General features: G+C 67.7%; 57 protein-coding genes (1 of these 57 running past the window's edge). 30 read left to right on the top strand and 27 right to left on the bottom strand.

The genetic code is table 11. From position 1 onward, the window contains the following. The coding region (locus A5650_RS08870; protein WP_067289132.1) for a class I SAM-dependent methyltransferase at nt 1-1,132 on the bottom strand (1,132 nt) is incomplete at its 3' end. After that, nucleotides 1,129-2,517, bottom strand: a complete 1,389-nt coding sequence (locus tag A5650_RS08865) for an FAD-binding oxidoreductase (RefSeq protein WP_067289128.1) — start codon at nt 2,515-2,517, stop codon at nt 1,129-1,131. The genes A5650_RS08870 and A5650_RS08865, both read right to left, overlap by 4 nt. Before the next feature lie 69 nt (nt 2,518-2,586). On the opposite strand from A5650_RS08865, the gene A5650_RS08860 reads away from it, so the two are divergent. Further along, nucleotides 2,587-3,024, top strand: coding sequence for an SRPBCC family protein (locus tag A5650_RS08860; protein WP_067289125.1), 438 nt, complete (start codon nt 2,587-2,589; stop codon nt 3,022-3,024). Nucleotides 3,025-3,036: 12 nt separating this feature from the next. Here A5650_RS08860 and A5650_RS08855 read toward each other — a convergent pair whose 3' ends face one another. Further along, nucleotides 3,037-3,810 carry an Rv3717 family N-acetylmuramoyl-L-alanine amidase gene (locus A5650_RS08855; RefSeq protein ID WP_067289197.1) on the bottom strand — a complete coding sequence of 258 codons (774 nt, stop codon included), beginning with the start codon at nt 3,808-3,810 and terminating at the stop codon, nt 3,037-3,039. 111 nt (nt 3,811-3,921) lie between these two features. Between A5650_RS08855 and A5650_RS08850 the strand changes: the two genes are divergently transcribed. From A5650_RS08850 to A5650_RS08835, 4 genes are read left to right on the top strand one after another with little or no spacing between them, the layout of a single operon-like run. After that, complete coding sequence (locus A5650_RS08850; RefSeq protein WP_067289122.1) at nt 3,922-4,254, top strand: YbaB/EbfC family nucleoid-associated protein; 333 nt, start codon at nt 3,922-3,924, stop codon at nt 4,252-4,254. Continuing rightward, a complete protein-coding gene (gene recR / locus A5650_RS08845) occupies nt 4,255-4,866 on the top strand; it encodes a recombination mediator RecR (RefSeq protein WP_059101787.1) in 612 nt (203 codons plus the stop codon). Between the two features lie 16 nt (nt 4,867-4,882). Continuing rightward, on the top strand, nt 4,883-5,281 hold the full coding sequence (locus A5650_RS08840) for a hypothetical protein (protein WP_067080543.1): 399 nt from the start codon (nt 4,883-4,885) through the stop codon (nt 5,279-5,281). A gap of 39 nt (nt 5,282-5,320) precedes the next feature. Further along, the gene (locus A5650_RS08835; protein WP_067289119.1) at nt 5,321-6,151 is read left to right on the top strand and encodes a hypothetical protein; all 831 of its coding nucleotides are present in this window, start codon (nt 5,321-5,323) and stop codon (nt 6,149-6,151) included. Nucleotides 6,152-6,156: 5 nt separating this feature from the next. On the opposite strand, the gene A5650_RS08830 is transcribed toward A5650_RS08835, so the two are convergent. After that, entirely contained in the window at nt 6,157-6,873 is a 717-nt protein-coding gene (locus A5650_RS08830) for a type 1 glutamine amidotransferase (RefSeq protein WP_067289116.1), read from the bottom strand. Beyond that, nucleotides 6,866-8,107, bottom strand: a complete 1,242-nt coding sequence (locus A5650_RS08825; RefSeq protein WP_067289112.1) for a Mur ligase family protein — start codon at nt 8,105-8,107, stop codon at nt 6,866-6,868. The genes A5650_RS08830 and A5650_RS08825 overlap by 8 nt, the downstream gene beginning before the upstream one ends. Nucleotides 8,108-8,191: 84 nt before the next feature. Between A5650_RS08825 and A5650_RS08820 the strand changes: the two genes are divergently transcribed. Beyond that, on the top strand, nt 8,192-9,232 hold the full coding sequence (locus A5650_RS08820) for a DEDDh family exonuclease (RefSeq protein WP_082950670.1): 1,041 nt from the start codon (nt 8,192-8,194) through the stop codon (nt 9,230-9,232). Further along, nucleotides 9,233-9,556, top strand: coding sequence for a hypothetical protein (locus A5650_RS08815; RefSeq protein WP_067289108.1), 324 nt, complete (start codon nt 9,233-9,235; stop codon nt 9,554-9,556). 175 nt (nt 9,557-9,731) lie between these two features. Here A5650_RS08815 and leuA read toward each other — a convergent pair whose 3' ends face one another. The 8 genes from leuA to A5650_RS08775 form a co-directional block, all read right to left on the bottom strand. After that, nucleotides 9,732-11,549 (bottom strand): 2-isopropylmalate synthase, encoded by a 1,818-nt coding sequence (gene leuA, locus A5650_RS08810; RefSeq protein WP_067289106.1) that lies wholly within the window; start codon nt 11,547-11,549, stop codon nt 9,732-9,734. A gap of 176 nt (nt 11,550-11,725) precedes the next feature. After that, nucleotides 11,726-12,373, bottom strand: coding sequence for a helix-turn-helix domain-containing protein (locus A5650_RS08805; protein ID WP_067289102.1), 648 nt, complete (start codon nt 12,371-12,373; stop codon nt 11,726-11,728). 15 nt (nt 12,374-12,388) lie between these two features. Then, entirely contained in the window at nt 12,389-13,573 is a 1,185-nt protein-coding gene (locus A5650_RS08800) for an NAD(P)/FAD-dependent oxidoreductase (RefSeq protein WP_067289100.1), read from the bottom strand. Then, the gene (locus A5650_RS08795; RefSeq protein ID WP_067289097.1) at nt 13,570-14,877 is read right to left on the bottom strand and encodes an FMN-binding glutamate synthase family protein; all 1,308 of its coding nucleotides are present in this window, start codon (nt 14,875-14,877) and stop codon (nt 13,570-13,572) included. Before A5650_RS08795 ends, A5650_RS08800 begins: the two co-directional genes overlap by 4 nt. Next, nucleotides 14,877-15,590 (bottom strand): protein glxC, encoded by a 714-nt coding sequence (locus A5650_RS08790; RefSeq protein WP_067289095.1) that lies wholly within the window; start codon nt 15,588-15,590, stop codon nt 14,877-14,879. The genes A5650_RS08795 and A5650_RS08790 overlap by 1 nt, the downstream gene beginning before the upstream one ends. Then, a complete protein-coding gene (locus A5650_RS08785) occupies nt 15,578-16,450 on the bottom strand; it encodes a class II glutamine amidotransferase domain-containing protein (protein ID WP_067289092.1) in 873 nt (290 codons plus the stop codon). The genes A5650_RS08790 and A5650_RS08785 overlap by 13 nt, the downstream gene beginning before the upstream one ends. 16 nt (nt 16,451-16,466) lie before the next feature. Beyond that, nucleotides 16,467-17,780 (bottom strand): type III glutamate--ammonia ligase, encoded by a 1,314-nt coding sequence (gene glnT / locus A5650_RS08780; protein ID WP_067289090.1) that lies wholly within the window; start codon nt 17,778-17,780, stop codon nt 16,467-16,469. A gap of 106 nt (nt 17,781-17,886) precedes the next feature. Continuing rightward, the gene (locus A5650_RS08775) at nt 17,887-19,137 is read right to left on the bottom strand and encodes an ammonium transporter (protein ID WP_067289088.1); all 1,251 of its coding nucleotides are present in this window, start codon (nt 19,135-19,137) and stop codon (nt 17,887-17,889) included. A 134-nt stretch (nt 19,138-19,271) separates the two neighbouring features. Between A5650_RS08775 and A5650_RS08770 the strand changes: the two genes are divergently transcribed. The 6 genes from A5650_RS08770 to A5650_RS08745 all read left to right on the top strand — a co-directional run bounded on the left by A5650_RS08770 (nt 19,272) and on the right by A5650_RS08745 (nt 25,997). Then, a complete protein-coding gene (locus A5650_RS08770) occupies nt 19,272-19,721 on the top strand; it encodes a hypothetical protein (protein ID WP_067289192.1) in 450 nt (149 codons plus the stop codon). Nucleotides 19,722-19,744: 23 nt separating this feature from the next. Then, nucleotides 19,745-20,728, top strand: coding sequence for a linear amide C-N hydrolase (locus tag A5650_RS08765; RefSeq protein ID WP_067289086.1), 984 nt, complete (start codon nt 19,745-19,747; stop codon nt 20,726-20,728). A gap of 99 nt (nt 20,729-20,827) precedes the next feature. Continuing rightward, nucleotides 20,828-22,093 (top strand): aspartate kinase, encoded by a 1,266-nt coding sequence (locus A5650_RS08760; RefSeq protein WP_067289084.1) that lies wholly within the window; start codon nt 20,828-20,830, stop codon nt 22,091-22,093. Continuing rightward, complete coding sequence (locus tag A5650_RS08755; RefSeq protein WP_067289082.1) at nt 22,094-23,146, top strand: aspartate-semialdehyde dehydrogenase; 1,053 nt, start codon at nt 22,094-22,096, stop codon at nt 23,144-23,146. 43 nt (nt 23,147-23,189) lie between these two features. Beyond that, nucleotides 23,190-24,284, top strand: coding sequence for a DUF4185 domain-containing protein (locus A5650_RS08750; protein WP_231992572.1), 1,095 nt, complete (start codon nt 23,190-23,192; stop codon nt 24,282-24,284). Between the two features lie 210 nt (nt 24,285-24,494). Next, nucleotides 24,495-25,997: a glycosyltransferase family 39 protein gene (locus tag A5650_RS08745; protein WP_067289185.1), complete on the top strand. Its 1,503-nt coding sequence runs from the start codon at nt 24,495-24,497 to the stop codon at nt 25,995-25,997. A gap of 4 nt (nt 25,998-26,001) precedes the next feature. On the opposite strand, the gene A5650_RS08740 is transcribed toward A5650_RS08745, so the two are convergent. Beyond that, nucleotides 26,002-27,219 carry an oxygenase MpaB family protein gene (locus tag A5650_RS08740; protein ID WP_067289181.1) on the bottom strand — a complete coding sequence of 406 codons (1,218 nt, stop codon included), beginning with the start codon at nt 27,217-27,219 and terminating at the stop codon, nt 26,002-26,004. 135 nt (nt 27,220-27,354) lie between these two features. Here A5650_RS08740 and A5650_RS08735 point away from each other — a divergent pair, with 135 nt between their 5' ends. From A5650_RS08735 to egtE, 8 genes are all read left to right on the top strand, one after another. Further along, entirely contained in the window at nt 27,355-27,756 is a 402-nt protein-coding gene (locus A5650_RS08735; RefSeq protein ID WP_502687057.1) for a hypothetical protein, read from the top strand. Between the two features lie 214 nt (nt 27,757-27,970). Then, a complete protein-coding gene (locus tag A5650_RS08730; RefSeq protein WP_174523802.1) occupies nt 27,971-28,399 on the top strand; it encodes an organic hydroperoxide resistance protein in 429 nt (142 codons plus the stop codon). A gap of 3 nt (nt 28,400-28,402) precedes the next feature. After that, on the top strand, nt 28,403-29,053 hold the full coding sequence (locus tag A5650_RS08725; protein WP_067289075.1) for a sensor domain-containing protein: 651 nt from the start codon (nt 28,403-28,405) through the stop codon (nt 29,051-29,053). A gap of 123 nt (nt 29,054-29,176) precedes the next feature. Next, complete coding sequence (egtA, locus tag A5650_RS08720) at nt 29,177-30,469, top strand: ergothioneine biosynthesis glutamate--cysteine ligase EgtA (protein WP_067289178.1); 1,293 nt, start codon at nt 29,177-29,179, stop codon at nt 30,467-30,469. Beyond that, the gene (egtB, locus tag A5650_RS08715; RefSeq protein ID WP_082950668.1) at nt 30,466-31,851 is read left to right on the top strand and encodes an ergothioneine biosynthesis protein EgtB; all 1,386 of its coding nucleotides are present in this window, start codon (nt 30,466-30,468) and stop codon (nt 31,849-31,851) included. The genes egtA and egtB overlap by 4 nt, the downstream gene beginning before the upstream one ends. Continuing rightward, complete coding sequence (egtC, locus tag A5650_RS08710; RefSeq protein WP_067289073.1) at nt 31,851-32,540, top strand: ergothioneine biosynthesis protein EgtC; 690 nt, start codon at nt 31,851-31,853, stop codon at nt 32,538-32,540. The genes egtB and egtC overlap by 1 nt, the downstream gene beginning before the upstream one ends. Next, nucleotides 32,540-33,535 carry an L-histidine N(alpha)-methyltransferase gene (gene egtD, locus A5650_RS08705; RefSeq protein WP_067289070.1) on the top strand — a complete coding sequence of 332 codons (996 nt, stop codon included), beginning with the start codon at nt 32,540-32,542 and terminating at the stop codon, nt 33,533-33,535. Before egtC ends, egtD begins: the two co-directional genes overlap by 1 nt. After that, nucleotides 33,532-34,647: an ergothioneine biosynthesis PLP-dependent enzyme EgtE gene (gene egtE / locus A5650_RS08700; protein ID WP_067289067.1), complete on the top strand. Its 1,116-nt coding sequence runs from the start codon at nt 33,532-33,534 to the stop codon at nt 34,645-34,647. Before egtD ends, egtE begins: the two co-directional genes overlap by 4 nt. Nucleotides 34,648-34,651: 4 nt before the next feature. On the opposite strand, the gene A5650_RS08695 is transcribed toward egtE, so the two are convergent. Beyond that, a complete protein-coding gene (locus A5650_RS08695) occupies nt 34,652-35,098 on the bottom strand; it encodes a hypothetical protein (RefSeq protein WP_231992570.1) in 447 nt (148 codons plus the stop codon). Next, complete coding sequence (locus A5650_RS08690; RefSeq protein ID WP_067289174.1) at nt 35,095-36,579, bottom strand: glutamate-cysteine ligase family protein; 1,485 nt, start codon at nt 36,577-36,579, stop codon at nt 35,095-35,097. Before A5650_RS08690 ends, A5650_RS08695 begins: the two co-directional genes overlap by 4 nt. A gap of 120 nt (nt 36,580-36,699) precedes the next feature. Here A5650_RS08690 and A5650_RS08685 point away from each other — a divergent pair, with 120 nt between their 5' ends. Further along, nucleotides 36,700-37,533: an MBL fold metallo-hydrolase gene (locus A5650_RS08685; RefSeq protein ID WP_067289171.1), complete on the top strand. Its 834-nt coding sequence runs from the start codon at nt 36,700-36,702 to the stop codon at nt 37,531-37,533. A 10-nt stretch (nt 37,534-37,543) separates the two neighbouring features. Next, nucleotides 37,544-38,686, top strand: coding sequence for an acyltransferase family protein (locus tag A5650_RS08680; RefSeq protein ID WP_067289063.1), 1,143 nt, complete (start codon nt 37,544-37,546; stop codon nt 38,684-38,686). A gap of 127 nt (nt 38,687-38,813) precedes the next feature. Here A5650_RS08680 and A5650_RS08675 read toward each other — a convergent pair whose 3' ends face one another. Next, on the bottom strand, nt 38,814-39,626 hold the full coding sequence (locus A5650_RS08675; RefSeq protein ID WP_502687056.1) for a class I SAM-dependent methyltransferase: 813 nt from the start codon (nt 39,624-39,626) through the stop codon (nt 38,814-38,816). A 36-nt stretch (nt 39,627-39,662) separates the two neighbouring features. Between A5650_RS08675 and glpK the strand changes: the two genes are divergently transcribed. Further along, nucleotides 39,663-41,189, top strand: coding sequence for a glycerol kinase GlpK (glpK, locus tag A5650_RS08670; RefSeq protein ID WP_082950667.1), 1,527 nt, complete (start codon nt 39,663-39,665; stop codon nt 41,187-41,189). Here the strand turns inward: glpK and A5650_RS08665 are convergent. From A5650_RS08665 to A5650_RS08655, 3 genes are all read right to left on the bottom strand, one after another. Further along, nucleotides 41,186-42,058 carry an oxidoreductase gene (locus A5650_RS08665; RefSeq protein WP_067289062.1) on the bottom strand — a complete coding sequence of 291 codons (873 nt, stop codon included), beginning with the start codon at nt 42,056-42,058 and terminating at the stop codon, nt 41,186-41,188. The genes glpK and A5650_RS08665 overlap by 4 nt on opposite strands. A gap of 45 nt (nt 42,059-42,103) precedes the next feature. Beyond that, entirely contained in the window at nt 42,104-42,832 is a 729-nt protein-coding gene (locus tag A5650_RS08660; RefSeq protein ID WP_067289056.1) for a PadR family transcriptional regulator, read from the bottom strand. Between the two features lie 122 nt (nt 42,833-42,954). Beyond that, nucleotides 42,955-43,809, bottom strand: coding sequence for an RDD family protein (locus tag A5650_RS08655; RefSeq protein ID WP_067289053.1), 855 nt, complete (start codon nt 43,807-43,809; stop codon nt 42,955-42,957). A 28-nt stretch (nt 43,810-43,837) separates the two neighbouring features. Between A5650_RS08655 and A5650_RS08650 the strand changes: the two genes are divergently transcribed. Then, nucleotides 43,838-44,830: a stage II sporulation protein M gene (locus A5650_RS08650; protein WP_067289050.1), complete on the top strand. Its 993-nt coding sequence runs from the start codon at nt 43,838-43,840 to the stop codon at nt 44,828-44,830. On the opposite strand, the gene A5650_RS08645 is transcribed toward A5650_RS08650, so the two are convergent. From A5650_RS08645 to A5650_RS08625, 5 genes are read right to left on the bottom strand one after another with little or no spacing between them, the layout of a single operon-like run. After that, on the bottom strand, nt 44,827-46,149 hold the full coding sequence (locus tag A5650_RS08645; protein WP_067289047.1) for a DUF58 domain-containing protein: 1,323 nt from the start codon (nt 46,147-46,149) through the stop codon (nt 44,827-44,829). The two genes, A5650_RS08650 and A5650_RS08645, sit on opposite strands and share 4 nt — an antisense overlap. Then, the gene (locus A5650_RS08640) at nt 46,149-47,111 is read right to left on the bottom strand and encodes an AAA family ATPase (RefSeq protein WP_067289043.1); all 963 of its coding nucleotides are present in this window, start codon (nt 47,109-47,111) and stop codon (nt 46,149-46,151) included. Before A5650_RS08640 ends, A5650_RS08645 begins: the two co-directional genes overlap by 1 nt. Continuing rightward, nucleotides 47,108-48,250 carry a DUF4350 domain-containing protein gene (locus A5650_RS08635; protein ID WP_067289040.1) on the bottom strand — a complete coding sequence of 381 codons (1,143 nt, stop codon included), beginning with the start codon at nt 48,248-48,250 and terminating at the stop codon, nt 47,108-47,110. Before A5650_RS08635 ends, A5650_RS08640 begins: the two co-directional genes overlap by 4 nt. Beyond that, nucleotides 48,247-48,900: a DUF4129 domain-containing protein gene (locus A5650_RS08630; protein WP_067289037.1), complete on the bottom strand. Its 654-nt coding sequence runs from the start codon at nt 48,898-48,900 to the stop codon at nt 48,247-48,249. The genes A5650_RS08635 and A5650_RS08630 overlap by 4 nt, the downstream gene beginning before the upstream one ends. Nucleotide 48,901: 1 nt before the next feature. Beyond that, a complete protein-coding gene (locus tag A5650_RS08625; protein ID WP_197501824.1) occupies nt 48,902-50,095 on the bottom strand; it encodes a hypothetical protein in 1,194 nt (397 codons plus the stop codon). A 61-nt stretch (nt 50,096-50,156) separates the two neighbouring features. On the opposite strand from A5650_RS08625, the gene A5650_RS08620 reads away from it, so the two are divergent. Genes A5650_RS08620 through A5650_RS27105 form a run of 3 tightly spaced genes read left to right on the top strand, consistent with a single transcriptional unit; the run spans nt 50,157 to nt 51,831 of the window. Next, nucleotides 50,157-50,621, top strand: a complete 465-nt coding sequence (locus A5650_RS08620; protein ID WP_067289033.1) for a GatB/YqeY domain-containing protein — start codon at nt 50,157-50,159, stop codon at nt 50,619-50,621. 50 nt (nt 50,622-50,671) lie between these two features. Continuing rightward, nucleotides 50,672-51,658, top strand: coding sequence for an LLM class F420-dependent oxidoreductase (locus tag A5650_RS08615; protein ID WP_067289029.1), 987 nt, complete (start codon nt 50,672-50,674; stop codon nt 51,656-51,658). An 11-nt stretch (nt 51,659-51,669) separates the two neighbouring features. Next, the gene (locus tag A5650_RS27105) at nt 51,670-51,831 is read left to right on the top strand and encodes a hypothetical protein (protein WP_197501822.1); all 162 of its coding nucleotides are present in this window, start codon (nt 51,670-51,672) and stop codon (nt 51,829-51,831) included. Here A5650_RS27105 and A5650_RS08610 read toward each other — a convergent pair whose 3' ends face one another. After that, nucleotides 51,832-52,512 carry a phosphodiesterase gene (locus A5650_RS08610; RefSeq protein WP_156744047.1) on the bottom strand — a complete coding sequence of 227 codons (681 nt, stop codon included), beginning with the start codon at nt 52,510-52,512 and terminating at the stop codon, nt 51,832-51,834. A 115-nt stretch (nt 52,513-52,627) separates the two neighbouring features. On the opposite strand from A5650_RS08610, the gene A5650_RS08605 reads away from it, so the two are divergent. Both A5650_RS08605 and A5650_RS08600 read left to right on the top strand, forming a co-directional pair. Next, on the top strand, nt 52,628-53,323 hold the full coding sequence (locus A5650_RS08605) for a HemK2/MTQ2 family protein methyltransferase (RefSeq protein WP_067289020.1): 696 nt from the start codon (nt 52,628-52,630) through the stop codon (nt 53,321-53,323). Next, on the top strand, nt 53,320-53,574 hold the full coding sequence (locus A5650_RS08600; protein ID WP_067289017.1) for a CDGSH iron-sulfur domain-containing protein: 255 nt from the start codon (nt 53,320-53,322) through the stop codon (nt 53,572-53,574). Before A5650_RS08605 ends, A5650_RS08600 begins: the two co-directional genes overlap by 4 nt. Here A5650_RS08600 and A5650_RS08595 read toward each other — a convergent pair. Next, nucleotides 53,554-54,238 carry the 3' portion of an iron-containing redox enzyme family protein gene (locus A5650_RS08595; protein WP_197501821.1) on the bottom strand. It continues 335 nt past the right edge of the window, so the window shows 685 of its 1,020 coding nt (coding positions 336-1,020); the start codon falls outside the window, past its right edge; the stop codon is at nt 53,554-53,556. The two genes, A5650_RS08600 and A5650_RS08595, sit on opposite strands and share 21 nt — an antisense overlap.

Below are 54,238 nucleotides of genomic sequence, written 5' to 3'. Positions count from 1 at the left end.
GCTCCACCAGGTTGCGGCACCAGTCACGCAATGTCAGCGCGTAGTGATGGCGCAGGTTCTCCTCGTGGACCACCTCTAGACCAACGTCCTGAGCCTCGGTGATGATGCGGCCCGACCCGGTGAGCTCACCGTCGGGGAAGACGTAACGGTCGATGAAACCCCCGGCACCCGCCGCTGTCTTGTTGTCCGGACGGGTGATGCAGTGATTGAGCAGCAGCGCACCGGGGCGCATCTTCGACTGCAGAAAATCGAAATACGCGGGGTAGTTGTGCACGCCGATGTGCTCGGTCAGCCCGATCGACGACACCGCGTCGAAACCGGACTCCCGCACGTCGCGGTAGTCGCCGTGGCGCACCTCGGCGAGGTCTTCGAGCCCGTCACGGGCGATGGCTTCGCTCGCCCAGGACGCCTGCTCTTTCGACAGCGTGACTCCGATCGCCTTGACCCCGTGCCGCGCCGCGTAACGCACCATGCCGCCCCAACCGCAACCGACGTCGAGCAGGCGGTCGCCGGGCCGCAGGCGCAGCTTCTCGAACACCAGGCGGTACTTGTTCTCCTGCGCCTCCTCGAGGGTCGCACCGTCGTGCGGGTAGCACGCGCAGGTGTAGGTCATCGACGGGCCGAGTACCCATTCGTAGAACGCGTTCGAGACGTCGTAGTGGTGGTGGATTGCCTCGGCATCGCGAGTCTTACTGTGCCGCAATCCTTCCGCGATACGACGCCAACGCGGCAGCGCCTCCTGCGGCGGCGGTGCGATCGGCTTGAGGTGCTCGATGCCGATGGACCGCACGATCTGGGCGAGCACCCGCGCGGGCGGACGCTTGAAGTCCATCTTGTCGTCGAGCGACTTGAGTAGTTCGTAAGGATCGCCGGGATGCACACCGTGCGGTACCAAGTCGCCCGACACGTAGGCCCGCGCCAACCCCAGATCCCCAGGGGCAGTGGCCAGATACGTCGTGCCGCGCGGCGTCAACAGCTCCAGGCCGATCGCGGAGTCCTCGGGTCCGGCGGCACTTCCGTCGTACGCGGTGAAGCGCAGCGGCAGGTCACCCCCGGCGAGGATCTCCAGAATCTCGGCCAGCGTGAGTTTGCCTGCCGCCGTGTGTGTCGCGTGTTCCTTGAATGTCGTCATCGCCTCTGCACCGCCTTCGCGTAGAGATCGAGCAGCCGTGAATCTGGATCGTATGCCTTTTTCACGATCTTGTACGTTTCGCCGCCGTACAGATCGTCGAATTCCTCGCGGCTGTAATAGGAATCCGAGTACAACGATTTGTGTCCGTCGAGTTCGCTGACCTTGCGCTCGATGAGCCTGTTGGTGTGTCCCTCGGTGGGGCCGACGGGCACTGACGACCAGAATCCGACGTTGACGTAGGTCTGCTGCGGCCGGATCGGATACAGCGGCCAACCGGCGTCATCGCGGAGCCGCAACGGGCACAACCAGATCGGCTCGATCGGCACGTTGTCTCCGAACCAGTGCAGGAACTCCGCGACCCGTCCGATCGGAACCTCGACATCCTGGACGACGCGTTCGCGCGGGGGCCGGCCGTTGCGCTTCTCGATCCGATCGGCGATGTCGAAGCGCTGGTCGTAGCCGATGAGTTTCCAGTAGAAGCTGCTGCGCCGATACCGGCGCGGCCAGAACCGGCGGATCCGCGGGTTCTGGGCGCCGAACGCCCGTGAGCACCAGAACCAGTCGGTGTCCCACCGCCAGAGGTAATCGTGGATGGTGAGCCGGTCGTGTTTCTCGGCGCCGTTCTCGCCCGCGTGCTGGATCGAGCGGTAGTAGATCTGCTGTCCGGTGTAGTCGCTGACGGGTCCCGGCGTCGCGGTCTGGAAACCCAGCGTCAGGTAGGCCTCGTCGGCGGAGAACACCACGCCGTCGAGATAGTCGACGGGTGAGTCTCCGTAGCGGCGGGTTTCGACGATGCGGTCCATCACGGCGACGAGGTCCCCGATCGTGTTGAACCGCAGATGGCGCAGCGCCACGAATGGCCGCACGGTTTCCAGCTCGATCTTCAGCCGGACCGAATAACCGAGCGTGCCATACGAATTGGGGAAGGCCCGATACAGATCGGCGTTCTGGTTTGGGGACGCGGTGACGACATCGCCGGTGCCGGTGAGGATGTCCATCTCCAATACCGACTCGTGCGGAAGACCGTTGCGAAACGACGCCGACTCGATCCCCAACCCCGTGACCGCCCCGCCGAGCGTGATCGTCTTCAGTTGCGGTACCACCAACGGCGACAAGCCGTATGGCAGCGTCGCGGCGACCAGGTCCTCGTAGGTGCACATGCCGGCGACGTCGGCGGTGCGCGCGTCGGGATCCACCGCGATGACACCGGTCAAACCCGAGACGTCCAGCCCCGTCCCAGCGGTCTTGGCGCGCGCACGGAACAGGTTCGACGTGGGCTTGGCCAGGCGCACCGTGGCGTCGGGCGGAATCGCACGGTAGCTGTTCAGGAGCCGCTGCACGCCCTCGGCCTGAAGAGCATGTGCGTCGGTTCGGGCTACAGACACGCATATACGCTAGTCCGCAGTCGCAGGCGATGCGACCGCATGGAACCTTCTACCGAGGAGCTCGTACCGATGGGACAGGTCAGCGCATCCAGCACCGTCTTGGTCGACGCTGCGCCCGAGGCGGTGCTGTCGGCCGTCGCGGATTACGAGAACGTGCGCCCGAAGATCCTGTCGCCCCACTACAGCGACTACAAGGTGCTGCAGGGCGGACAGGGCGCGGGCACGGTGGCCAGCTGGAAGCTGCAGGCGACCAAGTCACGGGTGCGCGACGTCAAGGCCGAGGTCGATGTGGCCGGTCACACGGTCATCGAGAAGGACGCCAACTCGTCGATGATCACAAACTGGACGGTGGCGCCCGCGGGCCAGGGGTCGTCGGTGACGGTCAAGACGTCCTGGCAGGGCGCGGGCGGCATCGGCGGCTTCTTCGAGAAGACGTTCGCGCCGCTGGGTCTACGCAAGATCCAGGCCGAGGTGCTCGAGAACCTCAAGAAGCACGTCGAGGGGTAACACCTGTCAGGGCTACGTCGAGCCCAGGAACCCCGCGATACCGCGCACGACGGCGTCGGCGTACTTCTGCCTGCCCTCGGGCGTCTTCATCAGCGCCGAATCGACCGGGCTTTTCATGTTGCCCAGCTCGACCAGGATCGACGGGTACTGCGCGAGGTTCAGGCCCGCGATGTCCGAGCGGGGGTTCAGCCCGCCGGAGCCGATGTAGGTCGACGGCACGAACCCGGAGGCCTGCAGCTGGTCGCGCATGATCGCCGCGAACCGTGGAGACGGCCCCGCCTGCGCGTCGTTGAGCGGCGGGGACGAGTACAGGACGTGGAATCCGCGACCGGTCGGCGGGCCGCCGTCGGCGTGGATGCTCACGATCGCGTTGGGCTTGATCGAATTCGCCAGCGCGGCGCGCTCGTCGACGCACGGGCCCAGCCCGGTGTCGTCACCGCGCGACATGGCGGTGCGCACGCCGAGCGCGTGCAGGGCCTGCCGGATCCGCAGCGTCGTCTCCCAGGCGAAGGTGTGCTCGGTATAGCCGTCCTCGGTGGAGGTGCCGCTGGCCTGGCAGTCCTTGGTGCCGCCGCGGCCGGTGGGCACCTGCCTGCTGATCGAGCCGTCGTTGGAGCCGTTGTGACCGGGGTCGAGGAAGACGATCTTGCCCGCGATGTTGGCGGGAGCGGCATCGGCTTCGAACGCAGGGCTGACGAGCGTCGAAGCGGCGACGAGTAGTCCGGCGGCCACCGCGGCACAGCCGCGTAATGCTCCAGTGGCGCCGACACGCAGGCGGGCAGGCACGGCCGTCACCGTAACCGCAACCCCGACTAGGCTGAAAGCCCAAACGGCCGCGAGCCGATGACAGAGACCAAGTCGAGACCTGACCGCAACGAAGACGCAAGGGGACCACTCATGCAACCGCAAGGCCAACCCGATATGTCCGCGCTGCTCGCGCAGGCCCAGCAGGTCCAGCAGCAGCTGATGGAGGCGCAGGAGGCGCTGGCCAACGCCGAGGTGCACGGTCAGGCCGGCGGCGGTCTGGTGCAGGTCACGATGAAGGGCAGCGGTGAGGTGGTGGCCGTGTCGATCGACCCGAAGGTGGTCGACCCTGAGGACGTCGAGACGCTGCAGGATCTCATCGTCGGCGCCATCTCCGACGCTTCCAAGCAGGTCACCATCCTGGCGCACGACCGGCTCGGGCCGCTCGCGGGCGGCATGGGCAACCTCGGTATCCCGGGAATGTAATTGTTCGAGGGACCGGTTCAGGATCTGATCGACGAGCTCGGCAAGCTGCCCGGTATCGGGCCCAAGAGTGCGCAGCGGATCGCCTTCCACCTGTTGTCGGTGGAGCCGCCTGACATCGACCGGCTGACCGCCGTGCTCAACAAGGTGCGCGACGGGGTGAAATTCTGCGCGGTGTGCGGCAACGTCTCCGACGACGACCGGTGTCGCATCTGCAGCGATCCGCGACGGGACGCCTCACTGGTCTGCGTGGTCGAGGAGCCCAAGGACGTTCAGGCCGTCGAACGCACCAGGGAGTTCCGCGGGCGTTACCACGTGCTGGGCGGCGCGCTGGATCCGCTGTCCGGCGTCGGGCCCGAACAACTGCGAATCCGCGAGCTACTCAACCGCATCGGCGAGCGGGTGGACGGGGTGGACGTCACCGAGGTGATCATCGCGACCGACCCGAACACCGAGGGCGAGGCGACGGCGACCTACCTGGTGCGCATGTTGCGCGACATTCCGGGACTGACCGTCACCCGAATCGCGTCCGGCCTGCCGATGGGCGGTGACCTGGAGTTCGCCGACGAGCTCACGCTCGGCCGCGCGCTGGCGGGCCGACGCGCCATGGCATAGCCGAGGAAGGATGTTCATGCCGGACGAGGAGTTCAAGGTCGAGGTGGAACTCGGCAGCGCCGAGCACCATCTCTCATTCTGGGAGAAGCTGCGCACCCTCGATCTCGACGACGGCGCACGTAAGCGGCTCGGATCGCGGGTGACGGTCACCCGCGACGGCGACCGCATCCAGCTGTACACCGCCACGCTGGCCGACGCGCAGGAAGCCGAACGCACGGTGCGCGCGCTGGTGGCCGACGACCGCGTCGACGCGCGGTTCGCGGTGAGCCGCTGGGACGGCGACAGCCAGGAGTGGGTCGACCCGGTCAGCGGGCAGGAGGTGCCCGACGATGCGCCGGAAGTGGCCGCCCCCGATCCGGGCTACGTGATCCTCGAGGCGTACAAGCCGGAGTTCCTGCGCGACCTCGGTCTGTAGCCGGCGCGACTTGTCGGTGCCCGCGGGCAGGATGCGGGCATGGTTGAGGTAATTCTCGGCGGGGAGGCCGTCGCGGCGGGGTGGGTCACCCGCCATGCACTGAGAACGTCGTACCGCAAGGTGTTTCGCGGTGTCTACGCCGCCAACGGTGGTGAGCTCACGCTTCGCGGCCGCGCGATTGCGGCGTGGCTCGCGACCCGCCGCAAGGGGGTGATCGCCGGGCAGACGGCGGCGGCGCTGCACGGCGCGTCGTGGGTCGATGTCACACAGCCCATCGAGGTGGCCGGCGCATCGTGCGGCCCGCAGGAGGGACTGGTTCTGCGCACCGAGAGCATCGCTGATGACGAAATCACCTGTCTCGCAGGACTTCCGGTCACCTCGCGGGTGCGCACCGCGTACGACGTCGGGCGTCACCTCGACCGCGGCGATGCGCTGGCACAGCTGGACGCGCTGATGTGGGACCGGCCGTTCCCGGTCGAGGACGTGGCCGACTTGGCCCGTCGGTATCCCCGTGCGCCGGGGAGCAGGCAGCTACGCCAACTGCTGACGCTGGTCGACGGCGGCGCGGCGACGCCGAACCAGAGCCGCGTGCGGCTGGCGCTCATCGACGCGGGTTGTCCGCGCCCGCAGACTCAGCTCCCGGTCCTGGTCGGATCGCAACCGGTCGCCTATCTCGACATCGGCTGGCCGGAATACCGCGTCGCGGTGGTATGCGGGACGGAAGACGTTGCACAGCAGCAGATGTTGGAGAGCCTCGGGTGGATCGTGGTGTGGGTCGGCGACGGGGAGCGACTCCAGGTGTGGTTGGCGCGGGTAGAGGCGGCGCTGGCATGCCGGGGTTGCTTCGTGGAGACGACGGCCGCGGCCTGATCCATTCAGGCGCGTCGCGGTGCGGCCAGGCGTTCGCGTCGAAGCTGTTCCACCTCTTCGATTTCGAGCGGCGTCAACTCGCCGACGACGCTACTGAGCAGGTGGTCGGCCAGCTCCGGGTTGCGGGCCAGACATGGCCCGTGCAGGTAGGTGGCGACGACGCTGCCCTGTACTGCACCGTCGAAGCCGTCGCCGGCGCGGTTGCCCGCACCGCTGACGACCTTCGCCAGCGGCCGCGCATCGGCGCCCAGAACCGTTCCGCCGCGGTGGTTTTCGAAGCCGGTCAGGCGCTGGGAGAGGCCGTTCAGCAGCGGCTGGGACACCACCTCGCCGATCGTGCGCTTGTCCTGCGGTGACGTCGTGACGTCGAGGAGGCCGACGCCGTCGACGCGCTCCCCCGACGACGTCTCGTACCAGTGGCCGAGCACCTGGATGGCCGCGCAGATCGCCAGCACCGGCGCACCCCGGGCCGCGGCCTGTTGCAATCCCGGGTAGCGCAACAGGTGTTCGGTGGCCAGGCGTTGCGCGTAGTCCTCGGCGCCGCCGAGCGTGTACAGGTCGAGTTCCGCGGGCACCGGGTCGTTCAGCGTGATCTCGACGATCTCGGCGTCAAATCCCCGCAGCCGCAGGCGTTGTCGCAACACGACGGCGTTGCCGCCGTCACCGTAGGTTCCCATCACGTCGGGCAGGACCAACCCGACGCGCACCGTCGACTCAGGCACCGCGACGCTCCAGGACCCGGTTCAACTGCAGGAACGCGGTGTAGTTGGCGATCACCTCGACGTGCCCGGGTGGGCACGACGCGATCGCCGCGAGGGTGTCGTGCACCAGCGTGTGTTCCACACCCGCGTAGCCCAATCGCACCGCGAGGTCGGTGCCGCGTTCCCCGGCCGCCACGACGTGGGTGTCCTCGAAGTGCTCGAACCGCACATCCCACAACCACGACAAATCTTCACCGTCGGGCACCTGACCGTTGACCGAGATCACCACCCCCGCACCGTGTTTGTCGACCATCGACAACGCTTCCTGCCAGCCCGCCGGGTTCTTCGCCAGCAGCACTCGCGCGGTGTGATCGCCGAGGCGCACGGTGCGGTAGCGTCCGGCGACCTCGTCGACACCCGACACCGCGGCCACCGCGGCCGCCGGGTCGGCGCCCATCGCGACCGCCGCCGCCACGGCCTGCGTGGCGTTGCCGCGGTTGACGGCGCCGGGCAGCGACAGCGTCATCGGCAGCGAGAAGCCGTCCGGACCATAGATGTTCGTGTCGTCGAACCACCAGTGCGGGCTCGGCCGCTTGAAGTCGGTTCCGGTGGAACGCCAGTCGTGGCTCTTACCGCCGTCGCGCAGGATGATCTCACCGGACCGTGGGCAGCTGACCGAGTCGTTGGCCCAGCTTCCGCCCGCGGCGACCCACACCACGTTGGGACTGTCGTAGGCCGCCGAGGTCATCAACACGTCGTCACAGTTGGCGATGACGACCGCCGACGGATGGCGGGCCAGGCCCGCGCGCAGCGTGCGCTCGATGTGGTTGATCTCGCCGACGCGGTCCAGCTGATCGCGCGACAGGTTCAGCAGCACGATCACCCGGGGGTCGACCGCGTCGGACACGTGCGGGACGTGCATCTCGTCGACCTCGAGCGCGGCCAGGGGCGCCTCCCGGGCACCGGCCAGCGCGGCGACCAGGCCGGCGTCCATGTTGGCGCCGGTGTCGTTGGTGGCGACGTCGGCGATCGTGCGTAGCGCGGCGGCGATCATCCGGGTGGTCGTCGACTTGCCGTTGGTTCCGGTGACCACGACGGTGCGGCGGCCCGCGCCGAGCTGGCCCAGCAGCGATTTGTCCAGCGCCAGCGCGACCAGCCCGCCGATCATCGCGCCGGCACCGCGCCCGGTGACCCGCGACGCCCAGCGGGCGCTTGCACCGGCCGCGAGGGCGAGCCGTCCACGTGTCGTGACCATCCCCGGCAGTTTAGGTAGCCGACACGCTGACGTGCGATTCGGCGAGGTCCCGTCTTTGTCACATCACCGTGCGATCCTGACGACGTGGGCCAGACGGACGCCGGATTTCGCCGGCCGGGCGGCTCTGAAGCCGAAGATCGGCCGGATTGGGGCCGACCGGCAGAGCACGCCGGACCGGGCTGGGCGGTCGTCGACGTGGAGACTTCGGGCTTCCGGCCGGGCCAGGCGCGCATCGTCAGCATCGCCGCGCTCGCTCTCGGCGACGACGGCAACGTCGAGAAAAGCCTGTACACCCTGCTCAACCCGGGTGTCGACCCCGGCCCGACCCACGTGCACGGCCTGACGGCGGAGATGCTGGAGGGCCAGCCCACGTTCGCCGACATCGTCGACCACCTCGTCGAACTGCTCGCCGGGCGCACCCTCGTCGCGCATAACGTCGGCTTCGACTACGCGTTCATGGCCGCCGAGGCCGAGCTGGTCAACCGCGAGCTGCCGACCGACACCGTGATGTGCACGGTCGAGCTGGCACGCAGGCTCGACCTGGGTACCGAGAACCTGCGGCTGGAGACGCTGGCCGCGCACTGGGGGATCAGCCAGATCCGCCCGCACGACGCCCTCGACGACGCCATGGTGCTTGCGCAGATCCTCAAACCGGTGCTGGTGCGGGCCCGCGAACGCAAGGTGTGGCTGCCGGTGCATCCGGTGTCGCGGCGGCGCTGGCCCAACGGTGTCGTCACCCATGACGAGCTGCGCCCGCTGAAGGCGGTCGCGTCGCGGCTGCCGTGCCCGTACCTGAATCCCGGGCGATACGTGTCCGGGCGGCCGCTGGTGCAGGGCATGCGGATCGCGCTGTCGGCGGAGATGGACCGCACCCATGAAGAGCTGATCGAACGGATCCTGCACGCCGGGCTGGCCTACACCGACGCCGTCGACCTCGAGACCTCGCTGGTCATCTGCAACGACGCCGACCCGGCGCAGGGTAAGGGCTACCAGGGCAAGGAGCTGGGGGTCCCGCTGGTTTCCGACACCGAGTTCGTGGGCGCACTTGCAAACGTCGTCGGCGGCACCGGCATCGAGGAGTTCACCGACAGCACCCTTGCCGGCGACCAATTCGCACTGTTCTGAATGGCAGACCATCGCATCGTTCTGGTGGACGTGGCCACCGCGTCGGCCCTCGCACAGGTGCTGCCGGTGCTGCTGCTCACGCTCACCGTCGAACTGAGAAGGACGCAACTGCACCGGACCCAGCCCAGGCTGCTGCTCGGCGCACTGTTCCTGGTGTTCGGGGTCGTCGAGACGGTTCTCGTGCTGTCGATCGACGGCTCGTTGGTCCCGTTCCAGTGGTTCGACCTGGTGTCCGCGCTGGTGATCCTGGGTCTGCTCGCCATCATCTTCTGGATGTCGCCGGTCGACTCGCCCAGCCGCGAGCGACCCAGGCGGCCGCGGTGAAGCCGGACGCTCGATACGAGGCCGCCGGCTTCACCACGGCGCCGGGAGGAAGGACGAACTTCAGCGGACCGCTGCGCGGGGGTGTGCTCAGCAATCTCACCCTCGGGCCGTGCGGGCCGCACAGGATGGCGCCGGTCTTGTGAACCGGCTGCTGACTGCCTTCCTCAGATCGGGCTCAGCGCGATGCGCGGTTGACCGCCGAGACCACCGCCCGCAGTGACGCGGTGGTGATCGACGGCGCGATGCCGACGCCCCATACGGTGTTGCCACCGACCGAGGCCTCGACATAAGCCGCGGCCTGCGCCTCTTCACCGGCCGAGAGCGCGTGCTCGGAGTAGTCGAGCACCGATACGTCGAACCCGATGGCGCCCAACGCATCAACGAACGCCGCCAGCGGACCGTTGCCCGCCCCGACGATCTCGCGCTCGACGCCGTCGACCTTCACCACCGCCTCGATGGTGTCGGTGCCGCCGTCCACCTCGGAGGCCGTCACCTTCTGACGGATGCGTTCGAGCGGGCGAATCGGCGCCAGGTACTCCTCGGCGAAGACGTCCCACATCTCCTTCGGGGACACCTCGCCGCCTTCGCCATCGGTGATCTTCTGGATCGCCTGGCTGAACTCGATCTGCAGCCGACGCGGAAGTGCCAGACCGTGATCGGCCTTCATGATGTAGGCGACGCCGCCCTTACCGGACTGCGAGTTGACTCGGATGACGGCCTCGTAGGTGCGGCCGACGTCTTTCGGGTCGATCGGCAGATACGGGACCTGCCACAGGATGTCGTCGACGTCCTTGTCCGCGGCGTCCGCGTCGACCTTCATCTGGTCGAGGCCCTTGTTGATGGCGTCCTGGTGGCTGCCCGAGAACGCGGTGTAGACCAGATCGCCGCCGTACGGGTGGCGTTCGTGCACCGGCAGTTGGTTGCAGTACTCCACGGTGCGGCGGGTCTCGTCGATGTTGGAGAAGTCGATCTGCGGATCGACGCCGCGCGAGAACATGTTCAGCCCCAGCGTCACCAGGCAGACGTTTCCGGTGCGCTCACCGTTGCCGAACAGGCAGCCCTCGATCCGGTCGGCGCCGGCCTGATAGCCCAATTCTGCTGCGGCGACAGCAGTTCCGCGGTCGTTGTGCGGATGCAGGCTCAAGATGATGCTGTCACGCGGGGTCAGGTTGCGGTGCATCCACTCGATCGAGTCGGCGTACACGTTGGGGGTGGCCATCTCAACAGTCGCGGGCAGGTTCACGATCAGCGGCGCATCGGGCGTCGGCTCGATGATCTCGGCGACGGCGTTGCACACGTCGACCGCGTACTCCAGTTCGGTGCCCGTGTAGGACTCCGGCGAGTACTCGAAGCGCCACAGGGTGCCCGGGTACTTCTTGGCCTCCTCGACGCACATCCGGGCGCCGTCGGTGGCGATCGCCTTGACTGCGTCACGGTCGGCGCGAAACACCACGCGCCGCTGCAGGATCGACGTCGAGTTGTAGAAGTGCACGATCGCGCGCGGTGCGCCCTCGCACGCCTCGAATGTCCGCTCGATCAGCTCGGGCCTGCACTGCGTCAGCACCTGGATCGTGACGTCGTCGGGGATCGCACCTTCGGTGATGATCTCGCGGACGAAGTCGTAGTCGGTCTGGCTGGCCGACGGGAAGCCGACCTCGATCTCCTTGTAGCCCATGCGCACCAACAGGTCGAACATGCGGCGCTTGCGCTGCGGGCTCATGGGATCGATCAGGGCCTGGTTGCCGTCGCGCAGGTCGACCGCGCACCACATCGGCGCGGAGTCGATGACCTTGTCCGGCCAGGTGCGGTCGGACAACCTGATGTCCTCGACCTCATCGGCGAATGTGCGGTAGCGGTTGACCGGCATCGCCGAGCCGCGCTGGGTGTTCCACGCCGGCTGGCCGGGATGGGGCGGGCCGGACGGTTGGGTGATCTGCCGGACGGACGAGAACGCGTCGGGTGAATCGGGTGAAGGTTTCGAAAACGTGGTCACGGTGTGGCTCCGGGAGTTGGAAGGGGACTCGACCGGCGCATCGCGAACACCCGCGACGGGAAGCCGGTCTGATCAGACCCCGTCGCGGCTGCCGAGAAGGAGCACCCGCTGCACGTTGGCCACTGTACTCCGGGGCATCCCGCGTCACAAAATGCAGGTCCTGCAATGCGCAGCGTCTACACCTGCGAGTCCGGGAACGCGATGACAGACAGGAAGCGGATCGGCAGCTCGATCAGGTCCACCGGCCCGTGTGCTCCCTCCCCGTCGAGCTGCAGCGAATCGCCGGGATAGAGGCGATAGACCGACCGGCTGTGGCTGTAGTCCATGACGCCTTCGAGAACGTAGATGAACTCGGTGCCTGGGTGCTGAAACAACGGATAGGTCTGGCTCTTCTCCGAGAGCGTGACCTGTAGGCATTCCAGCCGCTTGTGTTCGCCGCGCAGCGAGCCGAGAAGCTGGTACTCGTGGCCCTCGCGGGTGCCTTCGCGCACGATGCGCGCACCGGTGCCCGCTTTGACGAATGCGGCGGGTCGTTCGACGTCGGCGCCGCGAAACAGGCTGGTCACCGGCACGTCGAGGCCCTTCGCCAGCAGCGCCAGCGTGCTCAGGCTGCACGACGTCTGCGCGTTCTCGATCTTGCTCATCATCGCCTTGGAGATCCCGACTCGTGCGGCCATCTCGGCGACGGTGAGCCCCTGCTGCAGGCGGATCTGCCGGACGTTGCGCCCGATGGCCGCCTCGATCTCGAGCTCCTCGACAGGCGCCAGCGGATCGCGGTCGCGGGCGGTGCCGGATCTGTTGCGGAGCAGCGGTACGTCAGACATGTTTCCTGTCAGGAATCATCGCATCTGACCCGCGCCGACATACGGATGCGGGCTCTTCAGCAGGTCGCCGTCGGCGAAGCGCGACAACCGGAAGTCCGTCTCGGGGATCCGCGGATCGCTGCTGCATCCCTCGACCACCAGGTCGGCGACGAGCCGGCCGACGGCAGGCGCGATCTTGAAGCCGTGCCCGCTGAACCCGGCCGCCACCACCAGCCCGTCGATCTCGGTGGCGCTGATCACCGGATTCCAGTCGGGGGTGGCGTCGTAGCAGCCTGCGTAACTGCCCGTGATAGCTGCGTCGGGGAAGCCGGGGAACCGGGTGCCGACCCGGTCGACGGTCAGGTCGACGAACGCCTCCGACGCGCGGTTGGAGTAGGCGTCGGGGTCGGCGTCCTCGGGATCGGACAGGTCGCTGTTGCCGAACAGGATCTCGCCGCCGATTTCCGGGCGCACGTACTGCAGCGAGACCAGATCGGAGAACACCGGCACCGGCCCGACGTCCACGCCGGGGGAGATCAGCACGATCTGCTCGCGCACCACCCGGATCGGCACGTCGAGGCCGTAAAGGGCGAGAAACGGTCGCGTCCACGCTCCGGTGGCGACGACGACGGTGCCCGCCGACACCGTCTCGCCGTCGGTGGTGCGCACACCGGTCACACGGTCGCCCTCGAGCACCAACTCGGTCGCCGCGACACCCTGCTGGATCCGCACCCCCGCGGCCCGCGCCGATGCGGCGAACGCCTGCGCGGCCTGGTACGCGTCGCCGTATCCACCGCGGGATTCCCAGCCGAACGCGGCGAACGGCGACAGGTCGGCCCACGGCCACATCCGGGCGACCTCGTCAGCGTCGATCTCCTCGGTCTGCACCCCGACGCAGCGTTGCGCGGCAAGGCTTTTGCGTAGCGCGTCGACGTCCCGCGCACCGACGCCGACGACGTAGCCGGTCTGCCGGAAACCGATGTCGCCGCCGAAGATCTCCTCGGCTTTCTCGAACACCTCCAGCCCGACGGCGGCCATCGCAGCCAGCGAGCTGACCCCGTAATGGCAGCGGACGATGCCGCTCGACTTGCCGGTCATCCCGGCGCCGACGGTATTGCGCTCCAGCACAACGACATCGGTGACACCACGCTGGCTCAGAGCCCACGCCGCGGCTGCGCCCTCGACGCCGCCACCGATGATCACGACATCAGCCGTGGTCACGAGCCGGGAATCCAGTTCGTGCCCGCCAGCGGGACGCGGGCCATCGCGGCCGCCTCGATCGTGACGGCGACGAGGTCCTCCGGCTCGAGGTGGCACACGTGGGCCTTACCGCACGCCCGGGCGATGGTCTGGGCCTCCATCGTCAGCACCCGCAGGTAGTTGGCCAGTCGGCGGCCGCCTTCGACGGGATCGAACCGCGCCGCCAACTCGGGGTCCTGTGTGCTGATGCCCGCCGGATCGGTGCCGTCCTGGAAGTCGTCGAAGAAGCCGGCGGCGCTGCCGAGTTTCTCGTACTCGGCCGCATAGCGAGGGTGATTGTCGCCCAACGCGATCAAAGCCGCAGTGCCGATGGCCACCGCATCAGCGCCCAACGCCAACGCCTTGGCGACATCGGCACCGGTGCGAATGCCGCCCGACACGATCAGCTGGACGCGCCGATGGACCCCGAGCTCCTGCAGCGCCCGCACCGCCTCCGGTACGGCCGCCAGCGTCGGGATGCCGACGTGTTCGATGAACACCTCCTGGGTGGCCGCGGTGCCGCCCTGCATCCCATCGACGACAACCACATCGGCGCCGGCGTGCACCGCGAGCTTGACGTCGTAGTAGGTGCGGGTGGCGCCGACCTTGACGTAGATCGGCTTCTCCCAGTCGGTGAGCTCGCGCAACTCGTTGATCTTGATCGTCAGATCGTCCGGACCGGTCCAGTCCGGATGTCGGCACGCGGAGCGCTGGTCGATGCCCTCGGGCAGCGTGCGCATGGCCGCGACACGTGGTGAGATCTTCTGACCCAACAACATTCCACCGCCGCCGGGCTTGGCGCCCTGGCCGAGCACCACCTCGATCGCGTCGGCCTTGCGGAGGTCATCGGGGTTCATGCCGTACCGCGACGGAAGGTACTGGTAGATCAGGTACTTGCTCTGGCCGCGCTCCTCGGGGGTCATGCCGCCGTCGCCGGTGGTGGTCGACGTACCGACCTCGCTGGCGCCGCGGCCGAGCGCCTCCTTGGCGGGTCCGCTCAGCGCGCCGAACGACATCCCGGCGATCGTGACCGGGATGTCCAGGTGCAAAGGGTGTTTGGCGTGACGATCGCCGAGCACGACATCGGTGCCGCACCGTTCGCGGTAGCCCTCCAGGGGATAACGCGACATCGATGCGCCGAGGAACAAGAGGTCGTCGAAGTGCGGCAGCGGTCGCTTGGCGCCCCAGCCGCGGATGTCGTAGATGCCGGTTTCAGCCGCGCGCTGGATGGCGGCGATCATGGTGCGGTCGAACGTGGCGGATTCGCGAAGGGCCCAGGTGTTCATCAGTAGCTCGACGCGTTGTCGATGTGGAAGTGGTAAAGGCAGCGCGCCGACCCGTAACGGGCGTACGCATCTGTGTCGTCGTCGAATCCGGCCGTGGCCAACAGCTCTCGGAGCTCCCGGTGGTGTTCGGGCCGCATCGGCTTGGGGATGCAGTCGGCGCCGAGCGACGCCACCTCGCCGCGCACGTAGATCCGGGCCTCGTAGATCGAATCTCCGAGCGCTTCGCCGGCGTTCCCGCGCACGACGAGGCGACCCGCCTGCGCCATGAACGCGCTCATATGGCCGATGTCGCCGCCCACCACGATGTCCACCCCTTTCATCGAGATGCCGCACCGCGCGGCGGCGTTGCCGTCGATGACCAGAAGGCCCCCGTGGGCCGTCGCGCCCGCCGACTGTGAGGCGTCGCCTTTGACGTGGACGACGCCGCTCATCATGTTCTCGGCGACGCCGGTGCCCGCATTGCCGTTGATGACCACCTCGGCCCGCTGGTTCATGCCCGCGGCGTAGTAACCGACGTGGCCGTCGATCGTCACCCGTACCGGCGCGGTTAGGCCGACCGCGACGTTGTGCGCGCCTGCGGGATTGGCAATCACGAAGTCACCGGACAGCCCCGGCGCGTGCAGGGCCGCGTTGACCTCGCGCAGGGGCGTGGTGGTCAGGTCGTATTTCACGACCGATGAGGGCTTGCCCGAAGAGCATGTCAGCGTGTCCATGCGTAGACCACCTCCGGCTCAGGTTCCCAGATCTTGGCCGCACCGACGCCGGGAAGACCGGCCAGTGCGCGGTATTCGCTGGCCATCGCCACCCAGTCAGCGGTCTCGGCGATAACGGCGGGTTTACATGCGATGGCGTCGCGCACGACGGCGAACGAGTCGCGGTTGGAGACGAGCAGGGTGTAGAAGCCGTCGAACGCCTCGCACAGCTCCTTCAGCGCGGTCTGTACGTTGCGGCCCTCGGCGAGGCGGCTCGCGATGAACCGTGCGCCGACCTCGGTGTCGTTCTCGCTATCGAAACGTACTCCCGCAGCCCGCAGTTCGCGCCGGATGGTCGCGTAGTTCGCGAACGACCCGTTGTGCACCATGCACTGCTCGGGCCCGACCGCATACGGGTGGCAACCCGCGGGCGTCACTGCCGACTCCGTCGCCATCCGGGTGTGGCCGACGCCCTGCCAGCCCTGCGCCTTGGTCAGGTTCCAGTTCTCGGTCAGTGCCCGCGGATGTCCCACGCCCTTGAGCACGGCGAGGTCGGCGCCGAACCCGGCGATCAGCGCGTCGGGGTAGGCCGCCCGCACCGCGTCGTGCAATATCTCCGCGGGCACCTTCGCGGTGACGAGATACGTCGCGTCGTACCGCACCACGCTGACGTCCAGACCGATGGCCGCAGCCGTCGGCTCGGTTTCGAGGACCGAGACACAGCTCGTGCCCGGCGGAGACAGAGTCGGGTCGCCGTAGACCGCGATCCCCGCGGAATCCGAACCGCGGTCGCCCATTTCGCAGAGCATGTCGGTGAGTAGTTCCCCGAGTCGGGGATACAGGTCGGGGTTGCGCAGATGCAGCCCCACGATTCCGCACATCGGTGAGCTCCTCCTTTTAGAACGCGGTCAGGTAGTTGTCGATCTCCCAGGTGGTGACCGCGCTGTGATAGGCGAAGAACTCGTCGCGCTTGAGGGTGGCGAAGTAAGCCGCCACACCCTCACCCGAGGCATCCAGCACACCCGCGATCACCGGATCGCTCTCGAGCTCGTCAACCGCGTGCAGCAGTGTCGCAGGCAGCGGCGAACGATGCTGAGCACCAACGGGTCCAGGGTCGGTGCTGCGTTTGATGCCATCCAGCCCCGCGCCCAACGCGCCCGCGATCGCCAGATAGGGGTTGGCCGACCCGTCGCTGCCACGCAATTCGATGCGCTCGGCGTCGGGCACCCGGATGTAGTGCGTGCGGTCGTTGCCGCCGTAGCTCGGGGTGTTCGGCGACCAGGATGCCCCCGACGCCGTGGTGGTGGCGCGGGTTCGCTTGTAGGAGTTGACCGTCGGCGCCACCACGGCCTGCAGGGCGCACGCGTGCTCGAGGATCCCACCGAGGAACGCGTAGGCCGTCTCGGACAGTCCGAGTCGGCGTTGATCGGGTTCGTCGGGTCCAGCGGGGAACACCGGCCTTCCCGCACTGGTCAGCGACAGGTGCAGATGCAGTCCGCTGCCCGTGCGATCGGCGAACGGTTTCGGCATGAAGGTGGCGACCATGCCGCGCTCGGCGGCGATGGTCGAGAGCAGATAGCGCAACGTCACGACGCGGTCGGCGGTGGTGAGGGCGTCGGCGAACTCGAAGTTCTGCTCGAACTGACCGTTGCCGTCCTCGTGATCGTTGGCGTAGTTGGACCAGCCCAGCTGGTTCATCGCCGTCGAGATCGCGGTGAGGTGGTCGTACATCCGGGTGACGCCGCGTGCGTCGTAGCAGGGTTGCGCGGCGGTGTCGGCGGCGTCCGCGGTGCACAGCCCGCCGTCTGGGGTGCGGCGCAGCAGGAAGTACTCGACCTCCGCGCCCACCCACGGTTCGAAGCCGGCGTCGGCGGCCTGCTGGATCAGCGCCTTGAGGATGACGCGCGGCGCGTACGGCCACGGCGCGCCCTCCACGTGCGGATCGCAGTGCACGATAGCCAGCCCGTCCTTGATGAACGGGATGGGCGTGAACGAGTCGACATCCGGAATCGCCATCATGTCCGGGTCTTTGGGTTCCTGTCCCATCGCCCCGACGGCGTACCCGGCGAATCCGACGCCCTCGGTGGCGAGCAGGTCTACCGCCTCGACGGGAACCAGCTTGGCGCACGGCTTTCCGCGCAGATCGACGAACAGCGCGAGGATGAACTTGGTCCCGGACTCCTCGGCCAGGGTGGCCAGATCTTTGGACATTCTTCCGAACCTGTCTTCTGTAGTGAATCGCTGTGTCGTAGAAGGAAACTCGATAGATCCGAAATGGCCGGCGCGGCAAAGGGGCGCCGCGCCGGCCGGATTCGGCTCAGGCGGGTTGCAGTGCGTACGCCGAGTCGCGGTGGAACTTGGCGTCGATGCCGGTCTCTTCCTCGTCCGGCGAGATGCGGATGCCCATCGTCTTCTTGATCGCGAAGGCGATGATGTAGGCCACGACGAACGAGTACGCCATGACCGCGCCAGCGGCGACCGCCTGCTTCCACAGCTGCTCGAGGCCGCCGCCATAGAACAGGCCGTTGGTGGCGCCGGGCATCGCCTCACTGGCGAAGAAGCCGATCAGGAGCGTCCCGATCAGCCCACCGACGAGGTGCACCCCGACCACGTCGAGGCTGTCGTCGTAGCCGAACCGGTCCTTGAGTCCGACGGCGTAGACGCACACCGCACCCGCGATGGCGCCGACGCAGATGGCGCCGACCGGGGTGACCGAACCGCAGGCCGGGGTGATCGCGACCAGTCCGGTGATCGCGCCCGAGGCGGCGCCGACACCGGTGACGTGACCGGTCTTGACCTTCTCGAACGTCAGCCAGGCCAGCGTCGCGGCGCACGTCGCGACGAACGTCGTGACCATGACGATCGCGGCCGAGGTGCCCGCGGACAGGGCCGAACCGCCGTTGAACGCATACCAACCGGCCCACAGCAGGCCGGCGCCGAGCAGCGTCAGCGGAACGTTGTGGGGCTTGCGGCTTCCGAACAGTGCGGAGCGGCCGAGCACGATCGCGACGGCCAGCGCCGCGGCGCCCGCGTTGATGTGCACCGCGGTGCCACCGGCGAAGTCGAGCGCGCCGAGCTTGTTGGCGATCCAGCCGCCGACCGAATCCTCGGTCACCACGCCGTCGAACGCGAACACCCAGTGCGCGGCGGGGAAGTACACCAGCACGGCCCACAGCGCGGCGAACACCATCCATGCGCTGAACTTCATCCGGTCGGCGGCCGCACCGGAGACGAGCGCGACCGTGATGGCGGCGAACAGGGCCTGGAACAACGCGAACAAACTGACCGGGAGGCCGTCGACGGTCGTCATCGCCTCGGTCAGGTCGGTCATTCCGTCGAATTCGGTGAAGCTGCCGATGAATCCGCCGTAGGACGTGCCGAACACCATCGAGAAGCCGAACAGCACCCAGAGGACACCCACGAGCGCGGCCGCGCCGAAGGTCATCATCATCATGTTCGTCGAGCTCTTGACCGACACCATGCCGCCGTAGAAGAGCGCGAGACCGGGGATCATCAGCGTGAGCGCGATGATGCAGCACAGCATGAACGCCGTGGTTCCTGTATCCATTAACCATCTCCTGAAGTGATGCGGCCCACGTCGGAGCCGTTCACTGTCAGTAACCGGTGTTTCTGTTACGTGGACCGGCTCGCCATGTTGCGCGTGCGTTAAGAATCCGCCGCATGGCTAGAGTGCAAGCGGTGATGAGACTTGACCGGCGATGGTGGGTGGCGATCGCCGTCGTTGTGATCGTGGCAGTGGCGTTCGTCTACAGCCAGCTTCAGAAACCGCCCGAGGAATGCGGACCGGTCCTCGATCTGCTCGAGTTCAACAAACAGCAGGGCGATTTGATCAGCTCGAAGAGCGAAGGCGCCGAGGGTCCGCCGACCCAGGCCGAGGAGCTCGCCTACCGGCAATGGGCCGACGGGCTCGCCGAACGCGCACGCAATGTCGATGCACCGGAGCTGCGCTTCACCGCAGTGCAGGTGGCCGATCTGGCTGGACAGTTCGTCGAGAAGATGCCCCAGGCGCGCGCGGCGACGGAGTCGCGGGCACCGGGCGCTCCTGCCCCGCAGATTTATTACGAGATGTCGGCGCTCGACACTCAGATACGGCGCAAGCTCGCCGAGCTGTCAAAAGCCTGCACGACCTAAGGTCCCTCATAAGATCACTCAGCGTGTGTACGCGCGTCATGTATCTCGGAACCGACAACCGCAACATCACCGGCCGTTCCATGGACTGGAAGTCGGAGATCCAAACGAATCTGTGGGCGTTCCCGCGTGGTGTCCACCGCACCGGGCAGGCCGGTCCGAACTCGGCGGAATGGACCTCTGAGTACGGCAGCGTGGTGGCCAGCGGCTACGACATCAGCACGACCGACGGCGTGAACGAGGCCGCTCTCGCGGTCAACCTGCTGTGGCTGGCCGAGTCGCAATACCCCGACGCGACCGCCGCGGGCCCCGCCGTCTCGTTGGCGCTGTGGGGGCAGTACGTGCTCGACAACTTCGCGACGGTGGCCGAGGCCGTGCAGGCGTTGCGCGCGACCCCGCTACGGGTGGCCACCGCGCAGGTGCCCGGCGAGGAGCGGATGGCGACGCTGCACCTTGCGATGTCCGACGCGAGCGGCGACAGCGCGATCATCGAGTACATCGACGGCGAGCAGGTCATCCACCACAGCCGCGACTACCGCGTGATGACGAACTCGCCGACCTTCGACAAGCAACTTGCCATCGACGAGTACTGGAAGCAGATCGGCGGCACCGTAATGCTGCCGGGGACCAACCGCGCCGCCGACCGGTTCGTGCGGGCGTCGTTCTACATCGAGGCGGTACCCAAGACCGACGATCCGCTGCTGGCCGCCGCGACGGTGTTCAGCGTCGTGCGCAACGTGTCGGTGCCGTACGGCATCTCGACGCCGGAAGAGCCGAACATCTCGACCACCCGCTGGCGCACCGTCGTCGACCACAAGGCGCTTCGGTATTTCTTCGAGTCGGCGCTCTCGCCGAACACGTTCTGGGTCGAGTTGGCCAACCTCGACTTCTCGCCGGGCGCCCCGACGCTGCGGCTGCAACTCGGCGAGGGCGAGAAGACGATCTACGCGGGCGAAGCCAGCTCGGCGTTCGAGCGGGCCGAGCCGTTCACCTTCCTTCCGGTGGCCTGATAGCCCGGTTCCGGGAGGGCCGTCACGGCCGGAAGAAATCGATTCGCCAGAGCCCTTATCCTTGTTGGGATCCTTGCCAGCTCTTGAAAGGCTTGTTCAGTGGCGCTCGTCGTGCAGAAGTACGGCGGATCCTCGGTCGCCGACGCCGAGCGGATTCGCCGCGTCGCAGAGCGGATCGTCGAGACGAAGAAGCAGGGCAACGATGTGGTCGTTGTCGTCTCGGCGATGGGCGACACCACCGACGACCTGCTTGACCTCGCCAACCAGGTCTGTCCCGCACCGCCCCCTCGCGAGATGGACATGCTGCTGACAGCCGGGGAACGGATCTCCAACGCGCTGGTCGCCATGGCGATCCACTCGCTTGGTGCGCAGGCGCGGTCGTTCACCGGATCGCAGGCCGGCGTGATCACCACGGGCATCCACGGCAACGCCAAAATCATCGACGTCACCCCAGGCCGGTTGCGTGACGCGCTTGACCAAGGCGTGATCGTGCTGGTCGCCGGGTTCCAGGGGGTCAGCCAGGACAGCAAGGATGTCACCACGTTGGGAAGGGGCGGCTCGGACACCACGGCCGTCGCGCTGGCGGCGGCGCTCAAGGCCGATGTCTGTGAGATCTACACCGACGTCGACGGCATCTTCACCGCCGACCCGCGGATCGTGCCCAACGCGCACCACCTCGACCAGATCAGCTTTGAGGAGATGCTCGAGATGGCCGCTTGCGGGGCCAAGGTGTTGATGCTGCGCTGCGTGGAGTACGCCCGACGCTATAACGTGCCGATCCGCGTCCGCTCGTCATACTCGGACAATCCCGGCACCCTGGTGACCGGATCGATGGAGGACATTCCCGTGGAAGACGCCATTCTGACCGGAGTCGCACACGACCGCAGCGAGGCCAAGGTGACAGTCGTCGGCATTCCCGACGTACCCGGTTTTGCCGCCAAGGTGTTCCGGGTCGTCGCCGACGCTGACATCAACATCGACATGGTGCTGCAGAACATCTCCAAGGTCGAGGACGGCAAGACCGACATCACGTTCACGTGCCCGCGCGACAACGGCCCGGCGGCGGTCGAGAAGTTGACGTCGCGCCAGGGCGAGATCGGTTTCACCGGCGTGCTCTACGACGACCACATCGGCAAGGTCTCGCTGGTGGGTGCCGGTATGAAGAGCCATCCCGGCGTGACTGCCACATTCTGCGAGACGTTGGCGTCGGTCGGCGTGAATATCGATCTGATCTCCACTTCCGAGATCCGGATCTCGGTGCTGGTCAAGGACACCGACCTGGACAAGGCGGTCGCCGCGCTGCACGAGGCGTTCGGCCTCGGCGGCGACGAGCAGGCCGTCGTCTACGCAGGGACGGGGCGTTAGATGGCGCGCGATCGGCTCTCCATCGGAGTGGTAGGTGCGACCGGTCAGGTCGGCCAGGTGATGCGGACGTTGTTGGAGGAGCGCGACTTTCCGGCGACCGACGTGCGGTTCTTCGCTTCCGCGCGTTCGCAGGGCAAGAAGCTGTCGTTCCGCGGGCAGGAGATCGAGGTCGAGGACGCCGCGACCGCCGACCCCTCCGGTCTGGACATCGCGTTGTTCTCCGCAGGTGCGACGATGTCGCGCGTGCAGGCGCCGCGGTTCGCCGAGGCCGGTGCAGTCGTGGTCGACAACTCGTCGGCGTGGCGCAAGGACCCGGACGTGCCGCTGGTGGTCAGCGAGGTGAACTTCGCCCGTGACGTGCGGGGCGTGACCCTGAAGAAGGGCATCATCGCGAACCCGAACTGCACGACGATGGCCGCGATGCCGGTGCTCAAGCCGTTGCATGACGAGGCGGGCCTGGTGCGGATGATCGCGTCGACGTACCAGGCGGTGTCGGGCAGCGGCGTCGCCGGCGTCGAAGAGTTGTTCGGTCAGGCCAGCGCGGTCGTCGGCAACAGCCGCGACCTGGTGGCCGACGGCTCCGCGCTGGATTTCCCGGAGCCGTCGAAGTACGTGGCCCCGATCGCGTTCAACGTGGTCCCGATGGCCGGTTCGTATGTCGACGACGGCTCCGGTGAGACCGATGAGGACCAGAAGCTGCGCAACGAGAGCCGCAAGATCCTCGGCATCCCGGACCTGGCGGTGAGCGGAACCTGCGTACGCGTTCCGGTGTACACGGGGCATTCACTGTCGCTCAACCTCGAGTTTTCGCAACCGCTTTCGGTGCAGCGGGCCAACGAGTTGCTCCGCGCGGCACCGGGCGTGAAGCTGGTGGACGTGCCGACCCCGTTGGCCGCGGCCGGGGTGGACGACTCGCTGGTCGGCCGGATCCGCCAGGACCCCGGTGTGCCTGACGGCCGCGGGTTGGCGTTGTTCGTCTCCGGGGACAACCTGCGGAAGGGCGCGGCCCTCAACACGATTCAGATTGCCGAGCTGCTGGCCGCCGAACTCTGACGCTGCCTTGCGCCGAAACTGCAATGCAGCAGGCCTGCTCTCGATCTTTGTCTGCTGGAGTACCGTTTCGCTGGTCGGTGTTGCCGCCGCCCAGCCCGCGCCGATTCCCGACCCCGTTCTGCCGCCGCTGGCGCCCGGGCAGGTGATCCGGATCGGCCCGACGGCCGGAACCGGAACTCCGACACGCGATTACGGTATTGGCGCCACGGATCTGTGTGAGTTCATGGAGTTTCCCAGTGGCATCCTGCAGGTCTGCGGTGACAGTTTCGCGGGGCAGGGCGTCGGCTATGGCGGGTGGTTCTCGCCGATTGCCTTGCATGTCGAGACCGAGTCGATCGACGACCCCGGCGGTGTGCGCTATGACGGGGTGACCGGAACCGACCGACCGCTGCTGGCCGATCCGACGCCCGAGGGCATGTCGCAACTGCCCGCGGGTGTCGTACAGATCAACCGGCAGAACTACCTGATGGTCACGACCGTGCGGGAACTGGTGCCGCAGACCTCCCGCCTGGTGAAAGCCGATCCATCACAGAGCAATTGGCCGACGCTGCCCGACTCGGGGCGTCCGGCGTCCTACGCCGAGGGCAGTCAGTCGCAGATCAGCGGCTACTACGACCCGATCCCGCGGTCGGACTCCGAGACCGGGTGGGTCTACATCGTGGCCAACAACTTTGACCGCAGCGCGCCGCTGGTGCTGTACCGCGCCATGCCCCAGGAGTTCGAGGACCGGTCGAGTTGGCAAGGCTGGTCGGCCGATTCGGGATGGGGGCAGCCTCCAACACCATTGTGGCCGGACGCGGTCGGCGAGATGAGCATCCGGCAGATCGACGGCAAGACGGTGCTGTCGTACTTCAACGCCACCACCGGCAACATGGAGATGCGGGTGGCCAACGATCCGACGGGCCTGGGCACCGCGCCGGTGACCACTGTCGTCGTCGCATCCGAGTGGCCGGACCCGACGGACCACCTCGGGCCGCCGGAGAGCAACCGCCTGGCCCAACCGTACGGCGGTTACATCTCACCCGGTTCGACGCTCGACGAGGTGCGGGTGTTCGTCAGCCAGTGGAACACCGGACCGCGCGGCGGGTCGCCGTATCGTGTGATCCAGTTCGCGGTCAACCCGTTCAAGCCGTCGTAACGGTTCGTCGCCAACGCAACGCATCTTCGAATGTGCACAACCCGCTCACGCGGACAATGTCACGCACAGAGGCGTTCTACTCGACCGGTCAGGTCGTCGATGCACCCGTGAGCTAGAGTTCCGTTCTCAATGGCTGAGATGGGGGAGTCTGCTACCGCCGAAGGGCAGCCGGGCACATTGCTTCGGCCCGGGCCCACCCCTAGGTGCGCGATGAGGGTCAAGGGGCGAGCCGCGGACGCGTTGACGGTCGGAATCGCGGCCGGGTTGATCAGCGGAGTCGGCTCGGGGAATCCATCGTTTTGGTATGACGAGGCTGCAACCATCTCGGGTGCGTCGCGAACGCTTCCTCAATTGCTGCAGCTGATTCACAACAGCGACTCGGCTCACCCCTTTTACTACCTGATGATGCACGCGTGGTTCGAGCTGGTTCCGCCAAGCGAGTTCTGGTCTCGGGTGCCGAGTTGGGTCGCCGTAGCGATCGCAGCAAGTGGGGTCGTCATTCTGACCGGTCTGATGTCCACGCGTGCAGTGGCGATCTGCGCGGGAATCATTTTCGCGATTCTCCCCCGCGTCACCGCGGCCGGCATCGAAGCCCGTCCGTACGGTCTGACCTGCGTGGCGAGCGTCTGGCTGACGGTCGTGCTGGTGATTGCACTGCGACGTAAACGGGCGTCAATCTGGCTCTTGTACTCGCTTCTGCTCGCGGTATCGGTAGCGCTGAATATCTATCTGGTACTCATGACGCTTATCCATATCTTTGCCTTGCCCGTGCTCGGCGCAGCGCGACGGCAGTACGGTGCATGGCTGATATCTGTCGGCGCATCGGGCGCCGTGCTTGCCCCGTACCTGCTCTTCCTGGAGCGGCAGACGGGTCAGCTGAGCTGGATTGCGCCGCTGAGCGGCTCCACCGTGGTCGACGTTCTGATAAACCAGTACTTCGAGTACTCAATATCATTCACGGCAGCAGCCTTACTACTGCTCACGGCGACCGCCGTAGTACCGGCGTTTCGCCGACGCTTCAGGGCTATACCCGGTAATCAGAAGCTCCTGTTCTTGTGCGCCGGTTGGGCCGTCATTCCAACGACTTCACTTCTAGCGATATCCGCACTATCGCAACCACTTTACGTTGATCGCTACCTTACGTTCACGTCGCCGGCGATAGCTGTTGTATCGGCGATGAGCGCGCTCAGCATTGGTCGGAAGCCCATCGGCATCGCGCTGATCATTGCAGTTCTCGTTATCGCTGCGCTGCCGAATTACATTCGGCAGCGCAGCGACTACGCCAAGGCGGGGATGGACTACAGCGCGGTGGCTGATCTGATCACCAGGCAGGCATCGCCCGGCGATTGTCTGTTGCTCGACGACACAGTCGATTGGCAGCCGGGTCCGATACGACCGCTCGTTCATGCTCGACGTGACGCTTATGAGCCGCTCGTCGATGTGGGGGCCGGCCAATCGGCGACCTCTACTGGCACACTTTGGGACGAAAATCTTGCACCGTTCACAGTCGCGGACAGGATCGCGAAATGCTCGACCATATGGACTGTTTCGGAGAAGGATCCCGCCCTGGCGACGCACGAGGCCGGAGTCGCACTTCCGCCCGGCCCCCGATTCTCAACGGTCAATGCTTTCTGGGTGCCCCGCGAGTTGGGCTTCCGGCTGGTCGAGCGGTGGCAATTCAATCTCAGCCAAGTCACCAAAGCGGTCCGCTGAGGATTCAGGCGACGGTGCCGACGTGCTCCGCCGATTCACCGATGGTGGCGCCGCCGTCACCGACGATCGTGCGCATCAAGACCTGGTGCTCGCGGTCTCCGCGGTCGGCTGCGCGGTCGATTCCCCCGGGCAGTGCGATCGCGGCGATGCTGCGGGTCAGGTTCACGGGCAGCCGCAGCGCCGGATACCACGGCAGGTGCGGCCGCAGACCCAAGGCGCGCATGGTCCGAGGGCCGAGGAAGCCGCTGGTGACCGAAAGGTGTTGCGCCCGAGCGATGCGACGTCGAATGGCGGGCATGGCGTCGTAGCGCCAGATCAGTGGGTCGTCGGCCATCGGAACGGCCAGCTGTCGCGACGACTCGTCAGGCTCCGCCAGTGCCCCGAGGGTGTGATAGAGCACCCGGATGCTGTCGCGGAAGCTGCGCGGCAGCCACTCGTCCTCCACGCCCATCAGCCAGCCGACGTAGCGGGTCAGGTGAGCGACGGCCTCATACTCCTTCGGCCGCAACACGATTCCCATCCCCACAACGCCCACGGCGGGTGCGACCAGGGCACCGATCAGCGTCGCCGCCATGTCGGTCTGGTTGATCGGGACGCCCCACTCCTCGGCGCGCCAGTCCGGCATCGCGGCCACATGCTTGCGCACGAGCCCATGGATCAGCCGCACCCGGAGGGTGGATCGGTAGCCGGCGCCCAGATACTCGAGGCCGCCTTCGGAGATGACATCCATCGCCCACTGCATCGTCTCGGCGAAGCGCTTGTTCGAGCCCTTCTCGAGGGCCCCGGTGCGCAGCAGCGTCTTGTTGAAACCCGAGAACTGGTAGCCGCCGAGAAGCGATACGTCACGGGCGACGTACATACCGTCGGCGCCGCCGCGACGCAGCGCGCGCTGTCCGCGGCGCAGCTTCTGGGGGTCGACCCAGTCCGGAAGCTTCTCCACGGCCTTGAAGAACTCGCGCAGTGGCTCCGCAGCTTCGGCGACCGCATCGATGCCGTGGGTCAGTGCCCTGTCGAACAACGGACGTGTCTGTTTGACGCCGACGGTCGACATCCATTCGACGAGGCGATCCACCGGCTCATCGCCGACCGTCAACCGCTCGCCCAGCCGTCGCCACTGCTGTGGTGTGGGCTCGCCGATGCCCATCGCCTTGGCCACGACGCGAATGCCGGCTGGCACGGGGCGGGGTCGCTCCGGGTGACGCGTCGGGATAGGACGCTGCATCGTCTCGATTCCCTTCAAGCCAGGCTGACAACGCGTGTAGTCGAAACTATTCGCGCACATCGCCGGGTGTCAATCGGTGTTTTCACAGCCCGCTCATAGGTGGCACATGACGGGCTCATCGAAACGGCTCGCATGATGTCAGACATGACCGAAACACCCGAACCCGCGACCACCCCTGTGGCCGCAACACCTGAGCAGGACCCCGTCGCCCCGCGCCGCTCGAGGCTCGGCGCCGCGGCGGCCTGGGTCGGCATCGTCGCCGGTGTCGTGTTCATCGTCGCGGTGATCTTCTTCTCCGGATTCATCCTCGGCGCGCACTCCGGTGGTCATCACCGCGGCGGCCATCACGGCGGCTACGACCGCGGTACCGCGATCTTCCACCGCGGCCCGCCGCCGGGGTTCCCGATGGGACCGGGCGCGGAGTTCGGCCGCCCGCCCTCCGGCGGCCCGGGCAACTCGCAGGGTCCGCGGTTCCAGCCGCCCGCGCCTCCGCAGTCGCCAGAGTCGCCGACCACATCCGCGCCGGCCCGCCCGTAACGCTCACGACCCTCGAGGGCCCGGTGCATCCGGGTCCTCGAGTCGTCTTTGCAGGACGGCGTCTCGTCGACAGCACGGTCGCATGTGGTGTTCACTCAGATCGAGATTTTGGCCGGTATGCGGCTTTTCATCGATCTGAGTGCACACCAGGGCCGATTGGCGAGCAGGAGACGGGTGTCTTGCCCTCCTCGCGTGGGCTGGCATGATCGAGCCCATGAGCATTGAGGTCAAGTACACCGCAGAGTCCACCGCATCCGGAGGCGGCCGCGACGGCCACGTCCGTTCCTCCGACGGAAAGATCGATCTCGATACGCGTCCGCCCAAGGAGCTCGGCGGCAGCGGCGAGGGCGTGAACCCCGAACTGCTGTTCTCATCGGGTTACGCGGCATGCTTCCTCGGCGCGCTGCGGCTGCAGGCCCGCAACAACAAGATCGACATCGACGAGGCCACCTCGATCACCGCGCAGGTCGGCTTCGGTCCGGACTCCGAGGGCGGCTTCGGGCTCACGGCTCACCTGATCGGCTACCTGCCGGGCCTCGAGCAGAGCGTGGCCGACGACCTGATGGCGAAGGCGCACGACTTCTGCCCCTACTCGAAGGCCACACGCGGCAACATCGAAGTCAAGTTGTCCGCGAAGGTCTGATCGATGCGGGCGGTCGCCGCAGCGGGCGTCGGCGTGGTCATCGGCTTGTCGATGGTGGCGCCCGCCGGCCTCGCCTCAGCGCGCCCTTCGGATCCGGGCGTGGTGAACTACGCCGTGCTGCCGAAGGGCTCGGTGGGCAACATCGTCGGCGCCACAATGCGATTCGAGTCGTTGTTCACCGAACCGGTGCAGACCTTCTCGGTCGATAATCCGGCGTGTAACAACTGGGCCGACGTCGGGCTACCCGACGTCTACTCCGATCCGGACCTCGCGTCGTTCAACGGTGCGGTGACCCAGGAGTCGCCCACCGACGCGGCGCATATGGTCAAACAGGCGGTCGGCGTGTTCGCGACCACCGACGCCGCCGACCGAGCCTTCCATCGCGTCGTCGACCGCACGGCCGGCTGCAACGGTCAGACCACCGCGATGCACCTGGATAACTTCACGACCCAGGTGTGGACCTTCACCGGTGGGCCCGCCTCGGCGACGGACGCCGACTGGGTCAAACAGGAGGCGGGTACGGATAGGCGCTGCTTCACCACTACACGCAAACGCGAGAACGTTTTGCTCCAAGCCAAGGTCTGCCAGTCCGGCAACGGCGGACCCGCGGTGAACGCACTGGCAGGGGCGATGCAGAACACGCTCGGGCAGTAGCGCCAAGTGGCATTCGAGTTCGCGTAACGAAGGCGTCATCCAAAAAACGCGAGACTTTGTCGGTCACGTCTGGAAGATGGTTGAAGGGGGCGAGCGGTCCACTCCCGGAAGGGGATGGTTGGAATGACTTTCACCATCACGTCCGAGGTGGATGACGCGCACCCACCGCCGGCCGGGTCCGTCCAGCTGACCAGCGCCGACGCCGCTGCTCGCCGCGTTGCCGACACGTGTCTGCGCGACGGTCCGGTAGGGCAGGTGGGGCTCGAGATCGAGGCGCACTGCTTCGATCTGGCCGATCCCATGCGAAGGCCCGCGTGGGCTGAGCTCACCGCGATCATCGCCGACTTACCGCCGCTGCCCGGGAGCAGCAGGGTCACCGTCGAGCCCGGCGGCGCCGTCGAGTTGTCCGGGCCACCGCTTGCGGGTCCGCTCGCCGCGATCGACGCCATGATCGCCGACCGCGCCGTGCTGCGCGCGGCGTTCGCGCGCGCCGGGTTCGGGCTCGTGCTGCTGGGGGCAGACCCGTTGCGGCCACCCGAACGGGTCAATCCGGGCGCGCGCTACCGGGCGATGGAGGCGTTCTTCACCGCAAGCGGTACCGCGGCTGCGGGCGCGGCGATGATGACCTCGACCGCCTCGGTGCAGATCAACCTCGATGCGGGCCCCCGGGAGGGCTGGGCGGACCGGGTGCGGCTCGCCCACGCGCTCGGGCCGACGATGGTCGCGATCGCTGCGAATTCGCCGCTGCTCGGCGCGGAGTTCTCCGGGTGGCAGTCGTCGCGCCAACGTGTCTGGAGCCAGCTGGATTCCGCCCGCTGTGGACCGGTCCTCGGTGAGATCGGCGACGACCCCGCCAGCGACTGGGCGCACTATGCGCTCAAGGCGCCGGTGATGCTCGTCAACCACGCCGATGCCGACGCCGAACCGGTCTCCGAATGGGTGCCGTTCGCTGACTGGGCCGACGGACGGGTCGAGCTCGGGGCGCGCCGTCCCACCGTGGCCGATCTCGACTATCACCTGACGACGTTGTTTCCGCCGGTGCGGCCGCGCCAGTGGCTCGAGATTCGCTATCTGGACAGCGCGCCGGACGCGGTCTGGCCGGCGGTCGCGTTCACGCTCGTCACCCTGCTCGACGACCCGGCGGCCGCCGACCTCGCCGCCGAGGCCACCGAGCCCGTCGCCACCGAATGGGACCAGGCGGCCCGCGTCGGCCTGGCCGATCCGCGGCTGCAGATCGCAGCCGAACGGTGCGTGCAGGCGGCCGCCGAACGAGCCCCGGCCGAACTCGAGGAATCGATGCAGCAACTGTTGCGTTCGGTCGAACAGGGACGGTGCCCGGCCGACGACTTCGCCGAGCGCGCCGCACAACACGGGATCGCGGTCGCGGTCACGCAACTGGCACGAGGGGAACTGTGACGCCTCGCGAAACCATCGCGCGCGAACTGACCACGGCACGGGGGCGCACCTTGCGGCTCGTCGACTTCGACGACGCCGAGCTGGGCCGCCAGTACAGCCCGCTGATGAGCCCGCTGGTGTGGGATCTCGCGCACATCGGGCAGCAGGAGGAGCTGTGGCTGCTGCGCGACGGCAACCCGGACCGGCCGGGGATGCTGCGTCCGGAGGTCGAACGCCTCTACGACGCCTTCGTCAACTCGCGAGCCAGCCGCGTGAACCTCCCGCTGCTGCCGCCGTCCGACGCCAGGACCTACTGCGCGACCGTGCGAGACAAGGTGCTCGAGACGTTGGACGGGCTGCCCGAGGACGACCCGGGGTTCGCTTTCGGGCTCGTCATCAGCCACGAGAACCAGCACGACGAAACCATGCTGCAGGCGCTGAACCTCCGCGGCGGGCCGCCGCTGCTCGAGCCCGGGATTCCGCTTCCCGAAGGCCGCCCCGAGGTGGCCGGCACCTCGGTTCTGGTGCCCGGTGGCGAGTTCGTGCTCGGCGTCGACGCCGCCACCGAACCCTTCTCACTGGACAACGAACGTCCCGCGCACACCGTCGACGTTCCTGCCTTTCGCATCGGTCGCGTCCCGGTGACCAACGGCGAGTGGCGCCGGTTCATCGACGACGGCGGATACGACGAACCCCGGTGGTGGTCGGACCGCGGTTGGAAGCACCGGACGGAGGCGGATCTTCGGGCGCCGCAGTTCTGGAATCCGGATGGCACGCGCACCCGGTTCGGCCACGTCGAGGAGATCCCGGACACCGAACCGGCCCAGCACGTCACGTTCTTCGAAGCCGAGGCGTACGCGGCGTGGGCGGGCGCCCGGCTGCCCACCGAGGTGGAATGGGAGAAGGCGTGTGCCTGGGACCCGGCCGTCGGCGCGCGCCGCCGTTATCCCTGGGGCACAAGCGAACCCACCACGGCGCTGGCCAACCTCGGTGGCGATGCGCTGCGCCCGGCACCCGTCGGCGCGTATCCCGCCGGCGCCTCCGCCTACGGAGCCGAACAGATGCTCGGTGACGTGTGGGAGTGGACGACGTCGCCGCTGCGGCCGTGGCCGGGATTCACGCCGATGATCTACGAGCGCTACTCACAGCCCTTCTTCGAAGGTGTTGGGGCTGGTGACTACAAGGTCTTGCGCGGCGGGTCGTGGGCGGTCGCATCGAGCATCCTGCGGCCCAGCTTCCGCAACTGGGATCACCCGATCCGCCGCCAGATCTTCTCCGGTGTGCGCCTGGCCTGGGACGTCGGCGATGAGCCGCTTGCGCGAAGAGAGAATGCTGGCGATGAGCCGCTTGCGCGAAGAGAGAATGCTGGCGATGAGCCGCTTGCGCGAAGAGAGAATGCTTGATGTGCAGGCATCTCGGGTGGCTCGGCGAGCCGGTGTCGGTGGCGTCGCTCATCCTCGACCCCGCGAACGGGCTTCTGGTGCAGTCGTATTCACCGCGCCGCCAGAAGCACGGCCTGATGAACGCCGACGGTTGGGGCGTGGGCTTCTTCGACGGCCGGACCCCTCGCCGCTGGCGCAGCGCGACGCCGATGTGGGGCGACGCGTCGCTCGCCTCGGTCGCGCCGGCCTTGCGCAGCGGTTGCGTCGTCGCGGCGGTTCGGTCGGCGAGCGTCGGCATGCCGATCGAGGCGACGGCGGCGGCCCCATTCACCGATGGGCACTGGCTGCTCTCCCACAACGGCCTGGTTGATCGCGCGGTTATGCCGCTGTCCTCCCGCGCCGAGTCGACCAACGACAGCGCCCTGCTCGCGGCGCTGATCTTCGACCGCGGGCTGGACTCGCTCGGACAGACCATCACCGAGGTGGCCGCGGCCGATCCGAACGCTCGGCTGAACATATTGGCGGGCAACGGAACACGGCTGCTCGCGACCACCTGGGGCGACACACTGTCGGTGTTGCGCCGCGCCGACGGTGTCGTCCTGGCCAGTGAACCCTACGACGACGACCCGGCCTGGGAGGAGATCCCGGATCGGCACCTTGTCGAGGTTTCGCCCTCCGGCGTGCACCTGCTCGAACTGAAGGGATCCTGATGACAGTCCAGCGGGGAGCCGATCGCGCGGGCACGCTGTCGTTGTCCAATTACCTGTCCGCCGACTCGGCAGCGACCGCGCTGCGTCGCGATGTGCTCGAAGGACTGACCTCGTCACCGAAGTCGTTGCCGCCCAAGTGGTTCTACGACCCCGTCGGCAGTGACCTGTTCGATCGGATCACGCGGCTGCCCGAGTACTATCCGACCCGCGCCGAGGCCGAGATCCTGCGGGACCGGTCGGCCGAGATCGCCGCGGCATCCGGTGCGGACACGTTGGTCGAACTGGGCAGCGGCACATCGGAGAAGACCCGCCTGCTGCTCGACGCCTTGCGCGACAACGGCTCGCTTCGGCGGTTCATCCCGTTCGACGTCGACGCGAGCGTGCTCGCCGCCGCGGGCGCGGCGCTTCAGGACGAGTACCCCGGACTCGAGATCGACGCCGTGTGCGGCGATTTCGAGGAGCACCTCGACCAGATCCCCCGCCGCGGACGCCGTCTTGTCGCGTTCTTGGGCTCGACGATCGGCAACCTCACCGCCGGTCCGCGTGCCGAGTTTCTGGCGGCCCTGTCCGAAACACTTCGACCCGGTGACAGCCTCGTTCTGGGTACCGACCTGGTGAAGGACACCGACCGCCTGGTGTGCGCCTACGACGACAGCGCGGGCGTGACCGCGCGCTTCAACCGCAACGTACTGGCGGTCGTGAACCGTGAACTCGGCGCCGATTTCGATCTGGACATGTTCGAGCATGTGGCGCGCTGGAACGCCGACGACGAGCGTATCGAGATGTGGCTGCGCGCCACCGAAGCTCAGCGGGTCCGTGTCCGCGACCTCGAACTGACCGTCGAGTTCGCGGCCGGTGAGGCGATGCTGACCGAGGTGTCGTGCAAGTTCCGGTCCGAGGGCGTCCAGGCCGAACTCGCTGCGGCAGGGCTGCGGATGACGCATTGGTGGACCGACGCCGCGGGCGACTTCGGGCTCTCGCTGTCGACGAAATGACCCTCGGGCAGCGGTGGCGGTCGGCCCGCCCGGCGGTCGCCGGAGTGCACCTGGACAGCGGCGCCTGTTCCCGTCAGAGCTTCGCGGCCATCGAGGCGGCCGCCCAGCACGCGCGCCACGAGGCCGAGGTCGGCGGTTACGTCGCCGCCGAGGCCGCCGCCCCGGCGCTCGACGCGGGCCGCGCCGCGCTCGGCGCCCTGACCGGGTTGGCGCGCAGCGACATCGTGTTCACCACCGGGGCGAACGCCGCGCTGGACCTGCTGCTGAGCGCCTGGCCCGGCCGTCGCACTCTGGCGTGTCTGCCTGGCGAGTACGGCCCGAACCTGGCGATCATGGCCGCGAACGGTTTCGCCGTCCGCGCATTGCCCGCCGACGATGACGGCCGGCTCGACCCCGAGGCGGCCGCCCGCGACCTCGCCGGCGATCCGCCTGCGCTGGTGCACCTGACGGCGCTGGCCAGTCACCGCGGACTCGCTCAGCCGCTCTCGGCGCTGGCCGCCACATGCGCGGAGCTCGGTGTGCCACTGGCCGTCGACGCCGCCCAGGCGCTCGGCCATCTCGACTGCGCGGTCACCCCGGCGGCGATCTACGGTTCTTCGCGCAAGTGGATCGCGGGTCCGCGGGGCGTCGGTTTTCTGGCGGTCCATCGCGTCCTAGCGCAGCGCCTGCGGCCCCGGCTGCCACCGCCCGAGTGGAACCTACCGCTGCCGGTCCTGTCGCGGTTGGAGCATGGGGAGGCGAATATCGCTGCGCGCGTGGGCTTCTCGGTCGCGCTGGGAGAGCACCTGGCACACGGGCCGGAGCGGGTCCGGGCCCGATTGGCCGAGGTGGGCGCGATGACCCGCGACGCTTTGGCCCGCGTCAGGGGTTGGCGGGTGGTCGAGCCGCGCGACGAGCCGACCGCGATCACCACGCTGGCGCCGACCAACGGTGCCGACCCCCAGGAGGTGCGCAAGCGGTTGATCGCCGAACACCGGATCGTCACCACCTACGCCGACGCGCAGCGGGCTCCGTTCGAGATGGCTGCGCCCGTGCTGCGGGCCTCCCCGCACGTCGACGTCACGCCCGAGGAGCTCGAACGGTTCGCCGCGGCGTTGGCCGCCGTCGGGTGAGGGTTCAGCCGGTTCGGTGCACCACCAAGGTCGCCCGGTATTCCGAAAGAGGCGGCGCGTCATCAGGCGTGCGGGGATAGGGATCGAGCGCCTGCAGCGTCAGCTCGTAGTCACCCGTCTGGACCGTCTGCCGGTTCTGGCCAGGCGCGGGATTGGTGTTGAACTCGACGGTCTCCTCGCCGGCGCGTCCGTCGTCGACCATGACGATGACGCGCGCCTGACCTGTCCAGAAGCATTCGACCTCGGTGGGGCAGCGCGAATCCTCCGGCACCGCGGTGAACCGCAGGCGCAGCGGCTCACCGGCGAGCGAGGCCTGCCGACCGCCGGCCAGGACGAACGGCCGGTCGAGCCGGGCTTCGACGGTGTCCGCGCGCGCCTGCAGACCGCCGTGGCACGCCGCCGCCACGGCGACGAGAACCAGCAGCCAGAAACCGCGAACGACCGCCCTCACTCGTCGAAGCCCTCGTCCCAGGTGTGCACGGGCTCGTTGCTGTGCATCCGCGCCCCGTACCGGCGCAGCATCTCCGCCAGTGCGGCGGGCCGCGCCATACCGCGCTCCTGCAGCGCGCGCACGGTCGCGACCTGCCAGGTGGCGCCGTTGCGCCCCGTCTTCGCGCGGCCCTCGATCACCCCGAGGTACCGGTCGCGCACCTCCGCGGCGACCTCCCAGCGGCGCAGGCCCTCGTCGGCCATCGGCAACAGCTGGCGCAGCACCAGCTCGTCGGCCGTCGCCTCGCCATAGCCGGGCCAGTACAGCCTTGCGTCCATCCCGTGCTGCGCGGCCGCGATGAAATTGTGTTGCGCCGCAGCGAAACTCATCTTCGTCCACAGCGGTCTGTCCTCTTCGGACAGCGCCCGCAGCGTGCCGTAGTAGAACGCGGCGTTGGCCATCATGTCGACGACGGTCGGCCCGGCGGGCAGCACCCGGTTCTCCACCCGCAGATGGGGGCGACCGTTCACGACGTCGTAGACCGGCCGGTTCCACCGGTAGATGGTCCCGTTGTGCAGTCGCAGCTCGGAGAGTTTCGGCGTACGGCCCTCGGCGAGTTCGCGGACCGGATCCTCGTCGGACAGTTCCGGTAGCAGCGACGGGAAGTAGCGCACGTTCTCCTCGAACAGGTCGAAGATCGACGTGATCCAGCGTTCGCCGAACCACACGCGCGGGCGGACGCCCTGGGCCTTGAGTTCGTCGGGGCGGGTGTCGGTGGCCTGGGCGAACAGCTCGATGCGCGTCTCGGCCCACAGTTCGTGGCCGAAGAAGTACGGGGAGTTGGCCCCCAGCGCCAATTGCGGACCCGCCAGCACCTGAGCGGCGTTCCAGTTCTGGGCGAAGTCGGCAGGTGACACCTGAAGATGCAGTTGCATGCTCGTGCACGCGGACTCCGGTGCGATCGAGGCGGTCTGCAGGCTCAGCCGCTCGGGGCCGGCGATGTCGATCAGGATGTCCTCGCCGCGGGCGGTGAAGATCGAGTCGTTGAGCGCCTGATATCGCGTCGACTCGCTCATCCATCGTCCGGCCAGGTGTTCGGGCAACAGCGTCGGCAAGATCCCAATCATCACGATGTGCGCCTCGTGACGGTTGGCCTTCATCTCCGCCGCGTTGAGGCTCGCCCGCACCTCGGTCTCCAGGTCGAGCGCTGCGCGTCCCGGCAGACGTCGCGGGGGCACGTTGAATTCGATGTTGTAGGCGCCCAGTTCGGTTTGGTACGCCGGATCGGCGATGGCCTGAAGGACCTCGGCGTTGCTCATCGCGGGCTGATATGCCGAGTCGACCAGATTGCATTCGATCTCCATGCCGGTCAGCGGCCGTTCGAAGTCGAAGCTCGACTGGGCGAGCATGGTCTCGAAGACGTCGAGGCACTGTTGCACCTTGCGCCGGTACTCCCGGCGGTGCGCGCCGGTGTAGCCGGTGCCCTTCACTTCCTCGCCCACACCGCCATTGTCGGCGAGCGTGCGTGTTTGCACCCGAACACGCCGCGATTCGTCGACATTTGCGCACACTCGCCACCCGGACACCGGCTTAAAGCCGGGCGGGATGGGTAGGTGAAGACGATGGATGTCACCGTCACCTTCATCGGCAACGCCACCACGTTGATCTCGGGCGGACGGGACGACGGCGATGAGCGCTCGCGCGAAGAGCAGATAACCCTGTTGACCGACCCGAACTTCCTGCACCAGGGCCAGCATGCGTACCTCGGCTATGGGTTGGTGTCCAAACGGCGCAAAGGCCCGGCCCTCGACATCGAACAGTTGCCCGCGCTCGACGGGGTGGTGCTGTCGCATATGCACGGCGACCACTGGGACCGGGTGTCGCAGAGCAGGCTCGACCAGGGACTGCCGATCCTGACGACTCCGCACGCCGCCAAACGGCTGGAACACCGGGGTTTCGCCCGCGCGCTCGCCCTCGACACGTGGCAGCACCACACGATCACCAAGGGGGCGATGAGTGTCACCGTCACCAGCCTGCCCGGCCGTCACGCGCCCACCCCCGTCGACCGCTTCCTGCCGCCGGTGATGGGCAGCATGATCGAGTTCACCGACGGGGCCGCCCGACGTCGGCTCTACGTCTCCGGGGACACCTTGCTCGTCGACGAATTACGCGAGATTCCAGTCCGTTTCGAGTCGATCGACGTGGGTGTGCTGCACCTGGGAGGAACGCGGCTGCCGTTCGGCCGGCATCTGCCGTTCGGTCTGACCGTGACGATGGACGGTCAGCAGGGCGCCGATGCGGTCGAACTCCTCGAGCTCCCCCGGATGATTCCGGTGCACTTCGACGACTACGGGGTGTTCGCGTCCCCGCTGTCCGACTTCGTCGACGAGATGAAGCGACGCGGGCTCTCCGACCGGATCATCGAATTGGAGCGTGGTTCCTCGGTCACCGTTTGATACTTACGCGGTGTCAGCACCATGGCCGAGCGACCTCGACCAAGGCGGGCTCGAACAGGTCTCCAGGGCCGACCGGGTCGCCTCGCTGACGGGTGTCCGGGCCGTCGCGGCGCTGCTCGTCATGGCCACCCACGCCGCATACGGCACCGGCGCCTACAACCACGGTTACGCCGGACTGGTGTTCGCCCGCATGGAAATCGGCGTCGCGATCTTCTTCGTCCTCTCCGGATTCTTGTTGTTCAACGGGTGGGTGCGGGCAGCAGCGACCGGTGGCGCGGCGCCGAGCACTCGCCGATACGCCCGAAATCGGGTGCGCCGCATCATGCCCGCCTATGTGGTGACGGTCCTGGTGGCGTTCGCGCTATACGAATTCCGCACCATCGAGCCCAATCCCGGGCATACGTGGCTTGGCTTGTTGCGCAATCTGACGCTCACCCAGATATACAGCCCGAACTACATCACCGCCTACATGCATCAGGGGCTGACCCAGATGTGGAGTCTCGCGGTCGAAGTGGCGTTCTACGCCGCACTGCCGTTGTTGGCGTATCTGTTGTTGATCGTCCTGTGCCGGCGGAGGTGGCGACCGGGTGTGCTGTTGGCCGGGCTCGCGGCGCTCGCCGCGGTGAGCCCGCTGTGGCTGTATGTCATCCACACCACCGACTGGCTGCCGAACGGGGCGGGAATGTGGCTGCCGCACTACCTGGTGTGGTTCATCGGCGGTATGACCTTGAGTGTGCTGGCGTACAACGGTATTCGATGCTACGCGGTACTGGCGCTGCCGCTCGCGGTATTTGCGTATCTGGTCGTGTCGACGCCGATCGCCGGACGCACCGACGCGCCGGCCCTGAACCTCGGGGAGGACATCGCAAAGGTGGTGTTCTACGCGGCGATCGCAACACTGGTCGTCGCCCCGCTGGCGCTCGGTGACACCGGCTGGTACGCAAGGTTACTCAGTAGCGGCCCGATGGTGTGGCTGGGCGAGATCTCGTACGAGATTTTCCTACTGCACGTCATCGTGATGGAGATCGCGCTGGTGTCGGTGCTGCGGTGGCCCGTGTACACCGGTTCGGTGGTCGTGTTGTTCCTCGTGACCCTGATTCTCACGATTCCGGTTGCGTGGCTTCTGCATCGGATCACACGCCCGCGGAGCTGACCTGCGGCGTCACACGTTTGGCGGGCGAAAAGTGGGGTATCAACCTCGGCGTGAGGATGATTGGGTATCTGTTGGTACGGCATCCGGGTCTGTACGACGTGCTCGATGCCCTCATCGAGTTCGGCTATCAGCGTTGGTCGTTGGATCGCGGCGCCGCGTCGGCGCGTCGCGCCACCACGACCTGAGGGCTCAGTAGCCCGCCGCGCAGCTCGACCTCGATTGCGGGATCGGCATGTTCGGCCAGTGCCCGCAGCGCCGACGGACTGTAGGAACGCAGTGAGGTCGCGACGCCGTCGCGCACGAACGGCAACAGCCGCGCGAACGGCAGCACGGTCGCCAGGCGTATGACGTGTAGCGGCGACGGCGGCCGCGGGAGGTCGATGATCAACAGCGTGTCGGCCACCCGGGTGCCTTCGGCGAACGCCCGTACGGCCGCCGCGGGCGGCAGGTGGTGAAACGACAGCGCGAACACCGCGAGGTCGAATGACCCGTCGGCGGCGTCGATCGCCGTGGCGTCCATCGCGCGAACCTTCGTGCGTGGATGCGCACCGAGATCGCTCGCGGCCATCGCCGCCACGGCCGCTGCGTCGATATCGGTGACCGTCAACCGAACCGCCGGATGCCAGTCGAGGAGCTTGCGCGACAACTCGCCGTTGCCCGCGCCGAGCTCGAGGATCCTGGGGTCCGCGACGTCTTCGACCTGTGCGAGCACGAGCTCGGCGAATCGCTCGGTACTGCCGAACCATCCACCCGTCAGCTCGAGCGCCCGGATCACGCCGCGCCTGCGCGCGACGTCGGTAGACGGATCGGATTTTCGGTCGCTCTGCAGCAATCGGTCCAGGCAGGACGCGTCCGGACCGCCGCGCGGCATCTGGTCGATCGCCGACGTCGCCGGCCTTCCGGACGTGATCTCGGCGGGCTTTTCGGCCATGTAGTCCATGATGGACGACGGACCGCAGCGAGAGGGGAGTGCACGTTGGCTCGAAACGCCGAGTTCATCGCCGCGATCGATCAGGGCACCACCAGCACCAGGTGCATGATCTTCGACCACGGCGGTGCCGAGATCGGCCGCCACCAGCTCGAGCACGAGCAGGTCCTGCCGAAGGCGGGATGGGTCGAGCACAATCCCGTCGAGATCTGGGAGCGCACGGCGGCGGTGATCATGTCGGCGCTCAACAAGACGAACCTGTCGGCGACCGACCTGGCCGCGCTCGGCATCACCAACCAGCGCGAGACCGCGCTGGTCTGGAACAAGCGGACCGGCAGGCCCTACTACAACGCGATCGTGTGGCAGGACACCCGCACCGACCGCATCGCCTCGGCGCTGGACCGCGACGGCCGCGGTGACGTGATTCGCCGCAAGGCCGGCCTGCCGCCCGCGACGTATTTCTCCGGCGGCAAGGTGCAGTGGATCCTGGAGAACGTCGACGGGGTGCGCCGCGACGCGGAGAACGGTGACGCGCTGTTCGGGACCCCCGACTCCTGGGTGCTGTGGAATTTGACCGGTGGAACGCGCGGCGGGGTGCACGTCACCGACGTCACCAACGCCAGCCGCACCATGTTGATGAACCTCGAGACGCTGGACTGGGACGATGAGTTGTTGTCGTTCTTCGACATTCCGCGACAGATGCTGCCCGAGATCAAGCCGTCGTCATGCCCGGAGGCCTACGGCATCACCCGCGACGACGGTCCCGTCTCCGGTCAGGTGCCGCTGACCGGCGCGCTCGGCGACCAGCAGGCCGCGATGGTCGGTCAGGTCTGCCTGGAGGCCGGGGAGGCCAAGAACACGTACGGCACAGGCAATTTCCTGCTGCTCAACACCGGCGAGAAGATCGTCCGGTCCGAGAACGGGCTGTTGACCACGGTGTGTTACCAGTTCGGTGACGCGAAACCCGTTTACGCCCTGGAGGGTTCGATCGCGGTCACCGGTTCGGCGGTGCAGTGGTTGCGCGATCAGCTGGGCATCATCAGCGGTGCGTCGCAGAGCGAGGCCCTGGCGCGCCAGGTCGAGGACAACGGCGGCGTGTACTTCGTGCCGGCGTTCTCCGGACTCTTTGCGCCGTACTGGCGTTCGGACGCCCGCGGGGCGATCGTCGGCCTCTCGCGGTACAACACGAACGCCCACCTGGCCCGCGCGACGCTCGAGGCGATCTGCTACCAGAGCCGCGACGTCGTCGACGCGATGGAGGCCGACTCCGGGGTTCACATGGAGGTCCTCAAGGTCGACGGCGGCATCACCGCCAACGACCTCTGCATGCAGATCCAGGCCGACGTGCTGGGCGTCGACGTGGTCAAACCGGTCGTCGCCGAGACGACGGCTCTGGGCGCGGCCTACGCGGCGGGGCTGGCGGTGGGGTTCTGGGAGAACGCGGACGACCTGCGGGCCAACTGGCAGGAAGGCAGGCGCTGGACGCCGTCATGGAGCGACGAGCAGCGCGAATCCGGTTACGCCGGTTGGCAGAAGGCGGTGCAGCGCACGCTGGACTGGGTCGACGTCGATTAGGCAGAGGCGTCGAGCTGGCGCTTGGTCTCCTCGTCGAGTTCGATGTCGGCGACGGCGGTGTTCTCCTCGAGATGGTTCACCGACGACGTGCCCGGGATCAGCAACACGTTCGGTGCCACCGACAGCGTCCAGGCGAGCACGATCTGTGCCGGTGTACGCCCGAGCTTTTCGGCTTCCCGCTTGACCGCCGGATGGCCGAGCACCGGATTGTCGGCGACGAAGCCCGAGCCGAGCGGGAAGAACGGTACGAACGCGATCCCGCGCTCGGCGCACGCGTCGAGCACCGGCTGCGAGCTGCGATCGATGAGGTTGTAGGCGTTCTGCACGCAGACGATGTCGGTGCGGTCCAGCGCGATTCGCAGATGGTCAACGCCGACGCTGCTCAACCCGATGCCGCCGATCAGCCCTTCCTCGCGCGCCTTGATCATCGCGGTCAGCTGACGGTCGAACAACCCGCGGTCCAGCGGCGCGATGCCGCTGGGGTCCCCGGAGTGCACACGCAGGTTGACCGCGGCCAACCGGTCGGTGTCCAGGGTGCGCAGGTTTTCTTCGATGCTGGCCCGCAGCTGATCGGGTTCCTGGGCGGGTAGCCACGCGCCGGCGTCGTCTCGGACGGCACCGACCTTGCTCACCAGCGCGAGGTCGGCCGGGTAGGGATGCAACGCCTCGCGAATCAGTTCGTTGGCGACGTCGGGCCCGTAGAACTGCGCAGTGTCGATGTGGTTGATCCCCAGCTCGACGGCCCGCCGCAGCACGGCTCGTGCGTGGTCACGGTCCCGCGGTGGGCCGAGAACCCCGGGTCCCGGCAGTTGCATTGCGCCGAATCCGACGCGGCCGACATGGAAAGAACCCAGCGGGAAGGTCTGCATACTCAATCCGTACACCCTTCCCGCCGGGCTTATTCCGGCTAGGGGTTATTCGGAGTCGCCGAGGATGCCGTAGATCTCGCGGCGGGCGTTGTTCACGATCTCGACGATCCGCTGCTGTTCTTCCTCGTTCGTGGTGTACGCAGCCTGTGCGATGGCACCCGTCAACTGCGCGACGGCGCTCTGAAGATTCACGTGGCCCGGCTCGACACTGTCTGCAATCTCCTCCCATGGCGGGGTCACGACCTTGTCGGCCGCGGCGCGTCCGGCATCAGTGAGCTCGAAAAGCTTCTTGCTGCCGTCACTTTCAGTGGCCACGATCAGGCCTTCGTCGACGAGCAGTTGCAGGGTTGGGTACACCGATCCCGGACTCGGGCGCCATAGGTTCGCGGTGCGTTCAGCGATCTCCTGGATCATTTCGTACCCGTGCATGGGCCGCTCGGCGAGCAGTTTGAGTATTGCCGAGCGAACCTCGCCGCGACGGCCTCGGCCGCGACGCCGGCCACCGCCCGCCCCGAAACCACCACGCATGCCGAATCCAGCGCGCGGGTCGAGACCCATGGGAAAGACAGGGACGGGTACGAAGCCACGAATACGGCCACCGCCACCTTCCGCGTTCTGCTGACGGAACTGTTCGCGAAGCTGCTCGCGCAGCGCACGGTGAGCGTGCCGAACCTGGCTCCACTGGTCTTGTAGTAAGCGGCGATCGAGCGGGATGAAGCTGAGGCCGTCGGGAGGCGGGGTGAAAGCACTTGACGGGTTGAACGGATTGGTCATGTGGTTCCTTCGATCGAGTGCGGCACTCCGATACATTGACGATATATCGGAAACTATCGCGATGCAACGATCTGTGGGTTGCTGATCCAACGACGCATCGCCGGTCGGGGCGCCGCGAATGGCTAGCCAGGCGGGGTAAAACCGCTGCTCTCGGACGACGGCGGAACCGGCTGCCACGCAGGCTGACCCTGGCCCGGCCACACCGGCGGGGGTGGTGCCTGCGGCATCACCTGCAGTCGAGCCAACTCCCGGCGATGCCGCTCGGCCAGCACGGCGGCGAGTACCAGCTGCGGCGGCGCACCGGGGGGCGGTGGCGGAGAGATCTGAGCGACGACATCGGTCGTGATCCGGTAGGCCATCTGGTCACGTACCGTCGGATTCAATTGCTCAGCCCGGCTGAGGAACTGGCGCGCCAGCTCGGCCTGCTCCGGGCGTAAGCCGGAGAGTTGCAACGCCGACGCCCACCACGCCAACTGCGGTGGCATCGGCGGTGGGGGCGACATCCGGGGCGTCCGCTCGCTGATAACGATGGTGCCCGCGAAGATGTCGCCGAGCCGTTTCCCCTTGGCCGACACCAGGCTGCAGATAACCGCGGGACCGCCGGCCAGCATCCAGATCTCGACGACGCCCGCGAGCGCGCGGAAGAAGGCCTGCCGGAAGCGTTCTGGACCGCCGTCTTCGGATACCACCCGAAGACCCATCGCCATCTTGCCGAGCGATCGGCCGCGTGTTGCGGTCTCGAACACGAGCGGATATCCGAGCAGCGCAAGGACGGTGAAGATGATGAGCACGGCAGCCGACAGCGCCGAGTCCAGCTGTGTCAGCGTCAGGCTGAAGAGCAGTATCCCGATCAGGTACAGCAGGAACACGACGGTGATGTCGATCAGGATCGCGACCGCCCGTACGGGCAGCTGGGCGATCTGAACGTCGAGCACCACCGCGTCGCCGGTCACGACGGGTTCCTGCTGCCAGACCATAAGCGTCAACGCTACTAGGATTCAGCGCGTGGATGTCGACGCGTTCGTGCTCGCGCACCGCCCGACGTGGGACCGGCTCGAGCAGCTGATCAAGCGCCGTCGACAGCTCACCGGCGCCGAGGTCGACGAGTTGGTCGACCTGTACCAGCGCGTGTCGACGCATCTGTCGATCATGCGTACCGCGAGCGCCGACCCCGTGGTGATCGGAAGGCTTTCGGGCCTGATCGCGCAGGCGCGGGCCGCGGTGACGGGCGCGCACGCCCCGCTGTGGCGCGAGTTCGTGCGGTTCTGGACGGTGTCCTTTCCGGTGGTCGCCTACCGCTCCCGGTGGTGGTGGATCGGCACGGCCCTCGCGTTCTTCGCGGTCGCCGCGCTCATCGCCGTATGGGTTTCGGGCAGCCCGGAAGTGCGGGCCATGATCGGGACGCCGGACGAGATCGACCAGATGGTCAACAATGACTTCGCCGCGTATTACAGCGAGCACCCGGCGGCCTCGTTCGCGCTACAGGTTTGGGTGAACAACGCGTGGATCTCGTTGCAGTGCCTGGGTTTTGCGATTCTGCTCGGCATCCCGATCCCGTATGTGGTGTTTCAGAACGCGGCCAACCTCGGCGTGGCCGCGGGGCTGATGTTCGGCGCGGGAAAGGGCGACGTCTTCCTCGGCCTGATCGCCCCGCATGGGCTGCTCGAGCTGACCGCAGTGTTCCTGGCGGCCGGTGCGGGGATGCGGCTGGGCTGGAACGTGATCTCGCCAGGTGATCGACCGCGTGGGCAGGTGCTCGCCGAACAGGGTCGTGCGATCGGCGCCGTCGCGGGCGGGTTGGTGGCGATCCTGTTGATCTCCGGCCTGATCGAGGCGCTGGTGACGCCGTCGCCGTTACCCACTGCGGCGCGCGTCGCAATCGGCGTCGCCGCCGAGATCGGGTTCCTCGCGTACGTCTTCCACTTCGGACGCAGAGCGGAGCGCACCGGCGAGACGGGTGACATCGAGGACGCGCCCGATATCGTGCCGATCGGTTAAAGCCGCCCGGTGGCCTTCATCGCCAGATAGTGGTCGGCCAGTGCGGGCGCCAGCTCGTCGGGCGGGGCATCGACCACGTCGACCCCTCGACTCCGAAGCCGAGAGGCGATCGCCCGCCGTTCGTTACGGGCCCGCTCGGCCGCGGCGGCGTCGTAGACCTGCGGGGCGTCCGTGCGGCCCGCGGCGAGCGTGTCGACGCGGGGGTCGGCGACTGCGGCGACGAGCACGCCGTGCTTGGCCGTGAGTTGTGGCAGCACGGTCAGCAGTCCCTCGTCGAGCGCGGAGGCGTTGAGGTCGGTGAGCAACACCACCAGCGCGCGCCTGCGGACGCGGCGCAGGACGGCGGCGACCATGGCGCCGGCGTCGGACTCGATGAGCGCCGGCTCGATCGGGGCCATCGCCGCCACCAGTTGTGCGAGCAGTTCGGTGCGCGAGGCGTTGAACATCGCGGCCCTCGTGACCCGGTCGTGGGCAAGGAAATCGACGTGGTCGCCGGCCCGCGAGGCCAGTGCGGCCAGCAGCAGCGCGGCGTCCATCGACCAGTCCAGCCGCGGCCACCCCGACGGGTCCTCGGAGGTGGGATCGATTCCGACGCGGCCCGCCGACGTGCGCCCGGTGTCGAGCACGATCACCACCCGCTGGTCGCGTTCGGGGCGCCACGTCCTGACCACCACGTCGGCGCGGCGGGCAGAGGCCCGCCAGTCGATGGACCTGACGTCGTCGCCGATGACGTATTCGCGCAACGAGTCGAACTCGGTGCCCTGACCGCGGATCAGTACCGGCGTATTGCCCTCCAGCTCACGCAATTTGGCCAGCCGCGAGGGGAGATGTTTGCGCGACAGGAACGGCGGCAGGATCCGGACTCGCTTCGGGGCCCGATGCGAGCTCTGTCGCCCGGCCAACCCGAGCGGACCGGTCGCACGGACGGTGACCAAGGACGAATCCAGGTCTCCACGTCGCACCGGACGCAACCTCGTCGTGAGCCGAAGCCGTTGCCCCGCAGCAAGGTCCACCTCCTGGATGCGAGGATGGGCCTGTGCACTCGGCGGCCAGGCGTCGCGCACGACCCCCTTCACGCGACGCCGGCCGGCGTTCTCGACCAGCAGCGCGGTCGTGACCTCCTGGCCCAACCGCGCTGTGCTGTCTCCGGAGCGGGTGAACCGCACGTGGCGGGTGTTGCCGGCCAGCGCGGCGTCGAACGCGATCAGCACGACGAGCGCGCCCAACAGAACGGCGAACGTCATCGCCGGCCGGGGCGACGCCGCAATCGGCAGGACGCACACCAGCGCGACCAGTGCGGCCCGTCCGGTCAGGATCACTAGCGTGGCACCGGTACTGCCGCGAGAATGCCGTCGAGCACGCCGTCGGGAGTGGCGCCCTCCAGCTCGGCCTCCGGCCGGAGCGCAATGCGATGACGCAGGGTGGGGCGAGCCATCGCCTTGACATCGTCCGGGGTGACGTAGTTGCGCCCCGATAACCAGGCCCACGACCTGGCGGTCGCCAGCAGCGCCGTCGCCCCGCGGGGCGAAACCCCGAGTTGCAGCGAGGGTGAATGCCTTGTCGCAGTGCAGATATCGACGATGTAACCGAGCACCTCGTCGGCGATCAGCACCTGTCGCACAGCGGCGCGTCCGGCGGCCAGCTCGGCGGTGCCCGCGACGGGCTGCACGGCGGACAGATCCCTGGGGTCGAAGCCGTGGGCATGCCGATTCAGGATCGCGACCTCTTGGTCGCGCGACGGCAGTGGCACGTTGAGCTTGAGCAGGAACCGGTCCAACTGCGCCTCGGGCAGCTGATAGGTGCCTTCGTACTCGATCGGATTCTGCGTGGCGGCAACGATGAACGGGTCCGGCAGCGGCCGCGCCTCGCCCTCCACGCTGACCTGACGTTCCTCCATCGCCTCCAGTAGAGCGGCCTGCGTCTTCGGTGGTGTCCGGTTGATCTCGTCGGCCAGCAGCAGGTTCGTGAACACCGGTCCGGACCGGAACTCGAACTCCGCGGTGCGCGCATCGTAGACGAGCGAGCCGGTGACGTCGCCGGGCATCAGATCGGGTGTGAACTGCAGGCGTTTGAAGTCGAGCTGCAGCGCGGACGCCAGGGTGCGCACCATCAGGGTCTTGGCCACGCCGGGAACTCCCTCGAGGAGAACATGGCCGCGGCACAGCAGCGCGATCACCAGTCCGCTGACCACGGCGTCCTGTCCGACGACAGCCTTGGCGATCTCGGCACGTAGCGCCAGCAATGCGGTTCGCGCGGAATCGTTTCCGCCTGCCTGAGTCACGAGCGTGTGACCTGCCTTTCGATGTTGTCGAGTTCCCGTGCGAGGTTGACCAGTGCGGCGTCGTCGTCGGGGGGTGGGCCGAACAGGGTGTGCGCGACCCACTGGGGGTGGACGTCGCACTGCGCGGAGACCGCCTGGACCACCGCGGTCGGATCGGGATTGACACCCAGGCCGATGCGGGGCTGCATGCGCTGCAGCGCCGCGGTGCGAAGCGCGTCGGCGGCGCTGTCGCGAGCGCGGTGCGAACGGTAGAGCCGGCCGCGTCCCTCCACGGTCTCGGAGGCTCGCACGACGACGGGCAGGCGTTCGGCGACCAGTGGGCCGATCCGGCGGCCCTTCCACAGCGCCAGCAGTGCCACCACGGCGACGAGCTGCCACAGGATCCAGCTCACGTGCTCCGGTGCGAGATCGAACAGACTTGAGGCACCGTCGGATTCGCCCTCGGTGAACTGCGGTGCGTACCAGATCATCCGCCGATCGGCGCCCGCGAGGTTCATCGCGAGCGCGGCGTTGCCCGCCTTCAGCAGTCCACCGTTGGTCATGAACCCCGAATCGCCGATCAGGGTGATGTCCCGGCCGTCGGCGGTGTAGCGAACCAGGGTGCCGTCGTAGCAGCGCGTCAACTCGACGGCGTCGGTCGCCGCCTCGTAGGTGTCGCTCACGCTGAACTGCACGGCGCCGGCGCGGGTGGCCTCGCGCAGATCGCAGTCCGGCCGCTCACCACCGCCGAACGCGGTGGCTCCGCTCAGCCTCACCTCCGGCGCCAGGGCCCGGCGAGTGGGCGAGTTCGGTTGTACCAGCAGACGATCACCGGGCAAGTCGGCCAGGCGCTCGAGCACGTCGCCGTCGACGAGATGATAGGTCTGGACCACCACCAGGAGGGTGTCGGGCCGGGCGGCCGCCTCGGCCGCCGCGACATCGGGCGCTTCGACGACGTCGACGCCGTGCTCGCGCAACAGTGTGATCAGGGCCCGCGCGCCGTCCGGGCCGGTCGACTCGGGATCCATCCGTCCCCCGGGACGGGGTGCGGTCAGGTAGACGCTGAGCGTGGCGAACGCGACGATGACCGCCAACGCCAACACGATCCAGCGCACCCCGCGGAATCGCTGACGCAACGTCGGTTCCACTGCGGTGGTCATCGAATCTCCGCCCAGCCCTCGGACGACACGGGCGCTGTTGCGGTGGTGGAGGCGCCCGCGCTGCGCGACCGCACCCGGTCGTCGAGGTCGGCCACCAGCCTGTAGGCCTCCGCAGTGCCGGGTATCTCACCGTAGGTGACGTCGTTGAATGCCGTTGCCGCAGAGTATAACTCGTCGTCAAGGTGGGCGAGCTCCCTGGCCGCGTCACGCGCGAGTTCGGTGGCGGTGCGCCCGGGGACCGGGTCGAGCACACCGGTCTCCTCCAGCTGGCGGGCGACGGCACGCAGGCGGTGGCGGATCGCTGCGCCCCAGTCGGCTGCCGCTGCGTGTCGTTCGGCGGCGGCCCGGTGCTGGGCCGCGGTGAGTTCGTGCTCGCCGAACAACGCCGCGTCGCGAGTGCTGCCCGTTCGCATGGTCCGCCGCGCTATCCGGATCGCCACGATTGCCGCAACCGCGACGAGGATCAGCAGGACCGTGATCGTCACCCAGCCGCCGGGTATCGAAGAACCTTCGGCCGCCAGCCGGTACAACAGATCGTCGATCCAGTCGCTGAGCCGTTCGGTCAGGGAAGGCTTGGGATAGATCGGTTTCGCGAGTTCTCGCTGCGCGGCCTCGTGTGCGGCATCGCTGTCGATGTCTATCGTCGGCACGTCAGTTCTGGCGGGTCAGCCACAGATGGTCGGTGGAGTCGGACGGGGCGGTGGGGCCGTAACCGGCCCCGGTCTGCAGCACCAGGTCGAAGGCCTCTCTGCGGATGCGTTCGTCGGTGTACTGCAGCGCCACCACACCGGCGCTGAAGGGTGCGGTGATGATCTGACCGATCGCGCCGCCGACCGACAGCAGCACCAGAGCGAACAGCGCGGCCACCGTCGTCGACGCAGCCATCAGGATGATCTGCCCGCCGAGGCTGAACGGGAAGGCGACCGCACCGGCGACGAGCTGAGCGACGATGGCGGCCAGCAGCCGAATGCCCAAGACTCGCCAGAAGTCTCGCCTGATCAACGCGAACGACCGCTGGACGGCGGCGACGATGCTGAGCCGCTCGAGCACGATGATGACCGGAGCGAAGGTCAGCATCGTTCCGAGGTACACCAGCGTCGCAATGAGGACCAGTACCAACGGGATTCCGATCAACACCGCGGCCGCCCCACCTGCCGCGAACCCGATGCCGACGATGATGCCGACCACGGCGCCGATCAACAGCATCGCGCCGAGCACCTCGAGGACGCTGAATCCGATGAGCGCCCACACTCGGCTCCGAAGCCGTTGCCACGCCTGCCCGATGGTGATGCCGGAGCCGAAGACGGCCCTGCCGACGACGACGGTGAGCAGACCGCTCAGCAGGATGGAGGTCAGCCCCGTCGCGACCGATCCCGCGAGGCTCGACAGCATGGTGCTGACCAGGACGCCGGTCGACACCTCCTCCTCGCCGCTCAGTGTCGGCACCAACTGCCCACCGACGGCGAGCGGGCCGACCGACAGGAGCAGCGCGATCAGTTGGGTGGCGACCACGACGATGGTGGTCAAGCCGAGCGTGGCTTTCGGATTGGCCCGGATGTAGGCGACCGCGCCGTTGAAGATGTCCGACAGCGTGAGCGGGCGCAGCGGAATGACGCCCGGTTTGAGTGCGGCGGGCCCGTAACCGGGGCTCGGCCGTCCGTAACCCGGAGGCGGCCCGTAACCCGGTGCCGGCCCATAACCGGGCGGGGGGCCGTACCCCGGAGGGGCCGCGTAGCCGGGAGGCGGATACCCCGGCGGCGGTGCGTAATAGGGCGGGTAGCCCGGTGGTGGATAGCCCGGCGGCGGTGGGCCTGCGAACCCGGACCCGCCGGCGTCGGTGCTCATGGCCACCATCCTGTCGATCATGGTGCGAATTGACAACGTGGTGACGGCGTAGCTTTGGGGCATGGCCGAACTCAAGGAGCGGTTGCGGGCCGACCTCACAGCCGCAATGAAATCCCAGGACAAGCTGCGCACCGCGACGCTGCGGATGCTGCTCGCCGCGATCACCACCGAAGAGGTGTCGGGAAAGCAGTCGCGGGAACTCACCGACGCCGAGGTGCTCAAGGTCCTGGCCAAAGAGTCCAAGAAACGCGGCGAGTCGGCCGAGATCTACACCCAGAATGGTCGCGGCGAGCTGGCCGCCAACGAGCATGCCGAGGCGCGCGTCATCGACGAGTACCTCCCGACGCCGTTGACCGAGGCCGAATTGGCCGACGTCGCCGACACCGCCATCGCCCAGGTCGCCGAGGAGATCGGTGAGCGGCCCGGACCCAAGCAGATGGGGTTGGTGATGAAGGCCGCGACCGCGATCGCCGCGGGTAAGGCCGACGGAGCCCGGCTGTCGGCGGCGGTGAAGGCCCGGCTGTAGCCGGTAACGGCGATCGTTTTCACCCGGTAAGCGTCGGGTACCCGGCACCCATGACGCGGTTCGGATACACCCTGATGACAGAGCAGAGCGGGCCAAAAGAGCTTGTCCGCTACGCCGTTTCGGCGGAGGAGGCCGGGTTCGACTTCGAGGTGTCCTCCGACCACTACTTCCCGTGGCTGTCCGCGCAGGGCCACGCGCCGTATGCATGGTCGGTGCTGGGTGCGGTCGCCCACGCCACCGAGCGCGTCGGGCTGTTCACCTACGTCACCTGCCCCACGATGCGCTATCACCCGGCGGTCGTCGCGCAGAAGGCCGCGACACTGCAGATCCTCGCCGACGGCCGCTTCAACCTCGGCCTGGGCAGCGGGGAGAACCTCAACGAGCATGTCGTCGGCAAACGGTGGCCGACGGTGGCGCGGCGCCAGGACATGCTGCGCGAGGCGATCCAGATCATCCGCGAGTTGTTCACCGGCGAACTCGTCGACTGGAAGGGCGAGTACTTCGAGGTCGACTCGGCGCGGCTGTGGGACATTCCCGAGACCCCGGTCCCGATCGCGACCGCAGTCTCGGGTGAGCGGTCGGTCGAGACGTTCGCGCCGCTGTCGGATCACCTGATCGCGGTCGAACCGAACAAGGATCTGGTCGACGCATGGCACGAGGCCAGGCGCGCGACCGGCCTGCCCGGCGATGTCCGGGTCGTCGGCCAGATCCCGATCTGCTGGGACACGGACAAGGACGCCGCGGTGCGACGGGCCCACGACCAGTTCAGGTGGTTCAGCGGCGGATGGGCCGTCAACTCCGACCTGCCGACGACCGCCGGTTTCGACGGCGCGACGCAGTATGTGCGCCCAGAGGATGTCGCCGAATCCATCCCCTGCGGGCCCGATCTCGACGCGATCGTCGAAGCGGTTAGCAAGTATTGGGAGGCCGGCTTCACCGACATCGCGATGGTTCAGATCGGCGACGAGGGCCAGGAGCAGTTTCTCAAGGAGGCGGCGGGGCCACTGCTGGACAAGCTGCGGACCGCAGCCAACTAGAAGGGATCGATATGCCGACCGGAAAAGGCATCTACGACGACGACGACGCCGAAGAGCGGGACAAGCGCAAGGCGCAACGGACGGGACCGCAGGACAAGGGCGGCGACGGGGGCATGGCTACCCGCGAGAACGCTCCCGATGTCGCGGAGTCCGGCGGCGAGCCGACGGCCTGATCACTGGGCGTCGCGGCCCTGCCTGCTGCGCTTGTAGGCCGACCGCCGGAAGTCGCCGAGCCAGCGCGGAGCCAACTCGACCTCGGGGTCGCTGTGCATGGCCGGATCGAAGGCGATGTCGTCGCAGCTGGGGTCCACGTGACGAAGCGTCAACCGGGCGAGCGGGCGAAAGGCCCCCGTTCCGGGTGCCTGGTCGATGTTGAACGTGAGCCCGTCGGCGTCGATCTGCTGTTCCACGGCGTCCAGCGACAGCCCGGGCGCATCGATCCGGGTTGCCAGTCGCGCCCGCACCCACCACAGACCGTTGTGGAAGCGCAGCGGCATCAGGCTCGAGAACGTCGCGCCGGACCAGGACAACACCGGCGCGAGCCCGACCCGCGTCCCAGCCACCGTCGACGCCAGCAGTACATCCCACGGACTGCAGGCCCGCAGGTCCGGTGGCGGCGGAATCCGGAATGCCAGCCCGGCGACGTCGGGTACGGCGCCCGGCAGTCCGACGCCCTTGGAGACGCGCGCGATGACGTCGCACGAGTTCATCGGCAATCCCTCGCCCTCGGGCGCGATGCGTTCGAGAATCCCCTCCGCCATCACCCCGGACGGGTGGAACAGGCGTCGCTCACGCAGGGCGGCGCCGAAGCGGATGGGCAACGAGGCGATATCGGAGGCTTGCACGCTAATCATGTGCCCACCTGGGGTACCGGTAAAACGAGCGCTGACGTTTTAACACCCCGGATACGGGGCATTAATTTCGGGCAGTGCTGCCTTCCGCAGCAGAAGAACCTGTCGAAAGGCCGTTGTGACAACCGCATACACCGATGTCCGTGGACCCCTGGTCGCGGATGAGGGCGTCTACGCGCCGCAGGAAGATTCTCAGCTGCTCATTTCGGTCATGGACCAAACCGCTTTGGCGCGGGGTCGCCACGTCGTCGACCTGTGCACCGGAAGCGGCGTCGTCGCCATCGGTGCCGCCGAACAGGGCGCCGCATCGGTCACCGCATTCGACATCTGCCCCCGCGCGGTGCGCTGCGCGCGGGGCAATGCGCTGGCATCTGGTGTGGACATCGATGTGCATCTCGGATCATGGGCGCGGGCAGCCGAATTCGGCCCGTTCGATTTGATCGTCTGCAATCCGCCGTACGTGCCGCAGGATCCGACCGCCGAATGCGATCCGCTTCCGACGTACGTGGGACCGCCCCGCGCGTGGGACGCCGGGTGCGACGGTCGCCTCGTGCTCGACCCGCTGTGCGCCGCGGTTCCCGATCTTCTCGACCACGGCGGTAGTCTGCTACTCGTGCAGTCGGAGTTCGCCGATCCGCGCCAGACGCTCGGAGCGCTGGCCAGCGCTGGCCTGGACGCCGAAATCGTTGCGCGACAGTGGATTCCCTTCGGACCGGTGCTGACGTCGCGCGCACTGTGGCTCGAGGAGTGCGGCCGCCTGGAACCGGGTCGTCGCGAAGAGGAGCTGCTCGTGATCCGGGCCGACAAGCCATGAGCGACAGCGAACCTCGCACCGTGCGGGTGGTGCCCAACGGCCCGCTGATGGTGCAGGGGCCGGTGCGCATCGAGATGCCCGACGGTCAGGTGGTGGAATCCGACCGGTTCATGGTCGCGGTCTGCACGTGCCGGCGCAGCAAGGACTATCCGTTGTGCGACACCAGCCATCGGTGTCGCAAGCGCGCCGACGCGCCCGCCAAGCAGAACGCGCCGGCCGCGAAGACCGCGTCAGCTCAACGGTCGGCGTAGCGACGAGCGGTTCTCGGTCCAGCACTCCATCACATGCCTGGCCAACCGCTCCTCGACGACATCCCGCGCGCGGATTCCGAACACCACGTCGCGATCCAGATGCGGCTCCCGCGCAACCAGGTCGCCGACGACATCGGTGCGGACCACCTGCTCGTGCACCGCATCGGCCACGACGTGCTCCTGGTAGAACGCCACGCAGGCGTCGGGAGCGCCCATGCGGCGCAACGCCTCCACCAACCGGCGCGATCCGGGTGACGACGTGATCTCCGTCGACGCGAAATGTCCGATCGAAGCCCCGCGCAGGTCGCGGTGTAACCCGAACAGCGACATGAGGTTGACCGACACCAGCGCATCGGCGGGCACGTTGTCGAGGTAGCCGAGGTACGACGAGTCGAGGCCTGCCGCTTCCATCAGCTCCGCGTATAGGTGTTGATGCACGTGTTCGCCACGGCCACCGCCGAATTCGTCGAACTCGACGGCGACGAACGCGGCCTTGGAGTGCCCGGCGAGACGCGGGATGGTCCACGCGTGCGGGTCACCCTCTTTGAGGTGATACACCGAGCGGTGCACGAAGTATTCGAGCATCTGCTCCCAGCTGCCCTTGTCGCGCAGGAAGTATGACGGACCCTCGCCGTCGACCGGTTCGATCGACAGCTTGTCCATC

The sequence above is a fragment of the Mycobacterium sp. 1164985.4 genome (assembly GCF_001668575.1).
GTDB lineage: Bacteria > Actinomycetota > Actinomycetes > Mycobacteriales > Mycobacteriaceae > Mycobacterium.
This window is presented reverse-complemented; position numbering and strand designations above follow the sequence as displayed.

What these genes read in the sequence shown, in the direction of transcription:
- A5650_RS08860 (WP_067289125.1), top strand. Translation starts at nt 2,587, where the DNA reads ATGGGACAGGTCAGCGCATCCAGCACCGTCTTGGTCGACGCTGCGCCC.
- egtC (WP_067289073.1), top strand. Translation starts at nt 31,851, where the DNA reads ATGTGCAGGCATCTCGGGTGGCTCGGCGAGCCGGTGTCGGTGGCGTCG.
- A5650_RS08740 (WP_067289181.1), bottom strand. Translation starts at nt 27,219, where the DNA reads ATGCAGCGTCCTATCCCGACGCGTCACCCGGAGCGACCCCGCCCCGTG.
- A5650_RS27105 (WP_197501822.1), top strand. Translation starts at nt 51,670, where the DNA reads ATGCCGACCGGAAAAGGCATCTACGACGACGACGACGCCGAAGAGCGG.
- A5650_RS08835 (WP_067289119.1), top strand. Translation starts at nt 5,321, where the DNA reads ATGGTTGAGGTAATTCTCGGCGGGGAGGCCGTCGCGGCGGGGTGGGTC.
- A5650_RS08615 (WP_067289029.1), top strand. Translation starts at nt 50,672, where the DNA reads ATGACGCGGTTCGGATACACCCTGATGACAGAGCAGAGCGGGCCAAAA.
- A5650_RS08665 (WP_067289062.1), bottom strand. Translation starts at nt 42,058, where the DNA reads ATGCAGACCTTCCCGCTGGGTTCTTTCCATGTCGGCCGCGTCGGATTC.
- A5650_RS08850 (WP_067289122.1), top strand. Translation starts at nt 3,922, where the DNA reads ATGCAACCGCAAGGCCAACCCGATATGTCCGCGCTGCTCGCGCAGGCC.
- A5650_RS08755 (WP_067289082.1), top strand. Translation starts at nt 22,094, where the DNA reads ATGGCGCGCGATCGGCTCTCCATCGGAGTGGTAGGTGCGACCGGTCAG.
- A5650_RS08725 (WP_067289075.1), top strand. Translation starts at nt 28,403, where the DNA reads ATGCGGGCGGTCGCCGCAGCGGGCGTCGGCGTGGTCATCGGCTTGTCG.
- A5650_RS08790 (WP_067289095.1), bottom strand. Translation starts at nt 15,590, where the DNA reads ATGGACACGCTGACATGCTCTTCGGGCAAGCCCTCATCGGTCGTGAAA.
- A5650_RS08785 (WP_067289092.1), bottom strand. Translation starts at nt 16,450, where the DNA reads ATGTGCGGAATCGTGGGGCTGCATCTGCGCAACCCCGACCTGTATCCC.
- A5650_RS08795 (WP_067289097.1), bottom strand. Translation starts at nt 14,877, where the DNA reads ATGAACACCTGGGCCCTTCGCGAATCCGCCACGTTCGACCGCACCATG.
- A5650_RS08825 (WP_067289112.1), bottom strand. Translation starts at nt 8,107, where the DNA reads ATGGTCACGACACGTGGACGGCTCGCCCTCGCGGCCGGTGCAAGCGCC.
- A5650_RS08840 (WP_067080543.1), top strand. Translation starts at nt 4,883, where the DNA reads ATGCCGGACGAGGAGTTCAAGGTCGAGGTGGAACTCGGCAGCGCCGAG.
- A5650_RS08730 (WP_174523802.1), top strand. Translation starts at nt 27,971, where the DNA reads ATGAGCATTGAGGTCAAGTACACCGCAGAGTCCACCGCATCCGGAGGC.
- A5650_RS08660 (WP_067289056.1), bottom strand. Translation starts at nt 42,832, where the DNA reads ATGACCAATCCGTTCAACCCGTCAAGTGCTTTCACCCCGCCTCCCGAC.
- A5650_RS08735 (WP_502687057.1), top strand. Translation starts at nt 27,355, where the DNA reads ATGTCAGACATGACCGAAACACCCGAACCCGCGACCACCCCTGTGGCC.
- A5650_RS08635 (WP_067289040.1), bottom strand. Translation starts at nt 48,250, where the DNA reads ATGACCACCGCAGTGGAACCGACGTTGCGTCAGCGATTCCGCGGGGTG.
- A5650_RS08655 (WP_067289053.1), bottom strand. Translation starts at nt 43,809, where the DNA reads ATGGTCTGGCAGCAGGAACCCGTCGTGACCGGCGACGCGGTGGTGCTC.
- A5650_RS08620 (WP_067289033.1), top strand. Translation starts at nt 50,157, where the DNA reads ATGGCCGAACTCAAGGAGCGGTTGCGGGCCGACCTCACAGCCGCAATG.
- egtD (WP_067289070.1), top strand. Translation starts at nt 32,540, where the DNA reads ATGACAGTCCAGCGGGGAGCCGATCGCGCGGGCACGCTGTCGTTGTCC.
- A5650_RS08685 (WP_067289171.1), top strand. Translation starts at nt 36,700, where the DNA reads ATGGATGTCACCGTCACCTTCATCGGCAACGCCACCACGTTGATCTCG.
- glnT (WP_067289090.1), bottom strand. Translation starts at nt 17,780, where the DNA reads ATGTCCAAAGATCTGGCCACCCTGGCCGAGGAGTCCGGGACCAAGTTC.
- A5650_RS08610 (WP_156744047.1), bottom strand. Translation starts at nt 52,512, where the DNA reads ATGATTAGCGTGCAAGCCTCCGATATCGCCTCGTTGCCCATCCGCTTC.
- A5650_RS08815 (WP_067289108.1), top strand. Translation starts at nt 9,233, where the DNA reads ATGGCAGACCATCGCATCGTTCTGGTGGACGTGGCCACCGCGTCGGCC.
- A5650_RS08770 (WP_067289192.1), top strand. Translation starts at nt 19,272, where the DNA reads ATGAGACTTGACCGGCGATGGTGGGTGGCGATCGCCGTCGTTGTGATC.
- egtA (WP_067289178.1), top strand. Translation starts at nt 29,177, where the DNA reads ATGACTTTCACCATCACGTCCGAGGTGGATGACGCGCACCCACCGCCG.
- A5650_RS08745 (WP_067289185.1), top strand. Translation starts at nt 24,495, where the DNA reads ATGAGGGTCAAGGGGCGAGCCGCGGACGCGTTGACGGTCGGAATCGCG.
- A5650_RS08600 (WP_067289017.1), top strand. Translation starts at nt 53,320, where the DNA reads ATGAGCGACAGCGAACCTCGCACCGTGCGGGTGGTGCCCAACGGCCCG.
- A5650_RS08805 (WP_067289102.1), bottom strand. Translation starts at nt 12,373, where the DNA reads ATGTCTGACGTACCGCTGCTCCGCAACAGATCCGGCACCGCCCGCGAC.
- A5650_RS08775 (WP_067289088.1), bottom strand. Translation starts at nt 19,137, where the DNA reads ATGGATACAGGAACCACGGCGTTCATGCTGTGCTGCATCATCGCGCTC.
- A5650_RS08625 (WP_197501824.1), bottom strand. Translation starts at nt 50,095, where the DNA reads ATGAGCACCGACGCCGGCGGGTCCGGGTTCGCAGGCCCACCGCCGCCG.
- egtE (WP_067289067.1), top strand. Translation starts at nt 33,532, where the DNA reads ATGACCCTCGGGCAGCGGTGGCGGTCGGCCCGCCCGGCGGTCGCCGGA.
- A5650_RS08675 (WP_502687056.1), bottom strand. Translation starts at nt 39,626, where the DNA reads ATGGACTACATGGCCGAAAAGCCCGCCGAGATCACGTCCGGAAGGCCG.